Source organism: Halorubrum californiense DSM 19288 (assembly GCF_000336875.1).
Taxonomy (GTDB): domain Archaea; phylum Halobacteriota; class Halobacteria; order Halobacteriales; family Haloferacaceae; genus Halorubrum; species Halorubrum californiense.
The window spans coordinates 56204-101557 of the sequence record NZ_AOJK01000021.1 but is presented as its reverse complement, the minus strand read 5'-3'; the positions used below and the strand labels follow the sequence as shown (position 1 = coordinate 101557).

Genomic DNA, 45354 nt, shown 5'->3' with positions numbered 1-45354 from the left:
GGCGCTGGAGAACCTCTTCGTCAACGCGGTCACCCATGCGGGCCCCGAGGTCGCCGTCACGGTCGGCACGCTGTCCGACGGCGACGGCTTCTACGTCGAAGACGACGGTCCCGGGATCGACCCCGAAGACCGCGAGGAGGCGTTCGAGGCGGGCGTGACGTCGGATCCGGAGGGAACCGGGTTCGGGCTGAAGATCGTCGCCGAGGTCGCCGAGGCGCACGGGTGGACGGTCGAACTCGCCGAGAGCCCGACTGGCGGCGCCCGGTTCGAGTTCCGCGGTGTCGACGTCGAGTGAGACCCGCTCAGTCGTCGGCGGGCGCCGCGCTCGCCGGGTCGATCCCGTCGCCGTGGCCGGGAACGGTGCCGTCGTCGTTCCAGCCGCGGAGCGCGTAGTACTCGGAGAGCGCCGCGTCGAACCCCTCGATGGCGTCGGCGTACGGGAGCGTGTCGTCGCGCCGGTCGAAACCGCGGGCGTTGTTGAACGCGCGTTCCAGCTCGACGACCCGGGCACCGAGCGACTGGAGGTCTTCGTAGTCGGCGTCGAGCAGCGCCGCGAGCCGATCGTCGGTGACGACGCCCCGCGAGAACTTACAGACGACCGCCGAGTCGAGGACCGCGTTGCGGTTCTCTTTCGCGACGAGCTTCGGCGGCTTCCCCTCCAGCCCCTCGGGGTCGAGCGCGTCGTCGGGGTCGACGAGCGGGTACTCGTACGGGTAGAACTCACCGTACATGTGGTCTGCGCCGCGGTTCGCGGTCGCGAACGCGAGCCCCTGTCCGTTGAGCGCGCGGCCGTCGTGCCCGGAGAACTCCATCCCCTTCACCGTCCAGTCCTCGGCGCCGAACTCCCCGCTCGCGCGGTGGACGCCCTCCGCGAGCTTGTCGCCGACGCCCTCGCGGTACGCGATCTGCTCGACGAGCGAGCGGACGAGGTCGGCGTTGCCGAACTCGTCTTCGCTTTCGAGGAACATCGAGACGACGTCGCCACAGGAGATGGTGTCCATCCCCAGCTCGTCGCACAGCTCGTTGGCGGCCATCACGTCGACGATATCGTCGACGCCCGCGTTCGAGCCGAACGCCATCACCGTCTCGAACTCCGGCCCCTCCGTCTCGACGCCGGTCGCCTCGTCGCGCGTCGGGAGCTTACAGGCGAACGCGCAGCTGGAGCAGGTCCCCTTCTTGTACTTCTTCTCCTCCACGCGGTCGCCGGAGATGCCCTCGACGCCCTCGAAGGAGGTCTCGGCGAAGTAGTGCGACGGGAGCGCGTCCACCTCGTTCGCCAGTTCCGTCACGCTCGTCGTCCCCTGCCGCTTCATGATCGAGTCGGAGGTGGCCGCCTCGCGGTGGACCTCGCCCGCCTCGTCGGGCCAGTCGAGGTCGAGGTCGGCCGACGAGTCCCCGTCGAAGGTGAGCGCCTTCACGCCCTTCGACCCGAGGACCGCCCCCAGCCCGCCGCGGCCGAACGCCCGGGTGTCCGAGGTCATGACAGACGCGAAGCGGACCTCGTTCTCGCCCGCGGGCCCGACGCAGGCGACGTGTTCCGGGCCGAGGTCGTGCGTCTCCGCGAACCGGTCCGAGACGACCGACACCTCCGTCTCCGACAAGTCGGGCACTTCCTCGAAGGTCACGTCCGGCTCGCCGTCCGGGCCGATCTCGCGGACGTGGACCGCGAGGAGGTCGTCGCTCGCGCCGACGAGTTCGACGGCGGCGTACCCCGCGCCCGTGAAGTTCCGCGAGAGGAAGCCGCCCGCGTTCGACGACAGCAGGCCGTTCGTGAGCGGTGAGAGCCCGGTCGCGGACATCCGCCCCGTGTAGGAGGTCGTCGAGTACTGCATCGGTCCGGTCGAGAGGTACAGTCGGTTCTCCGGGCCGAGCGGGTCCGCGTCGAACGGGATCCGGTCGTACGCGAGCGACGTGTTGAGCCCGCGGCCGCCGACGAACGACGCGAGCCGGTCGCCGATCGGCGTCGTCGACGCGGTCCGCTCGGTCAGGTCGATCGTGAGGAGCGGCCCCTGTGCGTGTCTCATGGGCGTACGGAGCGAGCGGGCGGCGATAAAACTCGGGGTGGCTTGCGGGTCTCGGCTGACTCGCTCCGGACAACAGCTACTTGAACGAGTCGTCAGCAGTCTCCAAGCGGGAGATCCCGTCGATGACGTCGAAGTCGTCGTCGAAGGAGTACAGGTATTCGATGTCTTCCCGGTTCAGGTACGCGACGATGGTCGCGTCCACGAACGAAAGTCCGCTGTATCGTCGGAAAGCTGGCTGTGCGGCGTTAAAATCCATTTTCGGAGAGTGGACGATCTCGAAGTTTGCGCCCTCAAGAAGCCGATCCAGCACCCGATTCGCGGTGTCCGGGCCGAGCTTCTCGCGACAGAGATTCAGCAGTTCCGCGAGTACGTAGTCGGTCAGGACGGCGTTCGGGAGCGCTCCGTGGTCGATTCCGCGGACGATCTCCCGAGCCCGGTCGTGGTGTTCGTCCCGGGCGCTCGCCATCGCGAAGAGGACGTTCGTGTCCAAGAGGGCGACCGCCATCACTCGGTCCCGAACTCGGCCTCCGCTTCGACGGCGTTCGTCTCGCCGACGTCCACGGGTTCGAAACCGTCGAATGCGCCCTCGCGTTGACGGACCACCTCGACCGAAAGGACGCCGTCCTCGTCCGCCGCCCATCGGAGTTTGTCGCCCGGCTCGATGTCGAGGCGTCGGCGGAGATCGGCCGGTATCGTGACCATTCCTCGGTCGCTGACCGTCGTCTCCTCGGATCCCTGTTCAGTGGCCATACGCGGATTTCCGCTTTGAGGAGTATACATGTTGCCCCACATGTGGACCGAGACCGAGGACCGATGGTCGGCTTCCGTCGGCGCGCTCGCGATCAGCCGTCGAGGACGTGGTGCGTGACGGCGTCAGTACCCGACTCGGCGGTATCGAGCGTCGCGACCCGAAACACGTCGTCGGCGCCTTCGACCGGGATCGGGAGCCCGCCGGGGTTCACGCGGACGGTCCCGCCGCGCGCCTCGACGCCGTGCGCGTGGGTGTGGCCGTGGAACACGTAGTCGTAGTCGCCGCAGTCGACGAGCGCGTCGACGACGAGGTCGCTGGTGCCGTGGGTGACCGCGACGTCGACAGTGGCAAAAGAGAGCGCGGCGGCCTCGCCGTGATAGCTGCCGAACTCCTCGACGGTCGACCCGACCGCCCACTCGCCGTCGTTGTTCCCGCGGACCGCGTGGAACGCGAAGTCCGCGTCGAAGGGCGTCACGGAGAACGGCGCGACGAAGTCGCCGCAGTGGACGACCGCGTCAACCTCCTCGCGCTCGAACAGCGAGACGGCCGCCTCGACCGCGGCCAAGTCGTCGTGCGTGTCGGAGACGATGCCGATGCGCATACCGGTCGGACGCCGCCGCAGTACTTCAATCTCCGGCTACTCTCCCGTCAGCGCCTCGCTCGCCGGCGCGAAGTCGATGGTCTGTCCGCGCCCCCTCTCGCTCGCGCGCTCGTACAGCATGTGCGCGGCCGCGACCGTCTCGACGCCGGTCCCGCCCGAGTCGAAGACGGTCACCTCGTCGTCGCTCGTCCGGCCGGGGTGGTCGCCCGCGACGACCTCGCCGAGGTCGGCCGCGATCCCCTCGCCCGCCTCGATCAGGCCGGCCTCGACCGTGGCGAGGTACGACCCGGCGTCCTGCGCCGCGCGCGCCCGGAGGTCGGGGACGTAGGTGGCGCGGGCGACGAGTTCGGGCGGGAGCTCGTTCTTCTCGGGGTGGTACTGCCCCATCGCCGTGACGTGGGTCCCCGGCTCCACGTCGGCGTCGTCGATCACGGGGTCGGTCGCGGTCGTCGCGGTGATGACCGCGTCGGCGCCCGCCAGCGCGTCGCCCGCGCTTTCGACCGCGGCCACGTCCGCGTCGAGGCGGTCGTCGAAGCCGGCGGCGAACGCCTCGCGGCTCTCGGGGGTGGGCGAGAAGACCCGAACCGCGTCGAACTCGCGGACCGTCGCGGTCGTCGCGACCTGCCCGCGCGCCTGCGCGCCGCTGCCGATCACGGCGAGTTCGGTCGCGTCGTCGCGGGCGAGCGCGTCGACCGCGACCGCGCCCGCGGCGCCGGTCTTGAAGGGGTTCATCGAGGCGCCGTCGAGCAGCGCGAGCGGCGCGCCCGACTTGGCGTCGAACAGCGGCGTCATGAACCACGCGTCCTCCGCGCCGAAGCCGGCGGAGTAGGCGTAGCCGCCCATCGCGCCCGTCTCCGGGAGGACGGCGGCGTAGGTGGTGAACATCCCCGGCGGCTCGCGGTTGAACAGCTTCGTCCGCGGTTCCGCTGGCGCTCCCTCACCGACCTGTCGGTAGGCGTTGCGCACGGCGGCAACGTAGTCGGCGGGCTCCGCGAGGTCGTCGACCTCGGAACTCGTGAGGAACAGGGCGTCCGTCATGTCCGCCCACTCGGGGCGGGGGAACTAAACGGTACAGGACGCGGCGAACGGCGGCGCCTCAGACGGACGACCGGCCGCCGGGTCCGTCCTCTCGCCGACCGGGGCGCGAGGCGCCCGCCCGCGCGCCGGCGGCGCTAACTGGGGCCCTGACGAATATCGCGTGGGCCATCACGGTGGCGGCGGCCACTGCGCCCGCGGGCAACGCCGACAGCAACGACAGCCCGACCAGGTTGAGGAAGGCGGTCACACCGATCAGCGCTACTGGAATGAGCCCGAGGACGTAGTCGTAGTATCCAGCCATGCTATCGCTGAATAATAGTACAAGATCTGTATTAAATTTTTCGCGGTTCGGAGGTGGTTCGCCCATGAACACAACAAAGTAACTCGTAACTTATGAGCGGGCCGGGCCCGCTCGAAATCGAGACGGGATCGCGACGAATCGTGGAGACGGCGGTCAGACGGCGAAGTCGGAGCGAAAATCGATTACCGGAGCCGGAAGTACAGCGCCCGCCAGCCGCCGAGCGCGAGCGATCCGAGCACGAGCATGACGGCCGCGAAGGTGAGTTCGGCGCCGCCCCGGAAGACGAACGCGCGGAGCGCGAGTCCGACGACCGCGGCGGGGATCCACGACCTGACGACGAGCGGCACCGACGATTTCGCGGTCTCGACCGCGCCCGCCGAATAGGCGCCCACGAGCGGCGCGATGGCGACCCACGCGATCAGAAAGGGCGCGTACACGCCCGGAAGGTACAGCGGGTTCGCGGTCAAGAACTCGACGGTCTGGTGGTTGAGCGTCCCGACGGTCAGTAAGGCGATCAGCGCGATCAGGTCGCCCACGGCCAGCGGGACGGCGCCGCGGTCGAGGCGCGTGGCGAGAAACGACGGAGCGTCCATACCGACCCGTGGGACCCGCCCCCACTTTTACGCACGGATTCTCCGGCGCGGGGCGCCGTCGACCGGGAGCGAGCGGTCGGTCGCGATCGGCCCGCGCCTACTCGTACAGCGGGTGCGCCTCGCAGAGCTCGACGACGCGCTCGCCGACCTCGTAGATGACGTCGTCGCTGTCGACGTCGTCGACGACGCGGTAGATCAGGTCGCCGACCTCCTCGATCGCGTCGGCGTCGAAGCCGCGCGTCGTGAGCCCGGCCGTGCCCGCGCGGATCCCCGAGGGGTCGAACGGCGAGCGCGTCTCGCCGGGGACCGTGTTCCCGTTGAGGACGATGTTCGCGGCCGCGAGCGCGTCCTCCGCGTCGCCGCCGGAGAGGTCCGGGTGCGAGTCGCGCAGGTCGGCCAGTATCAGGTGGTTGTCGGTCCCACCGGAGACTAGGGAGAGGCCGTGCCCCTGAAGCGTCTCGGCGAGGACCTCGGCGTTGTCGACGACCTGTTGCGCGTACTCCTCGAACTCGGGCTCCAAGGCCTCCTTGAACCCGACCGCCTTGCCGGCGACGTTGTGCATCAGCGGCCCGCCCTGCCCACCGGGGAACACGGCCGAGTCGATGTCGTCCGCGAACGCCTCGTCACACATCACGATCCCGCCGCGGCCGGCGCGGATCGTCTTGTGGGTCGAGCCCGTGACGAAGTCGGCGACGCCCACCGGCGAGGGGTGGACGCCGGCGGCGACGAGCCCGGTGATGTGCGCGATGTCGGCAAGGTGGTAGGCGTCGACCGCGTCGGCGGCCGCCTGAATCTCTTCCCAGTCGACGGTGCGGGGGTACGCGGAGTAGCCCGAGACGACGATGTCGGGGTCGAACTCCTCGGCGACCTCGCGGAGCCCCTCGTAGTCGATGTACCCTGTCTCGGGGTCGACCTCGTACTGCTCGACGTCGTACAGCTGCCCCGTGAAGTTCGCGGGATGACCGTGCGAGAGGTGGCCGCCGTCGTTGAGCTTCAGCGAGAGGATCTTATCGCCCGGTTCGAGGACCGAGTAGTACACCGCCTGGTTCGCCTGCGTGCCGGAGTGGGGCTGGACGTTGACGTGGTCGGCGCCCCACAGCTCCTTCGCGCGCTCGATCGCCAACTCCTCGACCTCGTCGGCGTACTCGCAGCCGGCGTAGTAGCGCGAGCCGGGGTACCCCTCGGCGTACTTGTTCGTGAGGACGCTCCCCTGTGCTTCCAGCACCGCCTCGCTCACGTGGTTCTCGCTCGCGATCATCGCGAGCGTCTGCTCCTGTCTGTCGCGCTCGCCAGCCAGCGCGTCGGCGACCGCCGGGTCGACCTCCCGGACGTGCTCGTGGTCCATGTGCGAAGGCGGGCGCGACCGCGCATTAATCCTTCCGTCGCCGGCGGAACTCCCGGCTCTCCGTCTTCCGTCGGCGGCGGAAGCCTGCGCTCCGCCCGCAGATACAGCTCCTGTGACGGGGCCGATCTTCGACTCGGCTCATCGGCCGTTTTCGGCGGTTTGAGGCACGCTGCCTGCGTTGTTCGATCCATAAACCCCGTTAATATTAAATACGCAACCGACCTTGATACGAAGTGATAAATGGTGTCGAATTTACTGGCGGCCGACGTCGAGGCGGCGCTCGAAGCGGCGTTCGCCGGGGGCGACGACGAACTCCTCGTCGTGGACCCCTCCGCGGAGACGATCGTATCGCTGGTCGAGACCGCGGTCGGGCGGGACGACCTCCCGGCGCTGTCCATGCTCGCCGACGAGCGCACTCTCAAAGACGTCATGGACGATTTCGTCGTCGCGTCCCGGGCGGCCGACCTCGTCGCCGACGGCGCCCTGGACCTCCGGGTGCTGGACGGGGAGGTCGACAACGCGCTGTTCGTCTCCCCCTCTCGGGTCGTGGCACTCGTCACGGCGGGGGACGGCGTCGCCGCGCTCTCGACCGACGACGACGAGTTCGTCGGCGAGGTGTACGAGTCCCACCGCGACGCGTTCGACGACGCGGAGCCGTACACGCTCCGCACGCCGGCGATCAGTCGGGTTCGCGAGACGATGGAGGCAGAGATCGGCGAGGAGGCCCGCGCGGACTTCGACGCCGTCCTCGACGCGACCGAGCGCAGCGGCGCCGACCTCGACGAGGTGACCGTCTCGCTGCTCGTCGCGGCGAAGAACGACGTGCTGCTCTACGACATCTCGAAGTGGGGCGAGGACGTCGGCATCGCCTCGAAGGCGACGTTCTCCCGGACGAAGACGCGGCTCGAAGACCTCGGGATCATCGACACCGAGAAGGTCCCGATCGACGTCGGCCGCCCCCGGCTCCGCCTGAAGCTCGGCGACGACCGGCTCCGGGACACCGACGCCGCGGAGCTGGCCGCCGAGGCCGCCGAGATGATGGCCGCGACGCCCGCCTGAGCGCGCCCGCGGACGCTTTCTGACTCCCACTTCCGACTCTCGCCGTGGCCCCGTCACGCGCTCCACCGCGCGCCGCGGACCCCGCGGCTTTTTTTCGCCGCCTCGCGTCGACCGGGTATGGATATCGGACTTGTCGGCGACGGGCCCGCGGCCGAGGCGACCGAGGCCGCGCTCGGCGACGTCGACGTGAACGCGATGCCCGTCGAGGCGGAGCTTCTCGACGGGTTCGACCTGGCGGTCGTCGTCGACACCGCGGGGTCGTCGGCGTTCGCGACCGCGAACGAGCTGCTCGACCGCTGGATCGCCGTCGAGGTGGGCGGGCTCGGCGGCGTCCCCCTCGCCGACCTCGACGCCGCGGTGACCGTCTTCGGCGACGCCTGCGACGACTGCCTGCGCGCCCGCGTCGAGAGCGGGGGCGCCGAGCCGGCTGACGGGCCGACCGGCCGCCGCTCGGCCGTGCGCTACGCCGGCGCGGTGGCGGGGCGCCGGGCGATCCAGCTGCTCGCCGGCGACGCGGTGGCGGACACCGTCGTCGAGGTGCCGGGCGCCGAACGGACGCTGTTGCCCGCGCCCGGGTGCGACTGCGGTGCCGACCCCGGCGACGCGCTCCCGCAGGATCACGTCGACCGCGACCTCGACGAGACGATCGATCGGGCGGAGCGCGCCGTCGACCGCCGGATCGGCGCCCTAAGCGAGGTCGGCGAGCAGGAGTCGTTCCCGCTGCCGTACTACGTCGCGCGGGTCGCGGACACGACGCCGTTCTCCGACGCGGACGCGGCCGACTTCGGCGGCGGCGCGGCCGCCGACTGGGACGCCGCGTTCATGAAGGCGCTCGGCGAGGGGCTGGAGCGGTACGCGGCCGGCGTCTACCGCGAGGCCGAGTTCACGCGCGCGCCGGCCGCGAACGTCCCGAACCCAGTCACGCCGGACGCGTTCGTCCGGCCCGAGGGCGCCGAGGCGTACGACCGCGACGACCGGCTCCCGTGGGTCCGCGGCGAGCGCCTCGGGACCGGCGACCCCGCGAGCCTCCCGGCGGAGTTCGTTCACTTCCCGCCGCCGGAGCGGCGGTACCGCCCGCCGATCACGACCGGGCTCGGGCTCGGGAGCTCGGGGCCGGACGCCGCGCTCTCCGGGCTGTACGAGGCGATCGAGCGCGACGCGACGATGACTGGCTGGTACTCCACGACGGAGCCGCTCGGGCTCGACCTCGACGACCCCGGGTTCGCGGAGCTGGAGAAGCGGGCGCGCGCGGAGTCGCTGTCGGTGACGCCGCTGCTCGTCACGACCGACGTCGACGTGCCCGTCGTCGCGGTCGGGGTGAGTCGGGAGAGCGACTGGCCGCGGTTCGCCGCGGGATCGGGCGCCGACCTCGACCCGGCCGCGGCGGCGCGGAGCGCGCTCGCCGAGGCGCTCCAGAACTGGACCGAACTCCGCTCGATGGGCCGGGAGACGGCCGACGACCAGGGCGCGGCGATCGGTCACCACGCCGACTTCCCCGCGGAGACGGCCGCGTTCTTCGACCCGGACGCGACCGTCGCGGCCGAGGGGCTGGGGGAGCCGGCGCTGTCGGGCGAGGCCGAACTCGCCGCCGCCGTCGAGCGCGTCGAGAGTGTCGGGCTCGACCCCTACGTCGCCCGGGTGACGACGCGCGACCTCGCGACGCTGGGCTTCGAGGCCGTGCGCGTGCTGGTTCCGGGCGCGCAGCCGCTGTTCACCGGCGAGCCGTTCTTCGGCGACCGCGCGAGCGAGGTGCCGCGGTCGATGGGGTTCGAGCCCGCGCTCGACCGGCCGTATCACCCGTTCCCGTGACGGCGCGCGCCCGGTGACGCGGGCGGTGGGCGCCGGCCCCGGCGTCGGCTGCCCGTGCCCGCGGATTTAGGTGCCTCCGCGCCGCGGGGGTCCTCATGGACGTCGTACCCGACGCGGACATCGAGGCGGTCGAGGCGGTCGACGGCGTGTTCCTCACGCAGGGCGCCGTCGGCGAGGACGTGAGCATCCAGCGGTTCGAGATCGAACCGGGCGAGACGGTGCCCGAACACGACCATCCCCACGAGCAGATCGGCGTGATCACGGCCGGCAGGCTGACGTTCCTCGCGGCGGGCGAGGAACGCGTCGTCGGCCCGGACGACACCTACGTGATCCCCGGCGGCGAGCCGCACGCGGCCGAGAACCGGACCGACGAGCCGGTCGTCGGCTTCGACATCTTCTCGCCGCCGCGTGCGAACCCCGACTGGGGGGAGTAGGCGGGCGCCCGGTGATTTCGGGGTTCCCGTCGCGGCCGCGAACCCCACAGATCGCGCCGTTCCGCGCGTCAGCGATACCCGCAAGACGTACCGGACCGAAGGTGTGTTAGTGTTCGGGGCCCGATAACGGGTAATGGGAGTCCAAGAACAGTACCTGTTCGACGTGGAGGCGCTCCGCGCCGATTTCCCGATCCTCGATCGGAAAGTCGGCGGGGACCCGGAGACGGCCGGGGAGGGCGAGGGCGACGACACCCCCCTCGTCTACCTCGACAACGCGGCGACCTCGCACACGCCCGACCCGGTCGTCGACGCCATCTCGGACTACTACCGGAGCTATAACTCGAACGTCCACCGCGGGATCCACCAGCTGAGCCAGGAGGCCTCGGTCGCGTACGAGGAGGCCCACGACGCGGTCGCCGACTTCATCGGCGCCGCGGGCCGCGAGGAGGTCGTCTTCACGAAGAACACGACGGAGGCGATGAACCTCGTCGCGTACGCCTGGGGGCTCGAAGAGCTCGGTCCCGGGGACAACGTCGTCCTCTCCGAGATGGAACACCACGCCTCGCTCGTCACCTGGCAGCAGATCGGCAAGCGGACGGGCGCCGACGTGCGCTTCATCGACGTCACAGACGAGGGGCTCTTGGACATGGACCACGCGGCCGACCTGATCGACGACGACACCGAGATGGTGTCGGTCGTCCACGTGTCGAACACGCTCGGCACCGTGAACCCGATCCGGGAGCTGGCCGACGTGGCGCACGACCGCGACGCCCTCATCTTCGCCGACGCCGCGCAGTCGGTGCCGACGCGCCCGGTCGATGTCGCGGAACTGGACGTCGACTTCCTCGCCTTCTCCGGCCACAAGATGTGCGGCCCGACCGGGATCGGCGCCCTCTACGGCCGCGAGGAGCTTCTCGATGAGATGCAGCCGTACCTCTACGGCGGCGACATGATCCGCCGGGTCTCCTTCGAGGACTCCACGTGGGAGGACCTCCCGTGGAAGTTCGAGGCTGGAACGCCCTCCATCGCGCAGGGGATCGGCCTCGCGGCCGCGATCGAGTACCTCGAGGAGATCGGCATGGACCGGATCGAGGCCCACGAGGACCTGCTGGCCGGGTACGCCTACGACGAACTCGAAGCGCTCGGCGGCGTCGACATATACGGCCCGCCCGGCGACGACCGCGGCGGCCTCGTCGCGTTCAACGTCGAGGGCGTCCACGCCCACGACCTCTCCAGCATCCTCAACGACTACGGCGTCGCGATCCGCGCCGGCGACCACTGTACCCAGCCGCTCCACGACGAGATGGGCGTCGCCGCCTCCGCGCGCGCCTCCTTCTATTTCTACAACACCGTCGAGGAGGTCGACGCCTTGGTCGACGCGGTCCGCGAGGCGCGCGACCTGTTCGCCTGAGGGCCTCGGCCCGCGGCGTCCGATCCTCTGTGACCTCTCGGCCCGCGACGCTCGATCCGGCTGGGGTCCCTCTCTCGATGCTCGACTCCGTCCGTACCATCTCCCGCGCCGAGCCGCGCGCCCTCCCCGGCGCCCCGCGTGCGGACCCGAGAGAGATTCCCCGCCCGTCCAATGATTGCCTCCTATTACTACCGGATAATCGGGTTTGAGGGCCGTGGCAACGGTGATCGCGGAATTATTATACCGTTCCCGCGGTAACCGTTTCCTGAAGAAAAATTACAACCACCGTAGTAATTTGCCCTTCGCCGAGTCGTCGCCCGCCACACACAACATGACCGACCAGACACCACCGCCGTCCGACGCACGCACGAACAAGACCGCAACCGCCGATCGATCCGAAACGACCGCTGCCGGACTCGCGGCGGGACGCGACGCATCGATCATCGTCCTCCAAGTCGAACCCGACGCGCGCTCCGCGGAGCTTTTGGAGGCGTTCGCGGCGCGGCTCACCGACCGAGTCCGGGTCCGCTCCGTGGACCGCTTCGCGGACGCGCTCGACGCGGTCGAGACCGGCGTCGCGGTCGACGGCGAGCGTGTCGCGGTCGACTGCGTCGTGACCGAACAGCGCCTCCCCGACGGCGACGGCATCGACCTCACCGAACGGCTGCGCGAGGCCGACCCCGCGCTCCCGGTCGTGTTCCACACCACGTGTCCGGGCGAGGAGCGCGAGGCGGCGGCGTTCGGTGCCGGCGCGGACGCCTACTTCGAGAAGGGGTCCGACCGCGGCCGGTTCGACGCGATCGTAGCCCGGATCTGTACACTCGTCGACGAGCAGCGAGCGGGCGAGGCGGCGGCGGACGCGGGATCCGCGGATTCGCCGCACGCGACCGGAGCGCCGGGCGAGGCGCTGCGCTCCGAGGAGTGAGGCGTCGCCGAGCGGCGAACGCGAAGTGGTGACAGGGACGGCGAAGCGGAGCGGTGGAGGAGATGGCGTCAGCGGGGTCGGCGGACGTTCGCGTTATAGAGAGCAAGGAGAATACCCGCGCCTTTAGGCGCGGGATGAATCCGACACTCTGACTGACACCCCACCGGCAACAGTTCAACCGGATATTCAAGACACGTTCATTGGCTTTAATAAGCGACTACTCATAACGTGTTATGAACACAGTACGATGCTGGAGACAACCCGCACCTACGTCGCGCAAATCACGAACCACCAACAGGTTCGTGACGACCTCGACCAGTGTGGATTCTCTGCATCGAAACTGTGGAACGTCGGCCGCTACTACATCCAACAACGGTGGGACAGCGACGGTGAGATACCCGACGAAGCCGAATTGAAATCGGAGTTGAAAGACCACGAACGCTACAGTGACCTCCATTCTCAGTCAAGTCAGCGAGTTCTCGAAGAACTTGCTGAGGCGTTCACCGGCTGGTACAACTCCAACGACAGCAACAACCCACCCGGCTACCGGAAACATGGCGACCGACACCCACGCTCCACCGTCACGTGGAAGAAACGAGCCATCAAGCACGACACGAAGCACGACCAACTCCGCCTCTCGAAAGGTTTCAACCTGAAAAAGAGTCGGTCGGACTTCATCCTCGCAGAATACGAAACCCGCCCTGATGTAGAAGTCGAGAATATCCAGCAGGTGCGTGCCGTCTGGAACGGAGACGAGTGGGAACTACACCTCGTCTGTAAGAAAGAGATTTCAGTCGAAGACGCGCCGGGAGACAAGACGGCGGGAATAGATCTCGGGATCAGTAACTACCTCGCCATCGACTACGCAGACGGCCCCTCGGAGCTGTATGCGGGGAACACGCTGAAAGAGGACAAGCACTACTTCACCCGCGAGGAGTACCAGACCGAGGGTAAGAACGGATCGTCGAAACGTTCGCGGAAGGCTCGACAGAAACTCTCTCGGCGCAAAGACCATTTCCTCCATACGCTCTCGAAACACATTGTTGACCGGTGTGTCGAGGAAGGCGTTGGGAAGATCGCTGTTGGTGATCTCAGTGACATCCGCAAGGATGGGAACGGCGACTCTCGGAACTGGGGTGCGTCGGGAAACAAGAAACTCCACGGGTGGGAGTTTGACCGATTCATGAACCTACTCGAATACAAAGCAGAAGAACACGGCATCCTTGTTGATCGAGTGGATGAGGAGAACACGAGCAAGACGTGTTCGTGTTGCGGGCAGATCCGTGACTCGAATCGTGTGGAGCGTGGTTTGTACGTCTGTTCGTCGTGCGAGACGACGATGAACGCGGACGTGAACGGTGCGGTGAATATTCGGAGAAAGATAACTCAGAGTCCTCCGACAGAGGATATGAGTAACGGCTGGTTGGCACAGCCTGGAGTCTTCCTGTTGGACCGCGAAAGCGGACGGTTCACACCGAGAGAATAGGGAGTCTGCAAACCTTAATATCCCAACGCTCGGGATTCCTCCGCGTTTACGCGGAGGAGGATGTCAACGTTCGAGATCGACCGTGAGGTCCGTCGCGATCCACGCGTCGGTGTTGCCCTGTTCTGCGAAGACGGTCCGTTCTTCCGAGCAGCGGGTCGCGGCGACCGTCGGCCGCTCGTCGGTCGCCGATTCGGCGTCCCGCTCGATCCGGTCTCCCGTTGTCATTACTACCCGGTCAGGGTCCGGAGGTGTTATAGATTTCGGTCGGCCTAAACCACAGGCGGCGATCCGCGCGGGGGATCGGAGGACCTTACGGCGCGGCGACCGTTCGACGGATCGTGACCAATACGCTGTTTTCACCGCTCACCCTTCGTGACACCGAATTCCGAAACCGGGTGATGCTGTCGCCGATGTGCCAGTACTCCGCCGAGGACGGGCTGGCGAACGACTGGCACCGGGTCCACCTCGGCGCCCGCGCCGCCGGCGGCGCGGGAGTCGTGATGACGGAGGCGACCGCCGTCGAGTCCCGCGGCCGCATCACCCCGAGCTGCCTCGGGATCTGGTCCGACGAGCACGCCGAGGCGATCGAACCGATCGTCGATTTCGTCCGGTCGCAGGGCGCGACACCGGGGATCCAACTGGCCCACGCCGGCCGGAAGGCCTCACACCATCCCCCCACCGAGGGGAGCGGCCCTATCTCCATCGACGAGTCCGAAGGGTGGGAGACCGTCTCCGCGAGCGACAAGGCGTATCCCCACCCGGACGTGGACGAGGGCGATCTGGCCGAGACCCGCCGGCTCGACGGCGACGGGATCGACGAGGTGATCGGCTCGTTCGCGGCCGCGGCGGAGCGAGCGCACGACGTTGGCTTCGAGGTCGCGGAGGTCCACGCGGCCCACGGCTACCTGCTCCACCAGTTCCTCTCGCCCGTCACCAACGACCGCGACGACGAGTACGGCGGGAGCTTCGAGGACAGAACCCGGCTCCTCCGGGAGGTCGTCGAAGCCGTCCGCGAGGTCTGGCCCGACGGGAAGCCCGTGTTCGTGCGCATCTCCGCCACCGACTGGCTTCCGGACCGCGACTCGTGGGACGTCGACGACTCGGTGCGAGTGGCCCCGCTCCTCGCCGACGCCGGCGCCGACCTGATCGACGTCTCCGGCGGCGGGATCCACCCGGACCAAGAGATTCCGAGCGCGGGCCCGGGCTACCAAGTGCCGTACGCGGAGGCGATTCGCGAGGGGACCGACGTGCCCGTCGCCGCGGTGGGCGGGATCACGGAGCCGACCCACGCCGACGCACTGGTCCGAAACGAGCGAGCGGACCTCGTCGCGCTCGGCCGCGAGATGCTCCGGCACCCCTACTGGCCGCTGGAGGCCGCCCACGAACTCGGCGCGGACGTCGAGTGGCCCGTCCAGTACCGCCGCGGCCGCTTCGACTGAGCGGGCCGCGCGGCCGACCTCACCGCCCTCTTTCCGCCGCGGCGGACGTTCCTGCGCGAGGGGTTCTGACAGACGACGGCGCGCCGGGTCGGCCCCGGGCGCGAGCGCTGCCGGGCTTTTTATTCGCGGACCGCCTATAACGCGGCATGAGTTCCCGCGACCCACGCGACGACGACCTCGAGGAGCGGCTCGACGACCTTGAGGACGTGCTGAGCGAACTCCGTGCCGACCTCCGCGAGACCGAGCGCGACAGCCGCGGGCCCCCGCGCCCGCCCCGGCTCTCGGAGCTGGTCCGGTTCACCGAGCAGTACACCATCCCGACGGTCATCGCGCTGCTGGAGACGACGATCAAGTCGCTCGAACTGCTTCAGGGGACCCTCCGGCTCGCCGACCCGAGCCGGAGCGTCGCCGAGGGCGCGGAGGGCTCGGGCGACCGCCTCGCGGACGTGCGCGACGGCGCGACCGCCGGGCTTTCGCGGTCCCTCTCGGAGCTCCGGACCGCGCTCTCGGAGGCCGACCTCCCCGAGGAGGCCGCCTCACGCTCGATCATCGCCGACGCGCGCGACCTCACCGCGGAGATCGAGTCCCGGATGGACGAGGGGCGTCGGGAGGCCGACACGGCGCGGGACCGGCGGCTGGGACGCGACCGTCAGCGAGACGACGCGGCCCGGGAGCGAGACGGCGACCGCCGGGAGCGCGACGAAACGCGCTCCGATCGAGGCGACGACGGAACTCCGGTTCAGATCGACGTGACCGATCCCGGAGAGAGCGGAGACGACGACGAAGAGGGCGGAGCGGCCGGCGACGACGACGACCCGCCCGAGGTCGACGTCGAGTCCGAGTTGGAGTCGATAAAGCGCCAGATAGACGGAGACGAGGCCGACGCTGACGGCTCTGCGGGGGATTCCGGCACGGAGACGGACGGGGACGCCGACGCCTCCGAGGCGGGTTCGGGCGACGACGACGGTTCGACGGACCGGACCGACTGACCCGCGGCCTCAGAAGTCGGCGCCGAGCCGGTCGGCGACGCGCTCCGCGGAGTCGAGGAGCAGCGTCTCGTCGTCGGTGAACACCTCCAGCGCGACCGTGCCGTCGAACCCGTCGAGTTCGGCCTCGACGACTTCGTAGTCGACCTCGCCGGCGCCCACCGGGAGGTGGGTGTCGCCGCGGCGGCGCACGTCGTGGCAGTGGAGGTGTGAGATCCGGTCGCCGTGGCTCCGGAGGAACCGTTTGATCGCCTTGTTGCCGCCCTCCATGTACGCGTGACCCACGTCGAAGCAGACCGGTACCCCCGTCTCGCGGGCGAGGTCGCCGAGGACGGAGAGCTGGAGCCCCGCGTGGTGGTGACCGACGTTCTCGACGACGACCTCGACGCCCGCCTCGCGGCCGGCGTCGGCGACCCGACGGAGCTGCTCGCCGGCGGTCTCGCGGAACTCGACGTCGTCGCGGTCGGCGGAGGTGGCGTGGAGGACCGCCTTCTCGGCGCCGAGGTCGCCGGCCGCCGTCAAGAGCCGGCGCTGGTAGTCGACGATGGCGTCGTTCACCTCCGGGACGTAGCTGGCCAGCCGCTGGCTGTACGGCAGGTGAACGAGCAGGTCGCGGCCGGCGAGCGCGTCCGTGAGGCGACCCGGATCGATGTCGCCCGGAACGAGCGTCGGCTCGCCGACGCCGAGTTCGCAGAAGTCGAACCGCGCGGACGACGCCGCGAGCCGGTCGAGGTCGTCGCCGACGGTGAGACCGAGTTCCATGTCGGAGTTGGAACCGGCGGGTCCGTATACCTGATGGCGCCGGCTGGGGCGCGGAACCGTCTATTCGCTGGCTTCGATGACGAACGTCGCGCCGAACGGGTTGAACCGGTACTCGTAGGTGGTGCCGAGTTCATCGTTGTCACTCCCGGTCGTGACCGTGGTCTCCGACCCGGCGGGGACGCGGGCGGAGAGCTGTGCGTTCCCTTCGAGCAGGCCGTCCCACTCACCGCTCGTCTCCTCGCGCCACTCGATTTCACCGCGGAACGTGCCGACGCCGTCGCCCGCGTTGCGGATCGTGAACTCGAACTCCTAAGTGCCCTCCGCGCGCTCGGCGGGGACGTTCACGTCCACGAGCTCGAAGGCGGGGAGATCGACGTCGCCGATCGCCACGTTCCAGACGACGTCTGCGGGCGCGGTGGTGGAGTCGCGGTGGAACGCGAGGGAGGCGTCGCCGATGGCGTCGCGAGGAACGTTGAACGGGAGCCATCCGCTGACCGAACTCCCGGGATTCGCCGACGCGTCGTGGAGGGGAGAGCCGTCGATGTCCCGAACGCTGTCGAGCGAAGAGCCGGCGAGGTCCTGGAGGGGCTTCTCGCCGGCGAAGGTAAAGTTGCCATCGCCGAGGGTTTTCCCGTTGTTCCCGGCGTTTTCCACCGTCGCGTGGACGAACGCCAGGGTCTGGTCGTTCAGTGCGCTGTGAACCCCGACCCGATCGACGCTGCTGAGGAACGCGGTGCGGGTGGTGGTGTAATGGAGGTGTTGCCCGAACGTGACTTGGTCGACGGTGAGTCGGAGCTCGTTCCCGAGTTGCTGCGTCGTGTCCCCCGACGCGCGGCGCGGAAGGATCTCGATGTCGGCGTTCTCGTCCGCGCTCTCGGCGATGGGGATCGGGTCGCCGGACCCGTCCGTGCCCGCGACCTCGTACCGACCGGCGTACCCGAACTCGACGGTTTCGGTCGTCACCGTGACGGTGTCGCCGCTTCCGAGCTCCGCTTCGATCGTGGAGGTCTCGGCGGTGATGAGCGGCGCGGCTTCGCTTTCGAGGCTCTCGATGGCCGCCTGAAACTCCAGTTCACCCGGTTCCCGATCGTGATGTCGAGCGTCGCCCCCGCGTCGACAGTGATGTCGGTGCCGTCGCTCCAACTGGCGTCGTACACCGCGAACTCGGCCGGACCGTCAGTCGTTTCGATGTCCGGTTCGTCCGCTCCGCCGGACGTATCATCCCCGCTACAGCCGGCGGTCGCGGCGAGCACGCTCGCGCCCGCAGTCGCAACAAAACGTCTTCTTCCAACCGTCATATGTTTCTTGACGGTTTCTCTCATAAGGAGTTTGATCGAGTTATCGGCGATGGTAATAACTCAGCGAATCGGATGGACCGCGTGTGCGATACCCGTCTCGCATTCGCACGGTCGTCGGCGAGTGCGATGCTCGTCAGGTTGTACACCGGGGACGCGCGGTGACGGCGAACCGCCGCTCCGGCGCGAGACGCGCAAAGCGACCCGACGGCGCCACCTCAGTCGTCGGCGAGCGGGTTGTCGAGGTCGATCTCGCCGGAATCGATCTCCGCTTCGATCTCGCGGACGGCGGTCACCATGTTCTCGGTCTTCCCGTACGCGATATCTCGCGGGAGCAGCTTCAGCCCGCAGTCTGGCGAGATGGTGAGCTTCTCCGGCGGCACGACGCGGAGGCCCTGCCGGATGTTCGCTTTGATCTCCGCGACCGACTCGATCTCGGCCGTGTGGGCGTCGACGACGCCGAGCGCGAGGTCCGGTTCGAGTTCGGGCTCCTCGAAGACGGGGATCTGCTCGTAGTCGCCGTTCGAGAGCTCCAGGTCGAACTCGTCGATCGGGTAGTCGTTGATCTCGGGGTACACCCGCGAGTAGTCGCCGTAGCAGACGTGGAGGCCGATCCGGACCTCCTCGGGGATGCCCGCGGCGATGCGTTCGAGCGCCTCGCCGACGATGGCGTGGTCCTCCGGCGTCGTCGCCAGCGCGGGCTCGTCGATCTGGATGTACCGCGCGCCCGCCTCGACCAGCTTCTCGACCTCCTCGTTGACGAGGTCTGCGAGGTCGTAGACGAGCTCCTCGGTGGAGGGGTACGCCTCGTTGAACGCCCAGAAGCCGAGGGTGTACGGCCCCGTGATCGGGACTTTCACCGGGCGCTCGGCGACCCCGGCCGTGAACTCGAACTCGTCGACGAGCCACGGCTCGTCGTACTCGACCTCCTCGACCACGCTCGGCTTGTCGAAGTAGTTGTGACCCCACACCTTCACCGGCCCGTTGAACTCGTAGCCGTCGATGCGGTCGGCGAAGAACTCCACCATCTCGTTGCGGCGCATCTCGCCGTCGACGACCGTGTCGAGGCCGGCGCGCTCGTGTTCGTGCGTGATGAGCCGGCAGGCGTCGTCGTGGGCCTCTTCGAGGTCGGACTCGTCGAACTTCGAGTCGGGATCGTCGACCAGCTCGTCGGCGCGGTTGAGCCACTTGGGCTTCGGGTACGAGCCGACGACGGTCGACAGCAGGAACGTGTCGTTCGGGTGGTCCTCCGGGCGGAACTGGTCGCGGTTGGCTTCTGGGTTTCTGACCATCAGTCGAGCACCTCCGCTGCGGCGGCGAGCGCGTTCAGCTTCTCGCGGTACTTGTTCGTCGGCAGGTAGAACAGCTCGGTGTTCGGCGTGAGGTAGGTCCGGTCGAACCCCTCAAGCGGGATCTGCGACTCGAACCACTCGACGCGCTCCGCGACCGTCTCCGGCTCCTCGACGAGCGTGTTCTGCCCGTCGACGAGCCCGAGCGACAGCGAGTCGGTCGAGCCGAACTCCTGAACGTTGTAGACGGTGTCGTCGCGGTCGCCGGCGACGAGGTCGAGGCCGAGCGCGTCCGCGCCCGCCTCGTCGACGAGGTGGGCGTACAGCTTCTCCCCGAGCGCGCCGTAGAACGTCTGGACGACCACGTCGGCGTCGGTGGCGTCGGCCACGGTCGCGAGCGCGTCGGTCGCGGTCGACTCGTCGCCCTCGGCGGGCGGGTCCGTGACGAGCGACGGTTCGAGGAGGAACAGCGTCTCGTGGGCGGGGAACGCCTCGACCTCGCCCGCGAGGAACTCGGCGATGGCGGCCTGGAACTCGGCCGCGTCGCCGTAGTGCTCGTCAGTCGCGAGGTCGGCGAGCGAGTACGGCCCGGGGAGCGTCGCCGCGAGCGACGCGTCGTCGCCCCCGTCGGCGTCGGCGAGCAGGTCGGTCGCCTTCTCCAGTTCGCCCGCCACGTCGCCCGAGGAGTCGAGGTCGTCGACGACCCGCGGATCGCGGTAGAAGTTGTTGTTGTCGTAGTACCGCACGATCCCGCCGGTCTCGACGGCGTCGCTGACGGTCAGCGGGTGCGCGATCATGTCGTCCCAGCGGCCCTGCCCCTCGGTGATCAGGTCGAGGCCGGCGTCCAGCTGGTCGTCGACGTACTCGGCGCGCACCTCGTCGTATTCCGCCACGATCGCCTCGCTCTCGTCGCCGCTCAGGAGGTCCCCCTTCTGGTGGCCCTTCAGGTCGGAGAGCGTCTCTTTCGCCCGGTCCGGGAGCGGATACAGCCCCGGCGTCGCCGCGACACGTTCGGTCATTACCGTCAGTTAGCTATGCCGTCGTATAATATTTGCTAATATATTTTATGTCCGATAGTAATTCAACGCGGACGGGCTACGCCCGCCGCAGCGCCAACACCGTGAGCGTCTCGAACGGGAACGACTCCTCGACGACCGGATCGGCCGCGAAGCCGGCCGCGTCGATGAGGTCGAGGACTTCTTCGTACCCGGTGAGAGAGGAGACCAAGAGGAGGACGACACCGTCGGGCGCGAGGACGTGACCGACGTCCGCGAGGAACGGCTCGATGAGTTCGCGGCCCGACTCGCCCCCCGAGAGCGCGTGTTCCATCCAGTCGTCCCACTCGTTGTCCGGGTCGGTCGGCAAGTACGGCGGGTTGAAACACACCGCGTCGAACGCGTCCGCGCGGAACGGCGAGAGGAGGTCGGCGACGACGGCCTCGACGCCTCGCTCGCGTGCCTGTCGCGCGGCGTGCGGGTTGAGGTCGCTGCCGATCACGTCGAGGTCGCGCTCGCTCGCCACCTGCGCGGCGACCCACCCAGATCCCGTGCCGACCTCCAGCACGCGCCCGTGCGCCTCCGCGACCGCCGCCTCCGCGAGCAGGCCGGAGTCCTCGGCCGGCTGATAGACCGTGACGTCGTCGAGGCCGCGGCGCGCCGCGAGGTCGTCGCGCTCGGTGTCGTCGCCACCGCCGCGCTCGTCGCTGCCGTCCCCCTCGTCGCCGTCGTCGGTCATCGGTGGGCCTCCTCCGCGTCGCCGTCGTCGGACCCGTCGGTCGACGGCTCCGTATCACCGTTCGCGTCGGCCGCGTCTTCCGACCCAGCGCGCGTCGCCGCGCGACTCTCGACCGCGGCGTCCAACTGCGGTCCGGAGGCGCCCTCCGTCCGGGCGGACAGCGTCTGCTGCGGGAACGGGATGACGATCCCGTCGTCTTCGAGCGCGCCCTTCATCGCGTTCATCGCGGCGGTCTGGGTCCGCCAGCGCTTCCGCATGCTCGGGTTCCGGATCCAGTAGCGGAGCCCCAACACGACCGCCGAGTCGTCGAAGCGCTTCGTCACGGCGTTCGGCTCGGGCATCTCGGCGACGTCATCGACGTCGCCGACGGCCTCCTCGACGACCGCGGCCGCGCGCTCGACGTCCGTGTCGTAGTCGACGCCGACCTCCACCTCGACCCGCAGTCGGTTCCGCCGCGAGCGGTCGACGATCGAGCCCGAGCGAACCTCGTCGTTCGGCATCGTGACCACCTCGCCGTCGAACGACCGGATCCGGGTGCTCATGATCGATATCTCCGTCACCGTCCCCTCGTGGTCGCCGATCTCCACCCAGTCGCCGACCTCGAACGGGCGGGAGAACATCAACACGAAGCCGGCGAGGATCGCGCCGAGCGTCTGTCGCGCCGCCATGCCGACCACGATCCCGAGGAACCCCGCGCCGACGAGGAGGCTGCCGACGTTGTCGGTGAACAGCCCGACCACGGCGACCAGCGCGGTCGTGTAGAGGGTCAGCTGCGTGATCCGGAGGATCACCTCCTGTTGGTGTTGCGAGATCGACGCGCTCTCGGCGCCGATCTCGCGGATGACCCCACCGAGGAAGTCGGTCAGCGCGTACGCGATCGCCAGGAGGATCACCGCGAGGACGACGTTCGACAGTTGATTGGCGCTCAGCGCCGACCGGGCCGTCTCGAAGAGCGCACCGCTCTGATCCCACACCGCGATCAGCGCGATCGCGCCCGCCGCGGTGGCGGCGCCGACCGCCGTCGACAGCAGGAGCCGCCGCGTGGAGGACAGGTCCCGGTCGCCGTTGCGCAGCCGCCGCGTGAGGTACCGGACGATCAGCACGGCGGCGACGATGCCCGCGGAGGCGGCGAACCGTTCGAAGTTGCCCGCGAACGCTCGCTGAAGCTCCGTCACGAGGCCGATCCACCCCGTCATCGTCACGCCTCCGTCGGGGCGCCGCGCTCGCGGGCCAGCTCCGCCAGCGCGGCGAACGCCGCCGGCTCCAGCTTCCCCGGGCGGCTACTCAGCAGCTCCTCGTCGGCCGCGTCGACGACGGCCGCCGGCTCGTCGAGCCCGGAGATGTGCGCCGTGTTCCGCACGGCGTTCCGCACCGTCTTGCGCCGCTGAGTGAACAGCGCCTTCACGAACCGGAGGAAGAACGCCTCGTCGCCGACGACGTAGTCGGGGTCGCGCGGCGTACAGCGCACGACGGCGCTCTCGACGGCCGGCTGCGGGTCGAACGCCTCCTTCGGGACGCGCTCGACGATCTCCACGTCGGCGTAGTGCTGCGCCGACACCGAGAGCCGGCCGTACTCGGACTCGCCCGCCGACGCGACCATCCGGTCGGCGAACTCCGCCTGAAACATCAACACGAGCGGCTTCTTCTCGGGGAGCAGGCGGAAGGCGATCTCCGAGGAGACGCCGTAGGGAAGGTTAGCGACGCAGGCCGAGAAGGGCGGGAGGTCGACGTCGAGCGCGTCGCCCTCGACCACGTCGAGGAGGCCGTCGGCGACCGCGGTCGCGAACTCCTCGCGGAGGAACTCGGCGAACGCGCCGTCGCGCTCGATCACGGTGATGCGACGGGGCGACGGGTCGGCGGGTGCGGCGGTGGCGGCGGACGCCTCGTCGTCGCCCTCGGCGGTCGCCGCCGCCAGCAGCCGGTCGGTGAGCGCACCCGCGCCGCCGCCGATCTCGAGGAGATGGCTCCGGTCGGCGTTCTCGGGGAGATACCCGGGGATCCGGTCGAGGACCCGGTCGTCGACGAGGAAGTGCTGGTCGCGGTCGGGGTCGGCGCGCGCGCCGGCCCGCCTCGCGAGCGCGTCGGGGTCGCGGCTCCCGTACGCGGCGCCCTCACCCGTCGATGAGTCGGTCATGGCCGGGGTACACGCGGTGTTCGGGTAAAAGCCTCGTTTCGGGAGCGGCTCACTCCTCGCGGCCGACGAACGTTCGGTACTTCAGGTCGGACTCGCGGATCTCCTCGACGATCCGTTCGAGGATCACCTCTCGCGGGCGGTGGAGCCCGGAGATGCGCTCCTCGACGTCCGCGAAGCTCTCGAACGGGCCGCGCTTCCGCTCGTCCAGCAGGTCGTTCCGTAGTTTCTTGCCGATCCCGGGAAGCAGGTTCAGCTGGTGGAGCCGGAGGGTGATCGGTCCCGCCTCGTTGTAGAAGTCGACGAAGCGCTCCTCGTCGGCCTCGACGATGGCCTCGGCCGCGTACTCGATCTCCGCGGCCGCGTTCCGGGTGAGGTCGTCGAACTCCACCTCCTTGTACCGTCCGACGTCCGGGCCGTCGACCCCGACCCGGTCGCCGACCGAGACGTCCGCCTCGTCGGCGAGCGTCAGCTCGTACAGCGCGAACGAGTCGGCGCCGAGCCCGTACGCCACCGGCGACTTGCGGGACTGCGGGCGGTCGTCGTCTGGACGGCCGTTGGGTAACACGTCGAGCATGACGGCGGTCGGGCCGTCGTCGCCCTCGCCGCCGGCGCCTTCGTCCGACGTCTCCCCGGCGTCCGCGGCGGCGTCACCGCCCGTTCGGTCGTCCTCCGGCGTCCCGTCGCCGTCGGCGTGGTTCATGAATCGTTTAACGCTCCGAGCGGTGAAAAAACCGCTGGCGAGGCCGGGACGACCGCGACCGCCGCCGGGCGGCTTCAAGAGCGTCGAGTGTAACGTGATACCATGGCGAAACCGGAGCCGGCGGAGGTGGTGCGACTCGTCGAGGCGTTCCCGGGAGCGACCGCCGAGACGGGCGGGGCGGATGGTGGCGAGACGGGGGAGGCAGGCCGCGACACGGACCCCGGGGCGGCGGACCCAGGGGGGGTCGACGACCTCCTCGACGGCGCGTACGGCGCGCTGACGCGGGAGTGGTACCCCGAACTCCGCCGGCGCGCCGCGGCGCACGCGGACGGCGACTGCCTCCGCGAGCGGGTGCTCGAACACGTCGAGGCGGTGCCGTCGTTCCGCCTCTCCGACGGCCCGACGCTCCTGACCGAGCGGCGGGAGGCGCTCGCGGAGGCGGCGGCGCTGCGCGACGACGTCCGCGAGATAGCGGAGTGGTACGGCACCCTCCGGTCGCGGCTGGAGGGGGACCGGGCGTCGCTGACGCGGGGCGAGCGGCTGCTCCACGACTTCGGGTACGCGCTCGCACACGGGCTGTTCCTCGGCGCGTCGTCGCCGAGCGCGGTCGTCCGGCGGCTTCGGCTGGCGTACCGCTCCGTCGGCGTGCGGATCGACGAGACCGCGTCCGAGGCGGGCATCGAGGAGACGACGTTCACCTGCCCGTACCGGAACGTCGCGGCCGGAACGTGCGGCGACCGGTGGGTGTGTCACGAGAAATTGGACCGCGTCGACGACGGGTACGTGACGTACCTCGCGGAGCGGGGGATCGCCTACCAGCGGCCGCGGGGCTGTACGGACTCGGAGCAGTGTCGCTCGACCGTCGCCCGCGACGGACCGGAGCGGTGGTGGCCGAAGACCCCGCCGGCGGCCGTCGGCGTCGACTCGTGACCCGGGACGACGACGGAGGCGGTCCCGCGGCGGCGGACGGGAACGGCTCCGGGGCGGCCGACGAGTCCGCGGCGGCCGACCCACGTCGGCTGCGTCGGATCCGCCGCGGCTACGACGCGTGGGCCCGCGTCTACGACTGGTTCGCCCGGGCCACAGCGTCCGTCGGCGGCGTCCGAGAGGCCTGCGTCCGTGGACTCGACCTCGCCCCGGGCGACACGGTCGTCGAGTTCGGCTGCGGACCGGGGGTGAACCTCCCCGCGCTCCGCGACGCCGTCGGCCGGAACGGGCGCGTCGTCGGCGTCGACGTCTCGCCGCAGATGCTCGACCGCGCGGCGGGGCTCGTCGAGCGGCGCGGCTGGGAGAACGTCTCGCTCGTCGAGGCCGATGCCGAGCGCCCGCCGGTCGCGGCCGCGGACGGCGTCCTCGCGACGTTCGTCACGTCGCTGTTCGCCGACCCGTACCGGGTCGTGAGCCGCTGGTGCGACCTCGCGGACGCCGTCGTCCTCGCGGCGTTCGTCCCGGAGGGAAACCGAGCGGCGAACGCGGCGCTCCGGGCGTTCGTGCGGCTCAACGGGCGACTGTTCGACGCGCGGAGCGACGACCCGCTCGGGACGCTGAGGGAGCGGACCGCCGCGGCGCGGCGCGCGCTCGACGACCGGGCCGCAGTCCGCGAGCGCGAGCGACGCGTCTTCGGGACGATCGCCGTCGAGGCCGGTCGGGAGCGGTGAGGTCGCGGGCGCGGGGCTAGTCCGTACGGGGCGCTCTGCGGGCGGAAATCTAAGAAAACGCGTCGGCGAACCGCCCCGCCGGGCCGGACGAACCCGCGTTCAGGCGTACTTCGCGACGACGTTGAGAATCTCGTCGAGCTCCTCGCCGTCGAGCGAGTAGCGCTCCTGGGCGAACACCGAGCGGAGCTCCGTGCGGTCCTCGGGGAGCAGATCGGTGATCTTCACGGCGGTCGGCACGTCGATCTGGTCGAGGTCGGCCAACTCCTCGACGAGCTCGCGGGACTCGTCGGCGTCGAGGTCCGCGAACCGGTTGACGTGCTCGATCGCGCGAGCCAGCTCGTAGCGGAGGTCGCGGTCCTCGTCGGCCGCGCGCTCGTCTTCGATCTCCACGAGGATCTCCTTCGCCTCGGAGGTGGTGACGTACTCCTCGTCGAGCTTCTCTTTGAAGATCGTCATCTCAGTTCTGCTGCGCCCGCATGTGGGCGGCGGTGACGATGAGGGTCTTCGTCTTGCCGCCGTCCGGGATCTCGACTTTGAACGCGGAGCCCTGCTTGCCGACGACGGTGCCGGTCCGGCCGTCGAAGCGCGGGTGGAAGCGGCCGTTAGGGACGCTCGGGTCGATCTTGAGGTGGACCTGCGACCCCTCGTCGAACTCCTGGATCGCTCGCTGCGGCGGGGAGGTGCCGCGGTTGCGGGGTTTGTTCGAGAGCTTGTCGCGAGTCGCTTTCTGCGGCCCATTGGAACTCGGCATGGTCTTGGGACACCTTCCGCTGCCGCCGTTATAAATCGTGCGTTACGGCCCGCGGGGCGTGGAGCCCTCACACACGCGGCGGGCTGGGGTTCTGCTCCGTCCCCGTGGCTCGCCGCGCGCGGCCGACTCGCACGCGCGCGACTACCAGACGAAGCTCCCCCTTCCGAAAGGGCTAATCCCGGGAGTCCCTATCGTATTCGTAATGAGCCATCAGCTGCCGGACGTACAGGCGTCGTCCCCCGACGTTACCGTCGGGCTCTCACAGGTCGGCGTCACCGGCGTGGAGAAGCTCGTCAAGCTGGCCCGCGGCGACAAACGCCCCATCGTCCTCATGGCGGAGTTCGAGGTGTTCGTCGACCTTCCGAGCGGCCGCAAGGGGATCGACATGTCGCGGAACCTCGCGACGGTCGACGAGATCCTCGAAGACATCACCCGCGAGGAGGCGTACCGCGTCGAGGACGTCTGCGGCGACGCCGCAGAGCGCCTCCTCGAGAAGCACGACTACACCACCACCGCCGAGGTGTCGATGACGGCGGAGCTGGTCACCCGCGAGGACACCCCGGCGTCCGGCATCGAGACGCAGAGCACGGCGACCATCGTCGCCAGCGCGACCGCCACCGAGGAGGGGACCCGCGAGGAGATCGGCGCCGAAGTGACGGGAATGACCGTTTGCCCCTGCTCGCAGGGGATGAGCGAGTCGCGGGCCCGCGACAAGCTCGCCCAGCTCGGCGTCGACGAGGAGACGACCGAGGAGTTCCTCGACGCCGTGCCGCAGCCGGGCCACTCCCAGCGCGGCCACGCGACGCTGACGATCACGACCGACGGCCACCCGGACGTCGACCTCCGGGACGTGATCGACGTCGCCCGCGACTCGATGAGCGCGCGGATCTACAACATGGCGAAGCGCCCGGACGAGGACCACATGACCTACGAGGCCCACGCCGACGCGAAGTTCGTCGAGGACTGCGTCCGCGCGCTCGCCGAGGGCACCGTCGAGGAGTTCCCGCACCTCTCGGACGACGCCGTGATCCACATGAAGCAGTCGAACGACGAGTCGATCCACCAGCACAACGCCCACGCCGAGCGCGAGGTCCGGCTGGGTGACCTGCGCGGCGAACTCGACCGATAAGTGCGCGGAGCGGCCGTCGCCTGGGCTTTTTAAATGAATTCGGGCGTTGTCGTCGGTTGTCCGTAATCGACTGACCGCAGATCGACAGCGAACACTTCCAAAGCCCCAGCCGCTCGGTTATAAACAGTTGACCGAAGATCGACGGAGAACCTCTCCAAAGCCCCAGCCACGAGGCGGGCGCACGCTCGCTGCGGTCCTCAGTCGGTCGCTCGCTTCGCTCACTCCCTCCCTGCGGTCCTTACTTCGCCTGCGCCCGCCTCGCGGCTGCCCCTTTGAGTCCCGCCTCGCACAGCACCGCAACCGCACCTCTCGCCTCCCCAGCCTCGCCGCTCACGCCCTTCGGGCGCTCGCGGCGTCCCTCGCGCGTGCGATTCGCGCCCTTCGGGCGCTCATCGGCACGCGCCGCCACACCGCTGTTCATAAACTGTCGTCGCCAGCGGGTTACCCGAACGTCAGCGGCTCCGCCTCCGCCCAGCGCGGCTCGAACTGGTCTTTCACGCTCGTCGCGAACTCGATGTCCTTCACGTCGATCATCGCGAACGGCTCGTCCGCCGACAAGGGGTGCGGCACCTCGATACACACCTCGATCTCGTCGAACACGTTGAACGTCCCGTCCACGTTCGGCGACGTCCGGACCTCGAACCCCTCCATGTCCGCCAGCTCCGCGGTGTACCGGCGACCGACGCTCCGCGGGAGCTCGTCGACCGTCTCCGGCGACAAGAGCACCCGGATCTCCACGCCGCGGTCGAGCGCGGCCTCCAGCTCGGCGGTCACGCGCTCGCCGATCGTCCCGAGGTCGAAGCCGGTCGCGGGCGCCCCGGCGACCACGACGACCCGGCGCTCCGCGGCGGCGATCCGCTCTAAGAGGAGGTCCGTCGCCTCCTCGGCGCCGACCGCCGCGGTCCAGAACTGGCCGTCGACCGGCTCGCCGGCGTCGAGTTCGGTCGAGAGCTCGTCGACGACCGACTCGTACTGCTCGGCCTGCGTCTGTAGCTCCTGTTTCTTCTCATCGAGGAGGCGGTCGAGCGCGGCGTCCGGCTCGACCGCGACGTACTTCTTCGGCCGACTCGCGGCCTGACTGCGGACGAGGTTGTGCTGCTCCAGGCTGTTGAGCACGTCGTAGATCCGCCCCATCGGGACCTCGCTGGCCCGCGAGAGGTCCTTCGCCGTCGTCGGCCCGGTCCGGAGGAGCGCCCGGTACGCCCGGCCCTCGTACTCGGAGAGCCCCAAATCGCGGAGAGATGCCATACCCGGGGATGCCGCGGCACCCGTATAAACGCGTCGCCTGTTTACGATTCGTGTCGGCGCCGCGACCGACCGGCGGCGTGAGAACGATTCCGCCGCCATGTCGTCCGGGGCGGGCTCGTTTGTCAGGCCATGACGTCGCCGACGCGGTCCATCAACTCGTCGGGCGTTTCCGCGGTCTCGGAGGCCTCGTCGCCCGCGAGGACGACAGCGGTCCCCTCCGGGACCGTCCGCGGCGCGGGCGCGTCGGCCTCGTGGGCGTTCGGCGCGATCACCTTCTCGTGGTCCGCGACCCGCCACGCGGCGCGGTGGAGGTCGCTCCCGGGTTCGGTCCCGACCGCGACGACGGTCGTCTCGCGTCGGAGTCGCCCCGCGAGGCTTCCGTAGTCGGCGACCTGAACGCTCAGCCGCTCGGTGGCGCCGGCGAACGCCTCGGCGGTCTCCCGGGCGACTTCGCGGTAGCGCTCGTCGCCGGTGAGCGCCGCCAAGTCGAGCAGGGACGACGCCATCTCGACGTTGGCGTCGAGCGGGCGGAACGACCGGTCGAGCAGCCCCGGGCCCGAGCGCGGCCCGTCGACGAACGACCCGTCGACGTGAAGCCGGTCGATCGCCCGGTCCGCGACCGCGCGGGCGACGTCGGCGCCCTCGCCGCGCACCCCGGCGGCGCGGACGTACGCCCCGACGACGCGGGCGGCGTCCTCCAGCAGGTCGGTCTCGCCGGCCTCGTCGCTGCCGCGGTAGTGGGTCACCGCGCCGCTCTCGGCGTCGATCAGGTCGCGTTCGAGGCCGTCGAGGATCCGGTCCGCGTACTCGCGGGCGCGCTCGTCGTCGGTGTAGGCGGCCACCGCGAACAGCGCGTCCGCGGCGAGCGCGTTGCCGCCGGCGAACGCCGTCAGGTCGCGGCGCGGCTCGTCGAGGTCGGCGCGATCCGCGGCGGGCGCGGCGTAGTAGGCGCGGCCGAGCCCGGGGCCGAGGCTCCCGCCGACGCCGTAGCCGGTCCAGAGGTCGTCGGTGAGGAAGCCGACGGCGTCGAGCGCGGGGTCGAGGTACGCCTCGTCGCCGGTGTAGAGGAAGGCGTTCGCGAACGCGCGGGTCACGGCGGCGTTCGTGTCGAGCGGCTTCTCGTAGGCGACGTCCCCCCAGTCGCGGGTCCCCGCGTAGCGGAAGAAGCCGCCGTCGACGTCGTCCGCGAGGTGGTCGCGGACCGCGTCGAGCGTCCGGAGCGCGCGGTTCCGGTCGCGCTTCAGCGCGAACTCGACGGTCCGCGGGAGCGGGAACTTCGCGTCCGTCCCCCAGCCGGCGTACTCGTCGTCGGACTTCGCCTCCAGCTGGCCGGCCAGGTGGCTCTCTATCTCGTCGGTCAGTTCGCCGCGGGGCGGCAGGTCCGCGTCGAGCGCGCGGGGGACACGGCCGGCCGCGCGGCCCTTGTCGGCCCACATCTCCCGGACCGATTCGAGGACCTGCCGCATCCCGTCGACGTCGAGGTAGCCCGCGCCGGTCAGCAGCTTCCCCTCGGACGTGAGGAAGGCGGTCGTGGGGAACCCGCCCATGTTGTACCGCTCGCGCACCCGCGGGTGGCGGTCGACGTCGACGCGGACGGGGACGAACCCCTCGTTGACGTTGGCCGCGATCCGCGGCTCGGCGTAGGTGATCGCGTCCATCTCGTGACAGCCCTCGCACCAGGTGGCCGACAGCGAGAGCAGCACCGGGCGGTCGCGCTCGTCGGCCTCGGCGAACGCCTCGGGGCCCCAGTCGCGCCACTCGACGCGGGTCTCGTCGCTCATACGCCCAGTCGGATCGGGGCGGAGGTAAGCGCTTCGAGAGCGGAACGCTGGAGCGACGAACGGAGCGGCGGAAGGTAGGCGGGAGGACGAGAGAGCGGAGGGCGGAGGGCGCGGCGCCGGTGTCCACGCGGCGCGTTTGGTTCGGCCGGGCGATTCTGTCGGTGCGTGGCGAGCGGTCCCGCGCCGACGGTCAGCGCTTGTAGTCGTGACCGAGCGCGAGCGCGAGGGCGTTCGCGAACAGGAGGACGACGAACAGCTGTCCGGTGCCGCCGTCGAGCCCCGAGTACAGCAGGACGGGGTACGTCGCCGGGATGGCGATGGCCGCCCAGAAGGCGGCGGCCTTGACCGTGTCGGTCATCAGCCCGGCGAGTCGTTCACCGGAGGCGATCTGGGTTGGAGCGGGGGTTGACATGGACGCTTCTCCGTACGACGGGGGACCACATATACCCCGACGAGGGTTCGGCGAATTTCACGGCGTTTCTCGACCGATTGGGTCGTTTTAAAACCGCCGCAGAAACGTGTTAACTGTTCATCGCCCTCGCTAATACTTTGTTTCGGAATCGACCGCGATCCGGCGGTGTCGGGCGGTTCGACCGTCTCGGATCCGGCCGACCGCTGCGGACCGCCGGAACCCGGCGGCGGTCGTGGCGCATCGGCGAGTCGGGCGCGGAACGACTGCCGCGGCACCAACCGCTTTGTCCGTCGGGGAGCGACGTGGGGTATGACCGAGACCGATCGTCGCGACCGACGCGAGGAGTTGAGCGGTGGGCGCCGGGACGGACGCCGAGACCCGAACAGAACCGTCCGGCGCGCCGACGGCGGCCGCCCGCGGGTGGCGGTCGTCGCCTGCGGCGGCACCATCGCCTCGGAGCCGAGCGACGGCGGCGCGGCCCCCGAGAAGACGGGCGACGACCTCGTGGCGGCGGTGCCGGCCGTGAGCGACTACGCACGGGTGACGACGAGAGAGGTGTGTTCACAGCCGGGGTTCGACGTCCGCTGGCGAGATGTCCTCGCGACCGCGGCCGCCGCCCGAGACGCCGTCCACGGGACCGACGGCGAGCCCGCCGACGGCGTGGTCGTCACGCACGGGACGGACACGCTCGCGGACACCGCGTTCGCGCTGGACCTCCTCACCGACCTCGACGCGCCGGTCGTCGTCACGGGCGCGCAGCGGCGGCTCGACGAGCCCGCCAGCGACGTTCCGGCGAACCTCGCGCTCGCGGTCCGCGCGGCCGCGGACGACCGGTTCGCGCCCGGGGTCCACGTCGCGTTCGACGACGAGCTTCACACCGCCCGCGACGTCGCGAAGGGCCACAGCAACGCGCTGTCGACGATGACCTCGCCGGGGGCGGGCCCGGTCGCGACGTTCACCCGCGCCGCCTCCCGCCTCGTGCGCACCCCCGAGCGAGGCGTCCCAGTCGACCCGCTCGCGGACGCGATCGAAAGCCCCGCAGACGTGCCAGAGGTGCCGGTGATCCACTCGGGGACGGGCGTCGGCTCGGGGGCGCTCGAACGCGCGCTCGACGCGGGCGTCGGCGGCGTCGTCGTCGAGGGGACCGGTCTCGGCAACGTCACCGGCGCGCTCGGCGACGCGCTCGGCGAGGCGGTCGAATCGGTGCCCGTCGTCGTCGCCGGGCGTCCGCCCGCCGGACCCACGGAACCGGTGTACGGCACCCCCGGCGGCGCCGTCACGCTCGCGGACCACGGCGTGACGTTCGCCGGCGACCTCCCGGCCCCGAAGGCGCGCGTCGCGCTCTCGCTCGGCCTCGCAGCCGGGCTCGACAGGGAGGGGATCGAGGCGCTGTTCGATCCAGCGTAGCCGATCGTAGCGATCGAAATTGCCCGGCTCGGTCGGTGAGACGCGCGTTTACGTCTACACGAAGCCCTTATGTATCGGCCGCGTACCCGGTGGTATGACCGACCTCACGCGACGAACGGCCCTCTACGGTGTCGCGACCGGTAGCGTCGCCGCGCTCGCCGGGTGTACCGAGGCCGGCGGTCCCGCGCCGGGCGACGACGGAACCGATGGCGGAGACGGCAGCGGCGACGGCACGGACGGCGGCGGCGACGGTACCGACGGCGACGCCGGGGGAGACGCGGACCCCGAGACCGACGTCCACCAAGTCGGCGCGGCGCTGTCCGGACCGGCGTGGAGCCGGACGGAGCGCCGCGGCTTCTGTGCCCTCCTCACCGATGAGGACGACGCCGCGTGGCTGCTCGGCGACGCGCCGGCGGAGACCGCCGCGTTCGTCGAGGCGACCGACTTCGCGGCGTCGGCCCTCGTCTACGTCGAGTCCGTCGGCCCGACCACCTGCCACGACGAGGTCGCGTTCGACGGGGTCGCCGTCGAGAACGGGACCCTCGTCGCGGACGCGGCGGTCCTGGGGGCGCAGGACGAGGGGGTGGCCTGCGGACAGGCGATCACCTACCCGGCCGCGCTGCTCCGCGTCACGAGCGACCCGCTCCCGGACGCGGTCCGGCTCTCGGTCACCGACGGCTGGGACGAGACGGGGACGGTGCGCGACGACGATTGGATCCGCGACCCGGAGAGTCTCGCGGGCGAGGTCCGCCCCGAACACGACCCGGCGAACGTCCCCGCCGCCTTCGAGTGCGACGCCGACGGCTTCACGCGCCACCCGCAGGTGTACGACGGCGAGGTCAACTGGAGCGGCGGGGGCGGCGCCGGCAGCGACGCCGGGGGCGACGGCCCGCTCGCGCTCCGCGTCGTGATCCCCGGCGACGATGCGCCCGGGTCCGACCCGCTCGCGATCGGTCGGGGTACCCGGTTCCGGATCGAACTGACCAACGTCTCCGGCGAGCCGGCGTCCGTCGGTAGCCAGGCGAAGTACAACCTGGAGCTCCGCACCGAGAGCGGTTGGACCGAGCTCCGCGGCACCGACGGCGACCCCACCGTCGGCTACAACGACCTGGCGATCGGCGTCCCGCCGGGCGGGACGCTGGAGTGGGAGTTCGAGATGACCGAGACGGGGCTCGTCGAGGACGGCCCGCGCGCGGACGCCTTCCGGGTCTGCCCGGACCTCGTTCCCGGTCGGTACCGGTTCGTCTTCTTCGGTGCCGCCGACCTCGCGGTCGCGTTCGACTACGAGGGCTGACGCGGCGGTTGGCGTCGGACCGCCGGCCGCCTCAGGCCCGCACTTCGATGAGGAGGTCCGTCTCGGGCGACTCGCCCATCGTCTCGCGGACGCGGTCCCACGAGAGGTCGGTGCGGGCGGTCACCGACTCGGTCGCGACGGCGCCGCAGGCGTTGCCGACCAGGATCGGCACCTGGTAGTCGCGCGGGTCGTGCGAGAACCCGTCGCCGGTGATTTCCGACTCCCGCAGCGCCGCCCCGAGGAACCCGGCGGCGAAGGCGTCGCCCGCGCCGGTGGTGTCGACCGGGTCGACGTCGAACCCCGGGTGCGAGACGCTGCCGTGCGGCGTCCGGACGGTCGCGCCCTCGTCGCCGAGCTTGATCGCGACGACGCGGTCGTCGGGCTCCCACGGGTCGACGTCTGTCGCCGCCGCGAGCGCGTCGGCCTCCCGGTCGTTCAGGAACAGCACGTCGCTCGCGTGGAGCGCGGCGTCGAACTCGCGGTCCGCGACGCGCCGGCCGGGGTCGAAGCTCCGGGTCGCGCCCGCCTCCGCGGCCGCGGTCGCGAGCGCCGCCGCGGTCTCGGGCTGCTGGCCGGTGAGGTGGAGGTGGTCGGCGGCCGCGAGCGTGTCGCGGTCGAGCCCGGCCGCGGAGAACGACTCGTTGGCGCCGTCGTTCGCGAGCATGAGCAGCTCGCCGCCCCCGTCGACGATGACGTACTTCACCGAGGTGGGCTCCTCCGCGTCGACCAGCACCTGTCCGGGGTCGACGCCGGCGCTGGCGAGCTCGCGAAGCGCCAGCGCGCCCGACTCGTCCCCGCCGACGCTGCCGTAGACGACCGACTGGCCGCCGAGGTCGACGAGCCCGACCGCGACGTTGGCGGCGCTGCCCCCGCCGGACTGTTCGAGCCGGTCGATCCGCGTCTCGCCGTCCGGTTCGGGGAGCCGGTCGACGTGGATCGTCACGTCCCAGTTGATGTGGCCCGCGGCGACGACCTTCGGCACGCGGGCGGCGTCGTCGGGGCCGAGGTCGGGGTCGCGGTCGACGGCGGGATCGACATTCTCGGCCCCGGCACCGGCTCCGTCGTCGCTCTCGTCTCCGTCGTCGCTCTCGTTCCCGTTCTCGGGCGCGTCTCCGTTCTCGGACGCGCCCCCGGCCTCCGGACCGTCCTCTTCCCACTCGTCGACCTCGCGGTCCCACTCCGCGACCGTCTCGTCCCAGTCGTCGACGCCCTCGCCGTCCTCGGTCCCGGGGTCGGCGGGTCGGTCGCCGTCGCGCGCGTCGGGCCGATCCCCGTCGCCCCCGGGGTCGCGCCCGCTCATGGTTCCGCCCACGGCTCGGCGGCGCCCTCGCCGAACAGCTCGCGCATCAGCGTCACGATGCTCTCCGGCGGGAACTGCCCCTGCTCGGTGACGATCGCGTCCATGTACCGCGGCGGCGTCACGTCGAACGCCGGGTTCTCGACCGCGATGTCGCCGATCTCCCCGCGGGCCGCCGGGTCGATCACCTCGCCCTCGTCGCGCATCTCGATCTCGACGGTGTGGCCCGTCAGCGTCTCCGGGTGGAGCTTGATCGTCTGGGCCGCGGTCATGATCGGGACGCCGCGCTCGCGGGCGTTGACGGCGAGCCCCGAGGTGCCGATCTTGTTGATGACGCCCCCGTCGGCGGCGATCGAGTCGGCGCCAACGACGACGTGGTCGACCTCGTCGAGGTAGCGCCGCGCCGCGGAGTCGACGATCAGCGTGACGGGGACCCCGGCGTCGCGGAGCTGTTCGGCGGTGATGTGGCCCTGCTGGCGCGGGCGCGTCTCCTTGACGACCGCCGAGATCGACTTCCCCTGCTCGACGGCGGCCTCGATACACGCGAGCGCGTCGGTGGAGTGACAGTGCGTCATCACCGTGTCGCCGTCCGCGAGCCGGTTGGCGCCGACCTGCCCGAGGTCCTCCTGCGCGCGGTCGAGCTGCTCAACGAACGCCTCGCTCGCGTCGACGACGCTCCGGCGGAGCCCGTCGACCGAGTCGCCCTCCATCCGCTGGAGGACGTACCGGAGGGCGTTCGGCAGCGACACGGCGGTCGGCCGGGTCTCGCGGAGGTCGCGGGCGGCCGCGCGCATCGACGCGCGGAACGCCGCGGGGTCGCTCGCGGTCGCGCCGGACGCGGCCGCCGCCTCGGCCTGCTCGGCGAGCGCCTCCGCGGCCGCGGAGGCGATGGTCGCCGCGCCGCGGATCTCCATCGTCGCGATCGACTCGGCGGTCTCGCGGACCGCCGGCGCCGGCTCGAACTCTGTCATACCGATCCGGTAGCCGCCCGTGTATTTATAAAACCGGCCGACTGTCGGCGATTCCCTCCTTACTCCGCGTCCGGCTGTTGCCCGTAGCTCTCGAACCGCTCCTCGACCGTCGCCATCTCCTCGTCGGTGAGGACGTACGGCTCGCCGACGGCGGACGCGCGCAGGTAGAGCCGGCAGATGTCCTCGACGTGGCGGGTGTTCTCGACCGCGGTCTCGACGTCCGGGCCGGTCACCACGAGCCCGTGGTTCGCGAGGATGGCGGCGTCGGAGTCCGCCTCGGCCATCGCGGCGACGACGTTCGCCGCCAGCTCCTCGGTGCCGTACGGCGCGTAGTCCGCCAACGGCACCTCGCGGCCGACGGCGGCGATCATGTAGTGGATCGGCGGGAGCTTCCGGTGGAGCGTCGCCATCGTCGTCGCCCACGGCGAGTGGGTGTGAACGATCGCGCCCGGCCGGTCGTGCTTGTAGATCCCCGTGTGCATCGGCACCTCGCTCGACGGCGCCATCCGCCCGGCCAGCCGCTCGCCCGCCAGCGACACGGCGGGTACGTCGGCGGCGTCGAACGAGTCGTACGGGACGCCGGTGGGCGTGACGGCGACCCGGTCCCCGTCGCGGACGCTCAGGTTCCCGGTCCGTCCGGGCGTCAGGTCTGCGAGCGCCGGCGCGTACTCGACGACCGCCTCCCGCGCCTCCCGCAGGAGGTCGGGGTTCGCGTCCGCGCCGGAATCGCTCCCGGAACCGTCGCGGGTCACGCCGCCACCTCCGTCAGGTCGGCGAAGGCGTCGAGCCGGTAGTCCGGGCGTCGGTCGCCGTCGAGTTCCCCCTCGGCGGGCGCGTCGCCGTCGGCGACGAACAGCGCCGAGTCGACGCCGAGGGCGTTCGCGCCGGCGACGTCGGCCTCGACGTTGTCGCCGACCGCCACCGCCTCGCTCGGTCGGCAGTCGAGTTCGGCGAGCGCGCTCGTAAAGGGGAGCGCGCTCGGTTTCTCGCGGCCCACCTCCTCGGAGGTGACGAGCAGGTCGATCCGGTCGTCGAGCCCGAGGCGAACGAGCTTCCGCAGCTGGACCCGCGTCGTGAGGTTCGTCACGACCGCGACGTCGGTTCCCGCGGCGTCGAGGGCGTCGAGGACCCCCTCGACGCCGTCACAGAGGGACATCGCCGCGAGGAATCCGTTCCAGTAGGCGTCGCCGGCCGCCAGCGCAGCGGCGGCGTCGGGCTCGCCCGCGTGCCGGTACAGCCCGCGCTTGAAGTAGACGTGACGGTCGTGGGAGGCGGCCGTGGTGCGCGTCTCGCGTTTGGCCTCGCGCCGGCCGGTCGCGTACAGGTCGTCGAACGCGTCGCGGTCCAGATCGTACCCGCGCTCGCGGAGGGCGTCGAGCGCGGCCCGCTTGCCCGCCTCGTTACACGGGGCGTACGGGTACAGCGTGTTGTCGAGGTCGAAAAGCACTGCCTCGTAGCTCATGGCCGTACTCCGCCGGGCGGCGACTTAAGCGTGGTTCGACGCGGCGACGGTTCGTGATTGCCGACGCCCGCCGAGCGCGAGCCCCGCTACTGCTCGTTCATCGCCTCGCTGGCGATGTTGCGGCCGCGGGAGTTGAGCGCGACCTCGCGGCGGATCCGCACCTCCTCGACCACTTCGAGGTCGACCAGCCGCTCGAACGTCTCCTCGACGTCGTCGACGTCCATCCCGAGGAACGAGGGGATCTCGAAGGGCGAGACGCCGGAGTACAGCGCCATCAGCACCTCGCGGTCGCGGCTGGAGAGGTCGACGTTCGTCGACGAGCGCTCCTCGCCCTTCCGGAGCCACGACTCGACGAACCGCATCCGGTTGGGGTCGCCCGCGACGTGCGTCTCGATGCTCGTCCCCTCGTCGTCGGTGTGTGACACCTCGATGACTGGCTTCTTCTCGCCGTTGACGGTGCGCTTCGCCGCGTCGAGCCCGCTGATGTCGTCGAGGTCGAACTTCACGAAGGCGCCGCGCTCCAAGGCCGCGTTGAGCCCGTTCTCGTCGATCTTCACGCGCGCCTGCTCCCACTCCGTGTCCTGGACGACGCCGCCCTCGATGGCGGGGTGTTTTGCCATCACGGTCTTCTGGTCGAGCAGCGCGCGGTAGACGTCGCGCTCGAACGGCTCGTGGTCCTTGGCGGCGACGAGTAACACCTGCTCGCCGAGGTCGAAGCTCACGTAGTTGGAGACGCGCGCGACCGACTGGTTCGCGTCGTGGCGCCCGCCGAGGCGCTCCAGCTTCGACAGCGGGACGGTCCGCTTCCCGTCGTTGCCGGCGAGTATCAGCCGCCGGTTCGAGAGGAGGACGCGCCCCGGCGTCCACGAGACGTCGCTCACCTTCCGGCCCTCGCGGACCGCGACCGCGAACTTCGCCTGCGTGTCGGTGATCTTGTACTCGCTCTCCTCTTGCGCCATTTACGGACCCCCCGCGCGCAGCTTCGAGACGGCCGAGAACACGCGCTTTCTGACGGCCTGACTGTCGTCGTCGGCGTACTCTTCGAGGCGGTTCAAGGTCTCCTGCCCGCCGATCTGTCCGAGGACGAACACCGCCTTCGCGCGGGCGTCCTCCGCGTGTTCGGGGCCCAGCTTGTCGAGCAGGCGGTCCTCGACGACCGGACCGCCGAGGCTCTTGAGGCTCGTGGCCGCGAACTGCGCGGTCTGTGGGTCGTCGTCCGCGAGCGCGTCCGCGAGCGCCTCCACCGCCAGCGACGCGTCCGGGTCCGCCACCCGGCCGAGGATCCACGCCGCGTTCCGGCGCTGGCGGGACTGCTGGCCGTCGGTGAGGATCTCGACGAGCGGCTCGACGACGGTCGCGTCGTCGGCGGCCTTCAGCTCCGAGACGACCTGATCACGGACCGCGTGGCTCTGCTGGGTCGGCACGTTCGAAAGTAGCTCGATCACCGAGTACACCGCGGCGTTGCGCACGACGGCGCTCTCGTCGCCGAGCGCTCGCGCGAGCGGCTCGACCGGCTCCGGGTTGCTCGCCTTCCCGAGCGCGCCGGCGGCGATCCGTCGGATCGACTCGTCGCCGTCGTCGAGCAGGTCGAGCAGCGGCGACAGCGCCTCGTCGGTGCCGATCGCCCCCAGCGCGTTGGCCGCGGCCCGGCGCACGCGCGGCTCCTCGTCGTCGAGTCGCTCGCGCAGGCCGGGGACGGCTCGCGCGTCGGCGAAGGTCCCGCAGGCCTGCGCCGCCCGGAGCCGGACGCGGGGGTCCTCGTCGTCGAGCGCGCCGACGAGCGGTTGGAGGCCGCTCGCGTCGTCGAGGCGCCCGAGCGCGTTCGCCGCCGCCATCCGGAGCTCCGGTCGGTCGGCCTCCAGCGCGCGGGCGAACTTGCGCGCGGTGACCCACTCCGCCTCGGAGTCCCCGCCGCCGCCCGTGAGCTCTTCGAGGAGCTGTTCGAGCGCCGCCTCGCCGATCTCGTCGAGCGCGTCGACCGCCGCGCCGCGGACCTCGGGGTCGTCGTCCGTCGTCGCCGCGCGGAGCAGCCCGTCGATCGTCGGCTGGTCGCCCTCCTCGCCGACCTCGCCGAGGAAATCCGCGGCGCGCCGCCGGACGGCCGCGCTGTCGCTGCCGAGCGCGTCCCGGAGGCGCTCCGCGTTCCCGTCCCGGGCGTGCTGGTACAGCGACATCAGCGCCTCCCGAACACCCGCCGTCGCTTGTCGATCGGTTCGTAGCGGTCGGACCGATTCGGGGGGATGCTCTCGGTCATCCCCAACACGAGGACGCCGTCGTCGGCGAGCGACGCCTCCAAGGTGTCGAAGAGGGCGGCCTTGTGGTCGACGTCGATGTAGATCAGCAGGTTTCGGCACAACACCACGTCGAAGGGGTCGCGGGCGCCGTCGCGGATCAGGTCGTGGGTCTCGAAGTTGACGAGGCGCTGGACCGCCGGCCGCACCCGAAACGTGTCTTCGTCGCGCTCGACGTACTTGTCGGGGTCGGAGAGGGGTTCGAGCTCCTCCGCGATGTCCGTCGTGCGCGTCGTGTGGTAGACGCCCTCGCGGGCGTTATCGAGCGCCTCCTCGCTGATGTCGGAGCCGAGCACCTCGACGCGCGACTCGTCTATCTCGGGGTCGTCGCAGGCCAGCATCGCGACGGAGTACGGCTCGCGGCCGTCCGCCGACGGCGCCGACCAGACGCGGACGCGCCGCTGCTCCGCGGTCCGCTCGCGCAACACGTCACGGAGGACGTCCCACATCTCCCGGTTGCGGAAGAACTCGGTCACGTTGATCGTGAGCGCGTCCATCAGCGCCTGCCGCTCGTCGGCGTCCTCGCGGAGGATGCGCTTGTATTCGGCGTGCGACTCCGTGTCACGCCGACGCATCCGGGCCGTGATCCGGCGGTCGAGGTACGACTCGTTGTAGTACCCCGGCTCGAACGGGACCGTGTCGTCGATCTGCCGGAGGACGCCTTCGAACGCCGTCTCTGCGTCGTCCGCCGACCCGCTCATAGGCTCACCACGTCGAGCACGGCCACGACGTCCCCGTCGCCGAGGACCGCCGTGCCGCTGAGGCCGGGCGTCCCCGAGAGCGGACCGTCGAGCGGTTTGACCACCACTTCCTCCTGGTCGAGCACCGCGTCGCAGTGGAGCGCGACCTGCCGCGTCTCCTCGCGGATCCGGACGAGCATCCCGTTGTTGGTCGCGCCCGCGCCGCCGTCGCCTCCCGCGTCGTCGTCGCGGCCCTCGTCGACCGCGACGCCGCCGTCGGCGGCGGGAGTCTCGTCGGCGGACGCCGCGGCCGCGGACGCCTCGGCCGCCGTCGAATCTATCTCGCCGAGGCGCTCGTTCAGCCGGACGACCGGGTAGAGGTCGTCCTCGTGTCTGACGACCTCGTCGCCGTGGACCTCCTCGACGTCGTCAGCGCGGGCGACCTCCGCGATCGACTTGATCGGGATCCCGTACTCCGTGCCGCCCACGTCGACGAACATCACCTTCACGATGGCGACGGTGACCGGGAGCCGGAACCGGACCGTGCTCCCCTCGCCGGGCTCGCTCTCGATCGAGACGGAGCCGTCGAGGTCGCGCGCGGTCGTCCGGACCACGTCCATCCCGACCCCGCGGCCGGAGACGTCCGTGACCTCCTCCGCGGTGGAGAAGCCGGGGTGGAAGACGAGGTCGTACACCTCGTCGTCTTCCATCGCCTCGACCGCCTCGCGGCTCTTGACCCCCTCGTCGACCGCCTTCTCGCGAAGCTGGTCCGGGTCGAGCCCGCCGCCGTCGTCCGAGACCTCGATTATCACGTGGTCGCGCTCGCGCTCGGCCGTGAGCTCCACGTGCCCGGTCGGGTCCTTCCCGGCCGCCTCGCGCTCCTCGGGCGACTCGATCCCGTGGTCGACCGCGTTCCGCAGGACGTGCACGAGCGGGTCGCGCATCTCCGTGAGGATCGTCCGGTCCAGCTCCACGTCGTCGCCCTCGATCTCGAAGTCGATCCGCTTGTCGAGGTCCCGCGAGATGTCGCGCACGAGCCGCGGGAACGAGTCGGACACCTGCGAGAACGGGATGAGCCGCATGTCCATCGCCGTGTCCTGGAGGCTGGAGGCGAGCTTGTCGAGTTCGTCGAGCGTGTCCGACTCGGCGTCGGCGGCCTCCAGCTCTCGCCGGAGCTTGATCCGGCTCGTCACCAGCTGCTCGACGAGCCCGTACAGCTCGTCGACCTGGTCGACGTCGACGCGGATCGACTTGATCTCGTCGCCGGACTTGGAGTCGGAACCTCCCGAGGAGCCGGAGTCGTCCGACGGCGACTCGGAGCCGTCGTCGGGCTGGTTGGCGTCCTCGGACTGCTCGGTCTCGTCGTCCGCATCGGCCGCGGCGGGCTCCGCCGCGCCTTCGGTGTCGTCCTCGGCCGAACCGGCGTCGCCCGGTTCGGCGTCGGCAGGCTCAGCATCGGCCGGTTCGGATTCGGCCGCTGCCGGCTCGGAATCGGCCGCTTCGGCGTCGTCCTCGCCGCCGACCGCGACCGCCGTGGCCGCCTCGACCTGCGTGAGCGCCCGGAGCCCCTCGGCGACGACCTCGGGGTCGGCACCGCCGACGAACGCGTCGAACGACTCGTCGTACTCGCCGCCCTCCAGCGCCTCGGGCGCGGGATCGGTGACGTGTCCGTCGAACTGCTCGTCGATCGCTTGGAGGACGAGCGCGGCGTCGACGCCCGGCATCTGCGCGTCGCCGATCGTCACGTCCGCGTACGCGACGGGGTCGGGAAGGTCGGCGGCGTCCGCCGGCGGTTCCGGAACCTCGACGTCGGGAGCGCCCTCGTCCGGGTCGGATTCGGACCCATCCTCGGCGTCGTCCTCCGCGTCTTCTGCGGCGTCGGCGTCCGCGTCAGCCGAGTCGTCGGCTCCGGCGTCGTCGCTCGCCTCGTCGCCGCCCCCGACTGTCCCGTGTTCCTCCATCTCGCGCAGTCGCGATTCGAGGTCGGAGGGGTCGGTCGACACCTCGCCGGTGTCGGCTATCTCCTCGACCATCGACTCGACGGCGTCGACCCCCTCGAAGAGGAGGTCCATCAGCTCGGGCGTCACCTCCCGCTCGCCCTGCCGGACCGCGTCGAGGAGGTCTTCGAGGGCGTGCCCGAAGTCGGAGACGCCCTCGTACCCCATCGCCGCGGCGTTGCCCTTCAGGGTGTGGGCGACGCGGAACACGTCGTCCATCGCCTCGGCGTCCTCGGGGTCCGCTTCGAGCGCGAGCAGGGCGTTGTTGAGGTCGGTGATCCCGTCTTCGGCCTCGGCGACGAACGCGGCGCGGTGGGAGTCCATCAGGCCTCACCCCCCACGATCGCGCCGGCGACGTCGTCGAGGTCGTACACCTTGTCGACCCCGCCCGTCTCCACCGCGCGCTTCGGCATGCCGTAGATGACGCAGGTGTCCTCGCTCTGCGCCAGCGTCCGCCCCCCGGCGTCGGCCATCGCCCGGATCCCCTCCGCGGCGTCCGAGCCCATCCCCGTCAACACGACGCCGACGAGCGGGTCGTCGATCACCTCGGCCGCCGAGCGCATCGTCACGTCGGCCGCCGGGGTGACCGTGTGGGAGTCGTCGTCCTCGTCGAGCTTGACCCGGAGCCGCCCCGCCCGGTAGCTGTCGACGAGCGTGTGGCTGCCGCCGCGGGCGACGATCGCCTCGCCGGCGCCGATCCGCGCGCCGTCGCTGGCCTCCCGCACGTCGTACGCGGAGGCGGCGTCGAGCCGGTCCGCGAACCGCGAGGTGAACGCCTCCGGCATGTGCTGGACGATCACCACGCGGCAGTCCGCCATCGGGAGCGCCGACAGCACGCGCTCGACCGCGTTCGGCCCGCCGGTCGAGGCCGCGATCACCGCGGTCAGCGGTCCGTCGACGTCGTCCGCGTCCGCGTCGCTCCCGGCGTCCGGCGAGCGCGAGGCCGCGGAACTCGGCTCGTCGCGCTCGCGGGTCGCGGCGTCGAGGTCGGCGCCCGCGACCGAGCGGACCGCCTCGACGAGGCGCTCGGACTCCCGCGAGACGCCCGTCGACACCTCGCCGCCGGGCTTCGCGAAGAAGTCGACCGCTCCCCGGTCCAGCGCCTCGAAGGTCACCTCGGCGCCCTCGTCCGTGTGCGCCGACAGCATCAACACCGGCGTCGGCGTCTCCTCCATCAGCCGCTCGACGGCTTCGAGCCCGCCCATCCCGGGCATCTCGACGTCCATCGTCACGACGTCGGGGCGCGTCTCGGCGACCACCGAGAGCGCCTCCTCCCCATCCCCCGCTTCGCCGACGACCGCGACCCCGGCGTCGTCCAAGAGGTCGCTTATCAGTCCCCGCATGAACGGTGAGTCGTCGACGACCACCACCCGCGGCGACCCGTCCCGACCGCCGCGCCGATCCGTCGTCCTGCTCATGTACCACAGCGCGCCCAGAATCAGCATAAATCCACGGACCCAGTAATCACCCCTGATAATTCAGGGGACACGATTATTTGTCGGTTCACCACACCTACGGGCATGGCAGCAACAGAGGCGGACGCCGAACCGACCAAGGTGTTGGAGTTCGGGCTCGGAGACGGGACGTACTGTCTGGACATCGGCGTCATCGACGAGATCGTCGACGCGGGCGAACTCACGCGGATCCCCAACTCGCCGGACCACGTCGAGGGCGTGATGGACCTCCGCGGCCGGACGACGACGATCGTGGACCCGAAGACGCTGTTCGACATCGACGAGGACGGCCCGCGCGAGCGGATCGTCGTGTTCGACGACGCCGAGATCGACGAGGGCGGCACCGTCGGCTGGATGGTCGACGAGGTGTTCCAGGTCCGCGACGTCTCGCCGGAGGACGTCGACCAGAGCACGACGGTCGAGGACGAGGGCGTCCGCGGCATCGTCAAGTCCGACGACCGGTTCGTCGTGTGGGTCTCGCCGGACGTCGACGACGCGCTCGCCGCCGAACTTGACGACGTCGAGCCCGCGGAAGCGTAGCCGGACCGACTCGATCGCTCGCGCGGCGGCGGTTCGACGGCCGGACCGACTCGCCCCGCGGCGACGGAGCGGCGCCGACCGTCGCCGACCGCGTCGGTTCTCACGGGTGAGAACCGGGTGCCAACGCTTATCGGCCGCCCAACGGGTTCGTACGTATGCGCGTCTCAAGCGGCGTCCCGGGGTTCGACGACATCGTCGACGGGGGGTTCCCCGAGGACCGACTGTACGTGGTCAGCGGTCCACCCGGGAGCGGCAAAACGACCTTCTGTTCGCAGTTCGCGGCCCAAGGTGCCCGGAACGGCGAGGACATCCTGTACATCAGCATGCACGAGACGAAGGAGGGGATCCGCGAGGACATGAGCGGCTACGACTTCGGGTTCGACCGCGCGCTCGACTCCGACCGCGTCACTTTCCTCGACTCCTTCTCGTCGGACGGGCGACGCTTCTTCGGCCTCCCCGGCGACCGCCGCGACCGCTCGGGCGTCACCAACCGGCTCACCGGGTTCATCAACTCCCGCGACATCGACCGCGTCGTCTTCGACTCCACCATGCTGTTGCGGTTCCTCCTCGACGACGACGAGGACACGATGATCCAGCTGCTCTCCTCGCTGAAGCGGACCGACGCCACGACGCTTCTGATCTCCGAGATGACCGACCCGAGCGCCTACTCGGAGGAACACTACCTCGCGCACGGCGTCGTCTTCATGCACAACTACCTCGAAGACGAGGGGATGCAGCGCGGGGTCCAAGTGCTGAAGATGCGGGGGACGGACGTCGACACCGACATCCAAGACGTGGAGTTCACCGACGGCGGGCTCCGCGTCGGCTCGGCGGCGACGGTGACCCACTGATGTACGACCGCACGT

Annotated in this window: 49 protein-coding genes (1 of these 49 running past the window's edge); 17 read left to right on the top strand and 32 right to left on the bottom strand. The window is 70.5% G+C overall.

Annotation, left to right across the window (positions count from 1 at the left end; translation table 11 throughout):
- The coding region (locus tag C463_RS04505) for a sensor histidine kinase (protein WP_008441449.1) at positions 1-295 on the top strand (295 nt) is incomplete at its 5' end.
- 7 nt (positions 296-302) lie between these two features.
- Here C463_RS04505 and C463_RS04500 read toward each other — a convergent pair.
- From C463_RS04500 to glyA, 8 genes are all read right to left on the bottom strand, one after another.
- Entirely contained in the window at positions 303-2024 is a 1722-nt protein-coding gene (locus C463_RS04500) for an aldehyde ferredoxin oxidoreductase family protein (RefSeq protein ID WP_008441447.1), read from the bottom strand.
- 76 nt (positions 2025-2100) lie between these two features.
- On the bottom strand, positions 2101-2529 hold the full coding sequence (locus C463_RS04495; protein ID WP_008441445.1) for a type II toxin-antitoxin system VapC family toxin: 429 nt from the start codon (positions 2527-2529) through the stop codon (positions 2101-2103).
- Positions 2529-2774 carry an AbrB/MazE/SpoVT family DNA-binding domain-containing protein gene (locus tag C463_RS04490; protein ID WP_008441444.1) on the bottom strand — a complete coding sequence of 82 codons (246 nt, stop codon included), beginning with the start codon at positions 2772-2774 and terminating at the stop codon, positions 2529-2531. The genes C463_RS04495 and C463_RS04490 overlap by 1 nt, the downstream gene beginning before the upstream one ends.
- A gap of 92 nt (positions 2775-2866) precedes the next feature.
- Positions 2867-3376: a metallophosphoesterase gene (locus C463_RS04485; RefSeq protein ID WP_008441442.1), complete on the bottom strand. Its 510-nt coding sequence runs from the start codon at positions 3374-3376 to the stop codon at positions 2867-2869.
- A 36-nt stretch (positions 3377-3412) separates the two neighbouring features.
- Positions 3413-4414: an ornithine cyclodeaminase family protein gene (locus tag C463_RS04480; RefSeq protein WP_008441441.1), complete on the bottom strand. Its 1002-nt coding sequence runs from the start codon at positions 4412-4414 to the stop codon at positions 3413-3415.
- 58 nt (positions 4415-4472) lie between these two features.
- Entirely contained in the window at positions 4473-4715 is a 243-nt protein-coding gene (locus C463_RS04475; protein WP_008441440.1) for a hypothetical protein, read from the bottom strand.
- Positions 4716-4897: 182 nt separating this feature from the next.
- On the bottom strand, positions 4898-5308 hold the full coding sequence (locus tag C463_RS04470; protein ID WP_008441439.1) for a DUF3054 domain-containing protein: 411 nt from the start codon (positions 5306-5308) through the stop codon (positions 4898-4900).
- A 97-nt stretch (positions 5309-5405) separates the two neighbouring features.
- Positions 5406-6653, bottom strand: a complete 1248-nt coding sequence (glyA, locus tag C463_RS04465; RefSeq protein ID WP_008441438.1) for a serine hydroxymethyltransferase — start codon at positions 6651-6653, stop codon at positions 5406-5408.
- Positions 6654-6893: 240 nt separating this feature from the next.
- Between glyA and tbsP the strand changes: the two genes are divergently transcribed.
- The 6 genes from tbsP to C463_RS04435 all read left to right on the top strand — a co-directional run bounded on the left by tbsP (position 6894) and on the right by C463_RS04435 (position 13777).
- Complete coding sequence (gene tbsP, locus C463_RS04460) at positions 6894-7712, top strand: transcriptional regulator TbsP (protein WP_008441437.1); 819 nt, start codon at positions 6894-6896, stop codon at positions 7710-7712.
- A gap of 117 nt (positions 7713-7829) precedes the next feature.
- Positions 7830-9521 (top strand): YcaO-like family protein, encoded by a 1692-nt coding sequence (locus C463_RS04455; protein ID WP_008441436.1) that lies wholly within the window; start codon positions 7830-7832, stop codon positions 9519-9521.
- Positions 9522-9616: 95 nt separating this feature from the next.
- Positions 9617-9955 (top strand): cupin domain-containing protein, encoded by a 339-nt coding sequence (locus tag C463_RS04450; RefSeq protein WP_008441435.1) that lies wholly within the window; start codon positions 9617-9619, stop codon positions 9953-9955.
- Between the two features lie 133 nt (positions 9956-10088).
- Positions 10089-11366, top strand: a complete 1278-nt coding sequence (locus C463_RS04445) for an aminotransferase class V-fold PLP-dependent enzyme (RefSeq protein ID WP_008441434.1) — start codon at positions 10089-10091, stop codon at positions 11364-11366.
- 331 nt (positions 11367-11697) lie between these two features.
- Positions 11698-12291, top strand: a complete 594-nt coding sequence (locus C463_RS04440; protein ID WP_008441433.1) for a response regulator — start codon at positions 11698-11700, stop codon at positions 12289-12291.
- Positions 12292-12538: 247 nt separating this feature from the next.
- Positions 12539-13777 (top strand): RNA-guided endonuclease InsQ/TnpB family protein, encoded by a 1239-nt coding sequence (locus C463_RS04435; RefSeq protein ID WP_008441432.1) that lies wholly within the window; start codon positions 12539-12541, stop codon positions 13775-13777.
- A 63-nt stretch (positions 13778-13840) separates the two neighbouring features.
- Here C463_RS04435 and C463_RS19150 read toward each other — a convergent pair whose 3' ends face one another.
- Entirely contained in the window at positions 13841-14002 is a 162-nt protein-coding gene (locus C463_RS19150; protein ID WP_008441430.1) for a DUF7331 family protein, read from the bottom strand.
- Between the two features lie 113 nt (positions 14003-14115).
- On the opposite strand from C463_RS19150, the gene C463_RS04430 reads away from it, so the two are divergent.
- Entirely contained in the window at positions 14116-15216 is a 1101-nt protein-coding gene (locus tag C463_RS04430; RefSeq protein ID WP_049905518.1) for an NADH:flavin oxidoreductase/NADH oxidase, read from the top strand.
- Positions 15217-15362: 146 nt separating this feature from the next.
- The gene (locus tag C463_RS04425; RefSeq protein WP_008441412.1) at positions 15363-16205 is read left to right on the top strand and encodes a DUF7547 family protein; all 843 of its coding nucleotides are present in this window, start codon (positions 15363-15365) and stop codon (positions 16203-16205) included.
- A 9-nt stretch (positions 16206-16214) separates the two neighbouring features.
- Here the strand turns inward: C463_RS04425 and C463_RS04420 are convergent, their stop codons facing one another.
- The 8 genes from C463_RS04420 to C463_RS04385 form a co-directional block, all read right to left on the bottom strand.
- Entirely contained in the window at positions 16215-16964 is a 750-nt protein-coding gene (locus C463_RS04420) for a sugar phosphate isomerase/epimerase family protein (protein WP_008441411.1), read from the bottom strand.
- A gap of 309 nt (positions 16965-17273) precedes the next feature.
- On the bottom strand, positions 17274-18107 hold the full coding sequence (locus C463_RS04415; protein ID WP_008441410.1) for a DUF4352 domain-containing protein: 834 nt from the start codon (positions 18105-18107) through the stop codon (positions 17274-17276).
- 370 nt (positions 18108-18477) lie between these two features.
- On the bottom strand, positions 18478-19551 hold the full coding sequence (locus C463_RS04410) for a methionine synthase (protein WP_008441409.1): 1074 nt from the start codon (positions 19549-19551) through the stop codon (positions 18478-18480).
- Positions 19551-20567 (bottom strand): hypothetical protein, encoded by a 1017-nt coding sequence (locus C463_RS04405; RefSeq protein ID WP_008441408.1) that lies wholly within the window; start codon positions 20565-20567, stop codon positions 19551-19553. Before C463_RS04405 ends, C463_RS04410 begins: the two co-directional genes overlap by 1 nt.
- Before the next feature lie 76 nt (positions 20568-20643).
- Positions 20644-21282 (bottom strand): HemK2/MTQ2 family protein methyltransferase, encoded by a 639-nt coding sequence (locus C463_RS04400; RefSeq protein ID WP_008441406.1) that lies wholly within the window; start codon positions 21280-21282, stop codon positions 20644-20646.
- Entirely contained in the window at positions 21279-22478 is a 1200-nt protein-coding gene (locus C463_RS04395; protein ID WP_049905517.1) for a mechanosensitive ion channel family protein, read from the bottom strand. The genes C463_RS04400 and C463_RS04395 overlap by 4 nt, the downstream gene beginning before the upstream one ends.
- A gap of 2 nt (positions 22479-22480) precedes the next feature.
- Positions 22481-23416, bottom strand: coding sequence for a 16S ribosomal RNA methyltransferase A (locus C463_RS04390; RefSeq protein ID WP_008441403.1), 936 nt, complete (start codon positions 23414-23416; stop codon positions 22481-22483).
- A 49-nt stretch (positions 23417-23465) separates the two neighbouring features.
- Complete coding sequence (locus C463_RS04385; protein ID WP_008441402.1) at positions 23466-24116, bottom strand: DUF655 domain-containing protein; 651 nt, start codon at positions 24114-24116, stop codon at positions 23466-23468.
- 102 nt (positions 24117-24218) lie between these two features.
- Here C463_RS04385 and C463_RS04380 point away from each other — a divergent pair, with 102 nt between their 5' ends.
- Positions 24219-25046, top strand: coding sequence for a hypothetical protein (locus tag C463_RS04380; protein ID WP_008441401.1), 828 nt, complete (start codon positions 24219-24221; stop codon positions 25044-25046).
- A complete protein-coding gene (locus C463_RS04375) occupies positions 25004-25774 on the top strand; it encodes a class I SAM-dependent methyltransferase (protein WP_008441400.1) in 771 nt (256 codons plus the stop codon). Before C463_RS04380 ends, C463_RS04375 begins: the two co-directional genes overlap by 43 nt.
- A gap of 99 nt (positions 25775-25873) precedes the next feature.
- Here C463_RS04375 and C463_RS04370 read toward each other — a convergent pair whose 3' ends face one another.
- Entirely contained in the window at positions 25874-26230 is a 357-nt protein-coding gene (locus C463_RS04370; RefSeq protein WP_008441399.1) for an RNA polymerase Rpb4 family protein, read from the bottom strand.
- 1 nt (position 26231) lies between these two features.
- On the bottom strand, positions 26232-26525 hold the full coding sequence (locus tag C463_RS04365; protein WP_008441398.1) for a 50S ribosomal protein L21e: 294 nt from the start codon (positions 26523-26525) through the stop codon (positions 26232-26234).
- Between the two features lie 202 nt (positions 26526-26727).
- Between C463_RS04365 and mptA the strand changes: the two genes are divergently transcribed.
- Entirely contained in the window at positions 26728-27654 is a 927-nt protein-coding gene (gene mptA / locus C463_RS04360; RefSeq protein ID WP_008441397.1) for a GTP cyclohydrolase MptA, read from the top strand.
- Positions 27655-27892: 238 nt separating this feature from the next.
- On the opposite strand, the gene C463_RS18420 is transcribed toward mptA, so the two are convergent.
- The 4 genes from C463_RS18420 to C463_RS04345 all read right to left on the bottom strand — a co-directional run bounded on the left by C463_RS18420 (position 27893) and on the right by C463_RS04345 (position 31095).
- The gene (locus tag C463_RS18420; RefSeq protein WP_008441396.1) at positions 27893-28075 is read right to left on the bottom strand and encodes a hypothetical protein; all 183 of its coding nucleotides are present in this window, start codon (positions 28073-28075) and stop codon (positions 27893-27895) included.
- A gap of 20 nt (positions 28076-28095) precedes the next feature.
- Positions 28096-28902 carry a TrmB family transcriptional regulator gene (locus C463_RS04355; RefSeq protein ID WP_008441395.1) on the bottom strand — a complete coding sequence of 269 codons (807 nt, stop codon included), beginning with the start codon at positions 28900-28902 and terminating at the stop codon, positions 28096-28098.
- 122 nt (positions 28903-29024) lie between these two features.
- Entirely contained in the window at positions 29025-30683 is a 1659-nt protein-coding gene (locus tag C463_RS04350; protein WP_008441393.1) for a DUF255 domain-containing protein, read from the bottom strand.
- Positions 30684-30873: 190 nt separating this feature from the next.
- The gene (locus C463_RS04345) at positions 30874-31095 is read right to left on the bottom strand and encodes a hypothetical protein (protein WP_049905515.1); all 222 of its coding nucleotides are present in this window, start codon (positions 31093-31095) and stop codon (positions 30874-30876) included.
- A gap of 309 nt (positions 31096-31404) precedes the next feature.
- Here C463_RS04345 and C463_RS04340 point away from each other — a divergent pair, with 309 nt between their 5' ends.
- Together C463_RS04340 and C463_RS04335 are read left to right on the top strand one after the other, a co-directional pair.
- Positions 31405-32502: an asparaginase gene (locus tag C463_RS04340; RefSeq protein ID WP_008441391.1), complete on the top strand. Its 1098-nt coding sequence runs from the start codon at positions 31405-31407 to the stop codon at positions 32500-32502.
- Between the two features lie 94 nt (positions 32503-32596).
- Positions 32597-33796, top strand: a complete 1200-nt coding sequence (locus tag C463_RS04335; protein WP_008441389.1) for a hypothetical protein — start codon at positions 32597-32599, stop codon at positions 33794-33796.
- Positions 33797-33827: 31 nt separating this feature from the next.
- Here C463_RS04335 and C463_RS04330 read toward each other — a convergent pair whose 3' ends face one another.
- The 9 genes from C463_RS04330 to cheB form a co-directional block, all read right to left on the bottom strand.
- Positions 33828-35096, bottom strand: coding sequence for a carbohydrate kinase family protein (locus C463_RS04330; RefSeq protein ID WP_049905514.1), 1269 nt, complete (start codon positions 35094-35096; stop codon positions 33828-33830).
- On the bottom strand, positions 35093-36064 hold the full coding sequence (locus tag C463_RS04325; protein ID WP_008441387.1) for a ribose 1,5-bisphosphate isomerase: 972 nt from the start codon (positions 36062-36064) through the stop codon (positions 35093-35095). The genes C463_RS04330 and C463_RS04325 overlap by 4 nt, the downstream gene beginning before the upstream one ends.
- Before the next feature lie 59 nt (positions 36065-36123).
- Positions 36124-36816, bottom strand: a complete 693-nt coding sequence (locus C463_RS04320) for a class II aldolase/adducin family protein (RefSeq protein ID WP_008441386.1) — start codon at positions 36814-36816, stop codon at positions 36124-36126.
- Positions 36813-37526 (bottom strand): HAD family hydrolase, encoded by a 714-nt coding sequence (locus tag C463_RS04315; protein WP_008441385.1) that lies wholly within the window; start codon positions 37524-37526, stop codon positions 36813-36815. The genes C463_RS04320 and C463_RS04315 overlap by 4 nt, the downstream gene beginning before the upstream one ends.
- 86 nt (positions 37527-37612) lie before the next feature.
- Positions 37613-38485 (bottom strand): CheF family chemotaxis protein, encoded by an 873-nt coding sequence (locus C463_RS04310; RefSeq protein ID WP_008441383.1) that lies wholly within the window; start codon positions 38483-38485, stop codon positions 37613-37615.
- Positions 38486-39700 carry a HEAT repeat domain-containing protein gene (locus C463_RS04305; protein ID WP_008441382.1) on the bottom strand — a complete coding sequence of 405 codons (1215 nt, stop codon included), beginning with the start codon at positions 39698-39700 and terminating at the stop codon, positions 38486-38488.
- Positions 39700-40518, bottom strand: coding sequence for a CheR family methyltransferase (locus tag C463_RS04300; protein WP_008441381.1), 819 nt, complete (start codon positions 40516-40518; stop codon positions 39700-39702). The genes C463_RS04305 and C463_RS04300 overlap by 1 nt, the downstream gene beginning before the upstream one ends.
- Positions 40515-42818: a chemotaxis protein CheA gene (locus C463_RS04295; RefSeq protein WP_008441377.1), complete on the bottom strand. Its 2304-nt coding sequence runs from the start codon at positions 42816-42818 to the stop codon at positions 40515-40517. Before C463_RS04295 ends, C463_RS04300 begins: the two co-directional genes overlap by 4 nt.
- Complete coding sequence (cheB, locus tag C463_RS04290; RefSeq protein ID WP_193365856.1) at positions 42818-43912, bottom strand: chemotaxis-specific protein-glutamate methyltransferase CheB; 1095 nt, start codon at positions 43910-43912, stop codon at positions 42818-42820. Before cheB ends, C463_RS04295 begins: the two co-directional genes overlap by 1 nt.
- 102 nt (positions 43913-44014) lie before the next feature.
- Here cheB and C463_RS04285 point away from each other — a divergent pair, with 102 nt between their 5' ends.
- The 3 genes from C463_RS04285 to C463_RS04275 all read left to right on the top strand — a co-directional run.
- Entirely contained in the window at positions 44015-44488 is a 474-nt protein-coding gene (locus C463_RS04285) for a chemotaxis protein CheW (RefSeq protein ID WP_008441375.1), read from the top strand.
- Between the two features lie 155 nt (positions 44489-44643).
- Positions 44644-45339: an RAD55 family ATPase gene (locus C463_RS04280; RefSeq protein WP_008441374.1), complete on the top strand. Its 696-nt coding sequence runs from the start codon at positions 44644-44646 to the stop codon at positions 45337-45339.
- A protein-coding gene (locus C463_RS04275; RefSeq protein ID WP_008441373.1) for a hypothetical protein crosses the window boundary here: on the top strand, positions 45339-45354 show its start. It continues 377 nt past the right edge of the window; only the first 16 of its 393 coding nucleotides appear in the window; its start codon is at positions 45339-45341; its stop codon lies beyond the right edge, outside the window. Before C463_RS04280 ends, C463_RS04275 begins: the two co-directional genes overlap by 1 nt.

Excerpts from the sequence above, each read along its gene's own strand:
- C463_RS04500 (WP_008441447.1), bottom strand. The coding sequence starts at position 2,024 with ATGAGACACGCACAGGGGCCGCTCCTCACGATCGACCTGACCGAGCGG.
- C463_RS04495 (WP_008441445.1), bottom strand. The coding sequence starts at position 2,529 with ATGGCGGTCGCCCTCTTGGACACGAACGTCCTCTTCGCGATGGCGAGC.
- C463_RS04490 (WP_008441444.1), bottom strand. The coding sequence starts at position 2,774 with ATGGCCACTGAACAGGGATCCGAGGAGACGACGGTCAGCGACCGAGGA.
- C463_RS04485 (WP_008441442.1), bottom strand. The coding sequence starts at position 3,376 with ATGCGCATCGGCATCGTCTCCGACACGCACGACGACTTGGCCGCGGTC.
- C463_RS04480 (WP_008441441.1), bottom strand. The coding sequence starts at position 4,414 with ATGACGGACGCCCTGTTCCTCACGAGTTCCGAGGTCGACGACCTCGCG.
- C463_RS04475 (WP_008441440.1), bottom strand. The coding sequence starts at position 4,715 with ATGGCTGGATACTACGACTACGTCCTCGGGCTCATTCCAGTAGCGCTG.
- C463_RS04470 (WP_008441439.1), bottom strand. The coding sequence starts at position 5,308 with ATGGACGCTCCGTCGTTTCTCGCCACGCGCCTCGACCGCGGCGCCGTC.
- glyA (WP_008441438.1), bottom strand. The coding sequence starts at position 6,653 with ATGGACCACGAGCACGTCCGGGAGGTCGACCCGGCGGTCGCCGACGCG.
- tbsP (WP_008441437.1), top strand. The coding sequence starts at position 6,894 with ATGGTGTCGAATTTACTGGCGGCCGACGTCGAGGCGGCGCTCGAAGCG.
- C463_RS04455 (WP_008441436.1), top strand. The coding sequence starts at position 7,830 with ATGGATATCGGACTTGTCGGCGACGGGCCCGCGGCCGAGGCGACCGAG.
- C463_RS04450 (WP_008441435.1), top strand. The coding sequence starts at position 9,617 with ATGGACGTCGTACCCGACGCGGACATCGAGGCGGTCGAGGCGGTCGAC.
- C463_RS04445 (WP_008441434.1), top strand. The coding sequence starts at position 10,089 with ATGGGAGTCCAAGAACAGTACCTGTTCGACGTGGAGGCGCTCCGCGCC.
- C463_RS04440 (WP_008441433.1), top strand. The coding sequence starts at position 11,698 with ATGACCGACCAGACACCACCGCCGTCCGACGCACGCACGAACAAGACC.
- C463_RS04435 (WP_008441432.1), top strand. The coding sequence starts at position 12,539 with ATGCTGGAGACAACCCGCACCTACGTCGCGCAAATCACGAACCACCAA.
- C463_RS19150 (WP_008441430.1), bottom strand. The coding sequence starts at position 14,002 with ATGACAACGGGAGACCGGATCGAGCGGGACGCCGAATCGGCGACCGAC.
- C463_RS04425 (WP_008441412.1), top strand. The coding sequence starts at position 15,363 with ATGAGTTCCCGCGACCCACGCGACGACGACCTCGAGGAGCGGCTCGAC.
- C463_RS04420 (WP_008441411.1), bottom strand. The coding sequence starts at position 16,964 with ATGGAACTCGGTCTCACCGTCGGCGACGACCTCGACCGGCTCGCGGCG.
- C463_RS04410 (WP_008441409.1), bottom strand. The coding sequence starts at position 19,551 with ATGGTCAGAAACCCAGAAGCCAACCGCGACCAGTTCCGCCCGGAGGAC.
- C463_RS04405 (WP_008441408.1), bottom strand. The coding sequence starts at position 20,567 with ATGACCGAACGTGTCGCGGCGACGCCGGGGCTGTATCCGCTCCCGGAC.
- C463_RS04400 (WP_008441406.1), bottom strand. The coding sequence starts at position 21,282 with ATGACCGACGACGGCGACGAGGGGGACGGCAGCGACGAGCGCGGCGGT.
- C463_RS04395 (WP_049905517.1), bottom strand. The coding sequence starts at position 22,478 with ATGACGGGGTGGATCGGCCTCGTGACGGAGCTTCAGCGAGCGTTCGCG.
- C463_RS04390 (WP_008441403.1), bottom strand. The coding sequence starts at position 23,416 with ATGACCGACTCATCGACGGGTGAGGGCGCCGCGTACGGGAGCCGCGAC.
- C463_RS04385 (WP_008441402.1), bottom strand. The coding sequence starts at position 24,116 with ATGAACCACGCCGACGGCGACGGGACGCCGGAGGACGACCGAACGGGC.
- C463_RS04380 (WP_008441401.1), top strand. The coding sequence starts at position 24,219 with ATGGCGAAACCGGAGCCGGCGGAGGTGGTGCGACTCGTCGAGGCGTTC.
- C463_RS04370 (WP_008441399.1), bottom strand. The coding sequence starts at position 26,230 with ATGACGATCTTCAAAGAGAAGCTCGACGAGGAGTACGTCACCACCTCC.
- C463_RS04365 (WP_008441398.1), bottom strand. The coding sequence starts at position 26,525 with ATGCCGAGTTCCAATGGGCCGCAGAAAGCGACTCGCGACAAGCTCTCG.
- mptA (WP_008441397.1), top strand. The coding sequence starts at position 26,728 with ATGAGCCATCAGCTGCCGGACGTACAGGCGTCGTCCCCCGACGTTACC.
- C463_RS18420 (WP_008441396.1), bottom strand. The coding sequence starts at position 28,075 with ATGAACAGCGGTGTGGCGGCGCGTGCCGATGAGCGCCCGAAGGGCGCG.
- C463_RS04355 (WP_008441395.1), bottom strand. The coding sequence starts at position 28,902 with ATGGCATCTCTCCGCGATTTGGGGCTCTCCGAGTACGAGGGCCGGGCG.
- C463_RS04350 (WP_008441393.1), bottom strand. The coding sequence starts at position 30,683 with ATGAGCGACGAGACCCGCGTCGAGTGGCGCGACTGGGGCCCCGAGGCG.
- C463_RS04345 (WP_049905515.1), bottom strand. The coding sequence starts at position 31,095 with ATGTCAACCCCCGCTCCAACCCAGATCGCCTCCGGTGAACGACTCGCC.
- C463_RS04340 (WP_008441391.1), top strand. The coding sequence starts at position 31,405 with ATGACCGAGACCGATCGTCGCGACCGACGCGAGGAGTTGAGCGGTGGG.
- C463_RS04335 (WP_008441389.1), top strand. The coding sequence starts at position 32,597 with ATGACCGACCTCACGCGACGAACGGCCCTCTACGGTGTCGCGACCGGT.
- C463_RS04330 (WP_049905514.1), bottom strand. The coding sequence starts at position 35,096 with ATGAGCGGGCGCGACCCCGGGGGCGACGGGGATCGGCCCGACGCGCGC.
- C463_RS04325 (WP_008441387.1), bottom strand. The coding sequence starts at position 36,064 with ATGACAGAGTTCGAGCCGGCGCCGGCGGTCCGCGAGACCGCCGAGTCG.
- C463_RS04315 (WP_008441385.1), bottom strand. The coding sequence starts at position 37,526 with ATGAGCTACGAGGCAGTGCTTTTCGACCTCGACAACACGCTGTACCCG.
- C463_RS04310 (WP_008441383.1), bottom strand. The coding sequence starts at position 38,485 with ATGGCGCAAGAGGAGAGCGAGTACAAGATCACCGACACGCAGGCGAAG.
- C463_RS04305 (WP_008441382.1), bottom strand. The coding sequence starts at position 39,700 with ATGTCGCTGTACCAGCACGCCCGGGACGGGAACGCGGAGCGCCTCCGG.
- C463_RS04300 (WP_008441381.1), bottom strand. The coding sequence starts at position 40,518 with ATGAGCGGGTCGGCGGACGACGCAGAGACGGCGTTCGAAGGCGTCCTC.
- C463_RS04295 (WP_008441377.1), bottom strand. The coding sequence starts at position 42,818 with ATGGACTCCCACCGCGCCGCGTTCGTCGCCGAGGCCGAAGACGGGATC.
- cheB (WP_193365856.1), bottom strand. The coding sequence starts at position 43,912 with ATGAGCAGGACGACGGATCGGCGCGGCGGTCGGGACGGGTCGCCGCGG.
- C463_RS04285 (WP_008441375.1), top strand. The coding sequence starts at position 44,015 with ATGGCAGCAACAGAGGCGGACGCCGAACCGACCAAGGTGTTGGAGTTC.
- C463_RS04280 (WP_008441374.1), top strand. The coding sequence starts at position 44,644 with ATGCGCGTCTCAAGCGGCGTCCCGGGGTTCGACGACATCGTCGACGGG.